This is a genomic window from Streptococcus parasanguinis (genome assembly GCF_016648855.1).
Taxonomy (GTDB): domain Bacteria; phylum Bacillota; class Bacilli; order Lactobacillales; family Streptococcaceae; genus Streptococcus; species Streptococcus parasanguinis_L.
In genome coordinates, this window is the sequence record NZ_JACLQU010000012.1 from 1 (window position 1) to 57,019 (window position 57,019).

The window sequence follows — 57,019 nt, forward strand, 5'->3', positions numbered from 1 at the left end:
CCCTACTCAACTGTGCGGAGGTGGGACGACGAAATCGAATTCTAACGAATTACCGATTTCTGTCCCACTCTCTTTTTACTGATTTAATGATGTTGGAAAATGACGGATAGAAAGCGCTTTAGAGTGATATACAAACAAAATTAAACAAATTTAGACAAAAAATGATTGACACTCAATCAATATAGTGATATACTGAAGCTATAAAATAAATAGTTAGATAAGGAGGTGGCAACAATGGGATTAAATCAACTCTTTAACAAAGATCTTGTATTTTGCCTACATGCCAAGGATCAAACAGATCTCTTTGAGCAGGTAGCAAGCTTATTGGAAGAGCGACAGATTGTGACACCAACCTATCGTTCCGCTTTGATTGAGCGTGAAAAGTCTTTCCCGACTGGATTAGACATGGAATTTCTTGGTAAGGACTTACCAAATGTGGCGATCCCGCATACAGACATTGTCCATAATCTCACTGAGAATGTGGTCGTGGTTCGTTTGGATCAACCCGTAACTTTCCATAATATGATTGCTCCAGATAAGGAAGTTCAAGTTTCACTCTTATTCTTTATTATCAATAATACGAGCTCAAGCCAAACCAATATTTTGGCCCAGCTGATGGATTTCTTTACATCCAATGGAAATCTCGAAGCTCTATCAAAATTAGATAGTGAAGATAAGCTTTATCAATACATTACGGAAACTATTTCCTAAAACATTCGTAAATATTTATAATGGAGGACATCCAAATGATTAAAATTTTAGCTGCCTGTGGTGCAGGTGTTAACTCTAGCCACCAAATTAAGAATGCGTTGGAAGAAGAGTTGTCAAACCGTGGTTATGATGTGCGTTGTGACGCTGTCATGGTCAAAGACGTCAATGAAGATTTGATTTCTGGTTATGACATCTTTACTCCAATTGCTGCTACTGATTTGGGATTCGATCCTGGTATTCCAGTGGTAGAAGCGGGACCAATTTTATTCCGTATTCCTGCAATGAGTGCGCCAGTCTTTGATAACATCGAAGCTGCCATTAAAGAACATGGATTAAGTTAATATTTTTTTAAACAAGTTTGTAAGCGTTATCCAATGATAAAATTGGGAACACTTTCTGCTGTAAATTACAAAAAATTCATAAATCGGGAGGATTTATTATGAATGGAATTATAGATTTTGCCAATAAATTTTTCAAACCCATCCTAGACATGGGTGGTCCGATCATCATGTTAATCATTTTGACGGTTTTGGCCCTCTTGTTTGGAGTGAAATTCTCTAAAGCCCTTGAAGGTGGTATTAAACTTGCCATCGCCCTTACTGGTATCGGTGCAATCATCGGTATGCTTAATACGGCTTTCTCAGCATCTCTTGCAAAATTTGTTGAGAATACAGGTATCCAATTGACTATTACTGACGTTGGTTGGGCTCCACTTGCAACCATCACATGGGGTTCTGCTTGGACGCTCTACTTCTTGTTGGTGATGCTGATTGTCAACATCGTGATGTTGCTAATTAAGAAAACTGACACACTTGACGTCGATATCTTCGATATCTGGCACTTGTCTATCACTGGTCTTTTGATCAAATGGTATGCTGACAACAACGGTGTCAGCCAAGGAGTTTCACTTTTCGTTGCAACTCTTGCCGTTGTCCTTGTAGGGGTTATGAAAATCATCAACTCAGACTTGATGAAACCAACATTTGATGATTTGTTGAATGCACCAAGTTCATCACCTATGACATCTACTCACATGAACTACATGATGAACCCAATCATCATGGTCTTGGATAAAATCTTTGACAAATTCTTCCCAGGTCTTGATAAATACGACTTCGACGCTGCTAAATTGAACAAGAAGATCGGTTTCTGGGGATCTAAATTCTTTATCGGTTTCCTTCTTGGTATCGTCATCGGTATCATGGGTACTCCACATCCAGTTGCTGGTGTGCAAGATGCTGACAAATGGGAATTGGTTATTAAAGGTTGGTTGAGCCTTGGTTTGACTGCCGGTGTCTGCTTGGAATTGTTCTCATTGATCGGTTCTTGGTTCATCGCAGCAGTAGAACCATTGTCACAAGGTATTACAAACGTTGCTACTAAACGTCTTCAAGGACGTAAATTCAACATCGGTTTGGACTGGCCATTTATCGCTGGTCGTGCTGAAATCTGGGCTTGTGCCAACGTACTTGCACCAATCATGTTGATCGAAGCAGTGCTTCTTTCTAAAGTCGGAAATGGTATCTTGCCACTTGCAGGGATCATCGCTATGGGTGTAACTCCAGCCTTGTTGGTTGTAACACGCGGTAAATTGATCCGTATGATCATCTTCGGAAGCCTTCTCTTGCCACTCTTCCTTCTTTCAGGTACATTGATTGCACCATTTGCAACTCAATTGGCTAAGAGTGTTGATGCCTTCCCTAAAGGGGTAGCTTCTACTCAATTGATCACTCACTCAACTCTTGAAGGACCAGTTGAAAAATTGCTCGGTTGGACAATCGGTAACGCAACAACTGGTGATATCAAAGCTATCCTTGGTGTAGTTGTCTTCTTGGCATTCTATATCGGAATCTTCGCTTGGTACAGAAAACAAATGATCAAACGTAACGAAGAATATGCTGCAAATGCAAAATAATCGTTCCATGTAGTTTGAAAACTGACACCATATCTTTTCTAGATATGGTGTTTTTATTTTTAAAAAATGTTCGAAAATAAACAATTTAATGTTGACTTTCGTTCGAAATAGGTGTAATATAATATCAAAAGTAAGAAAATGTTTCTTTGTGAAAAATTAACAACAGGAATATTTGCTGAAACAAACAAAAGGAGGACAGGACATGTCTATTGTAATTGGTGCAGATGCTGCAGGATTAAGATTAAAAGATCTCGTGAAAGAGTTTCTTGTAAAAGAAAACTTCGATGTTGTAGATGTAACCGCTGAAGGTCAAGATTTTGTAGATGTGACACTTGCAGTTGCGAGCGAAGTGAACAAAAACGATCAAAATCTTGGAATCGTGATTGATGCTTATGGAGCTGGTCCATTTATGGTTGCGACTAAAATCAAAGGAATGGTGGCAGCAGAAGTTTCAGATGAACGTTCTGCTTATATGACACGTGGACACAACAATTCTCGAATGATTACCATGGGAGCTGAAATTGTTGGAGATGAATTGGCGAAAAACATTGCCAAAGGCTTCGTCAATGGTAAATACGACGGCGGCCGTCACCAAATCCGTGTTGATATGTTGAATAAGATGTGCTAATGAGAGGAGAATTCAAATGAGAATTGCAATTGGTTGTGATCACATTGTGACAAATGAAAAAATGGCTGTTTCTGATTTTTTGAAATCAAAAGGATACGAAGTGCTCGACTTTGGGACTTATGACCATACACGTACCCACTATCCAATCTTTGGTAAGAAAGTCGGTGAAGCCGTAGCAAGTGGCCAAGCAGATCTTGGTGTTTGTATCTGTGGTACTGGTGTTGGGATTAACAATGCTGTTAACAAAGTACCTGGTATCCGTTCTGCCTTGGTACGCGATATGACAACTGCTCTTTATGCAAAAGAAGAATTGAACGCGAATGTCATCGGGTTTGGGGGTAAAATTACTGGTGAATTGCTCATGTGCGATATCATTGAAGCATTCATCCACGCTGAATACAAACCAACTGAAGAAAATAAAAAATTGATCGCTAAGATCCAACATGTGGAAACCCATAATGCTCATCAAGCGGATGCTGATTTCTTTACAGAATTCCTTGAAAAATGGGACCGTGGTGAATACCACGACTAAGAGGTGACGTATGATATTAACGGTCACGATGAACCCTTCGATTGATATTTCTTATCCTTTGGATGTACTCCAGTTGGATACAGTCAATCGTGTAGCTGAGGTGAGTAAGACAGCTGGTGGAAAAGGTCTCAATGTTACCCGTGTACTTTCTGAGATCAAGGATCCAGTGGCAGCGACCGGTCTACTTGGTGGTCGGACGGGGCAATTCATTCTCGATCATTTAGGAGAAGGGATAGAGGAACGTTTCTTTGAAATTGCTGGAGATACACGTAATTGTATCGCCATCCTTCACGAAGGCAAGCAAACAGAAATCTTAGAAAAAGGTCCAACCATTTCTGAGAAAGAAGGCCAAGACTTTCTCGACCATTATCGTCACTTGGTTGAACAAGTAGAGGTTGTTGCCATCTCTGGAAGTCTTCCTGCTGGTTTACCAGTGGACTACTATGCTAGCCTTGTTAAGATTGCAAGGGAAGCTGGGAAACCAGTCGTACTTGATTGCTCGGGAGCTTCTTTAGAAGCTGCCATTCAAGCAGCTGTCAAGCCTACGGTCATTAAACCAAACAATGAAGAATTATCACAGTTGTTAGGAAAAGAAGTGAGTAAGAATGTGGAAGACTTAAAAGAAGTTCTTCAGGATTCTCTCTTTGATGGCATCGAATGGGTGATTGTCTCCCTTGGTGCAAATGGCGCTTTCGCTAAGCATGGGGATGTCTTCTATAAGGTAGATATTCCTAAGATCGATGTCGTCAATCCAGTCGGATCTGGTGATTCGACTGTTGCAGGGATTGCATCTGGTCTCTATCATCATGAGAGTGACGCAGACTTGCTCAAGAAAGCAAATGTTCTTGGAATGTTAAATGCACAAGAAGCACAAACAGGACATGTCAACATGGGGCACTATGATGCCTTGTATCAACAATTAATCGTAAAAGAGGTATAAAATGGTATTAACAGAACAAAAACGCAACTATTTGGAACGTCTTAGTACAAAAGACGGTGTCATTTCAGCTTTGGCCTTCGACCAACGTGGGGCTTTGAAACGCTTGATGGCCAAATACCAAGACACAGAACCAACAGTAGCACAAATGGAAGAACTAAAAGTCCTTGTAGCTGATGAATTGACAAAATATGCTTCATCTATGTTATTGGACCCAGAATATGGTCTACCTGCTACAAAAGCCTTGGACAAAGATGCAGGACTCTTGCTCGCATACGAAAAGACAGGCTACGATACGTCTAGCACCAAACGCTTGCCTGACTGCTTGAACCTTTGGTCAGCAAAACGCATCAAAGAACAAGGCGCAGATGCTGTGAAATTCTTGCTCTACTATGATGTAGATAGTGCAGAAGAACTCAACCAAGAAAAACAAGCTTATATCGAACGCATTGGTTCAGAATGTGTGGCAGAAGACATTCCATTCTTCCTTGAAATCTTGGCTTATGATGAAGGAATTGCAGATGCAACCTCTGCTGAATATGCGAAAGTGAAACCTCGTAAGGTGATTGAGGCTATGAAAGTCTTTTCAGATCCTCGTTTCAATATCGATGTCTTGAAAGTGGAAGTTCCAGTTAATGTGAACTTCGTGGAAGGATTTGGAGAAGGAGAAGTTGTCTATAGTCGTGAAGAAGCAGCTGCTTTCTTCAAAGAACAAGAAGAAGCAACCAACCTTCCATACATCTACCTCAGTGCCGGTGTATCTGCAAAACTCTTCCAAGAAACCTTGGAATTTGCTCATGCATCTGGTGCTAACTTCAACGGTGTTCTTTGTGGACGTGCGACATGGGCAGGTTCAGTAGAAGCCTACATCAAAGATGGAGAAGCAGCTGCTCGTGAATGGCTTCGTACAGAAGGTCGACAAAATATTGAAGAATTGAACGCAGTCTTGGCTAAAGTAGCAACACCTTGGACAGAACGCGTATAAGATTCAAATGATGATTGCCTCCTAAAGCAACATTTAGAACATTGGAAGTAAGAAATTCCTTCCAATGTTCTTCATTATTTTTAGGCTTTGTTTATTTTTTATAAAAAATGTTTAAAAATTTTCGCTGTAAGGGTTTACAAAATAAAAAACATATGATAGAATAAGTTCATAAGTTAAATAGCAGTGAGCGTTACTAAGTTAGATTAGGCGTGACCACAAGTAGATTGAATGATTAGCATAGGCTAGTTTTTTCAGTTGCTTCGTGGTCATTTTTATTTGCTTTTAACAAATTTTACAAAGGAGAGCCTCATGTATCGTATTATCCATCCAATGAACAATAATGTTGCTTTGGTTCAAAATGAGCTTCAACAAGAGTTAATTGTTGTTGGGAGTGGGATTGCTTTTGGGAAAAAGAAAAATGATCTGGTAGCTGATGATAAGGTCGAAAAAGTATTTCGTTTAAACACGGATGAATCAAGAGAAAACTTTATGGCCCTTCTAAAGGATGTTCCTCTTGATTTCATCACAACCACTTATGAAGTGATTGATACCTTGTCTAAGAAATATGCCTATCCTGTTCAAGAATATATCTATGTGACACTAACAGATCACATCTTTTGTTCTTACCAGGCGGTTCAACAGGGAAGATACAAACACAGTGATCTACCTGATGCGTCTGCTATGCATCCGATCCCCTATAAAATCGCAAAGGAAGCGATTGAAATCTTTCGAGAGCGGCTCTTGGATCAATTTCCTGATGACGAAGTGAATCGTATCGCCTATCACTTCATCAATGCACAAGGGGAAGTCATTCATGAGCAGGATCCTGATGTCCAAGATCGCCAAGCGATTTTGAAAGCTGTAGAGGAAAAACTAGCTCACAATGGATTGAAACGAAAAGAAGAAAATAGTCATTTCTACGATCGCTTTATGATCCATCTCAATTATTTCCTTGACTCCCTAGATAAGGGAAGAGAGGATCCTGAAGGCTTGAGCGAGATGGAACAACTGATCCAGCTAAGTTATCCAAAGGCTTATGAGATTAGTCATCAGATCTACCAAACTATCGCTGAACAGACTGGAGCTAAGATATCTCCTAATGAAAAAGTCTATTTAGCCTTGCATATTCAACGTCTATTATAAAAATTTTCAAAAGGTATCATAAGGAGGAACCAACATGAATAAAGAAGAAGTCCAATTACTTGGGTTTGAAATTGTCGCTTATGCCGGTGACGCTCGATCAAAATTAGTGGAAGCCTTAAAAGCTGCTGAAAATGGTGATTTTGCTAAAGCAGAATCCTTAGTAGAAGAAGCAGGGTCCTGTATCGCTGAGGCTCACAAATCTCAAACGACCATGCTAGCGCATGAAGCAGCAGGAGAAGAAATCCCCTATAGCATTACCATGATGCATGGTCAAGACCATCTCATGACAACGATCCTATTAAAAGACGTGATTCACCATCTGATTGAACTATATAAAAGAGGAGCGAAATAATGAATAAACTGATTGAACTGATTGAAAAAGGGAAACCTTTCTTTGAAAAGATTTCTCGAAACAAATATTTGCGAGCGATTCGGGATGGCTTTATTGCAGGGATGCCTGTAATCTTATTCTCATCTATCTTCATCCTAATTGCGTATGTACCAAACGCTTGGGGATTCCATTGGTCTAAAGATATTGAAACTTTCTTGATGACTCCATATAGCTATTCTATGGGCATCTTGGCCTTCTTCGTTGGTGGTACAACGGCTAAGGCTTTGACTGATTCAATGAACCGCGACCTTCCAGCAACTAACCAAATCAACTTCATTTCTACAATGTTGGCTTCTATGGTTGGCTTCTTGCTCATGGCTGCCGAACCTGCTAAAGAAGGTGGATTCTTAACAGCCTTCATGGGTACAAAAGGTCTGTTGACAGCCTTCATTGCAGCCTTTGTTACCGTTAATGTTTATAAGGTCTGTGTGAAAAATAATGTGACGATTCGCATGCCAGACGAGGTTCCACCAAATATTTCACAAGTATTTAAAGACCTGATTCCATTTACATTGTCAGTTGTACTCTTGTATGCACTTGAATTAGTTGTGAAAGCAAGCCTTCATGTAACGGTTGCTGAATCAATCGGTACCCTTCTTGCTCCACTATTCTCAGCAGCAGACGGTTATGTTGGTATTACGATTATTTTCGGTGCCTTTGCATTCTTCTGGTTTATTGGTATTCACGGCCCATCTATCGTTGAGCCTGCGATTGCAGCGATCACTTATGCAAATGCCGAAGTCAACTTGAACCTCCTTCAACAAGGTATGCACGCTGATAAGATCCTTACATCTGGTACACAAATGTTCATCGTCACTATGGGTGGTACTGGTGCAACTCTTGTTGTTCCGTTCATGTTTATGTGGTTATGTAAATCGAAACGAAATCGTGCTATTGGACGCGCTTCAGTAGTTCCTACATTCTTTGGTGTAAACGAACCAATCTTGTTTGGTGCACCACTTGTTTTGAACCCAATCTTCTTTATCCCATTCATCTTTGCACCAATTGCAAACGTATGGATCTTTAAGTTCTTTATTGAAACACTTGGCATGAACTCATTTACTGCCAACCTTCCATGGACTACACCAGGACCTCTTGGTATTGTTCTTGGTACAAACTTCCAGTTCTTATCATTCGCTCTTGCAGCATTGTTAATTGTAGTAGATATTGTTATCTACTATCCATTCCTCAAGGTTTATGATGAACAAATTCTTGAAGAAGAACGTTCAGGTAAAACTAATGATGAATTAAAAGAAAAGGTAGCTGCAAACTTTAACACTGCAAAAGCAGATGCTATTCTTGAAAAAGCTGGAGTAGATTCAGCACAAAATACAATTACTGAAGAAACAAACGTCCTCGTTCTTTGTGCTGGTGGAGGAACAAGTGGTCTTCTTGCCAATGCTTTGAATAAAGCCGCAGAAGAGTATAAAGTTCCAGTTAAAGCTGCAGCAGGTGGCTATGGAGCCCACCGTGAAATGTTGCCAGAATTTGACCTTGTTATCTTGGCGCCTCAGGTTGCTTCCAACTTCGAAGATATGAAGGCTGAAACAGATAAACTAGGCATCAAATTGGCGAAGACAGAAGGTGCTCAGTACATCAAGTTAACCCGTGATGGAAAAGGTGCTCTAGCCTTTGTTCAAGCTCAATTCGATTAACGATAGGGACTGTGAAACAGTCTCCTATCGTAACGGAAATCGCTATGGCGATTTTCCTAATCGACTTGTTAATTCGTCGGTAAAAATATATCGTTTTTACCTCCTCATGTCACAATTCGGTGGCTTGGTACAAGAAGTGAGATGGAGATGGATGGCTCACTAACTCCTCTCCCCTCGCTTTTCATTTTATCCAATCAAGAAATAGGTGAAAATATGACAAAAACACTTCCTAAAGATTTTATTTTTGGTGGCGCAACTGCAGCTTATCAGGCAGAAGGTGCGACTCATACAGACGGTAAAGGACCTGTTGCATGGGATAAATATTTAGCAGACAACTATTGGTATACTGCTGAACCAGCGAGTGATTTCTACCATAAATATCCAGTAGACTTACAGTTGGCGGAAGAATATGGCGTAAACGGAATTCGTATTTCTATTGCTTGGTCACGTATTTTCCCAACTGGCTATGGTGAAGTCAATCCAAAAGGGGTAGAATTCTATCATAAGTTATTTGCAGAATGCCATAAACGTCATGTAGAACCATTCGTAACTCTTCACCACTTTGATACTCCTGAAGCTCTTCACTCAAATGGAGACTTCTTGAATCGTGAAAATATCGAACACTTTGTAGATTATGCTGCTTTCTGTTTTGAAGAATTCCCAGAAGTCAACTACTGGACAACCTTCAATGAAATTGGCCCAATCGGTGATGGTCAATACTTGGTTGGTAAATTCCCACCAGGTATTCAATATGACCTTGCCAAAGTCTTCCAATCTCACCACAATATGATGGTTTCTCATGCACGTGCTGTGAAATTGTACAAAGACAAAGGTTATAAAGGTGAAATCGGGGTTGTTCACGCACTTCCAACTAAGTATCCATTGGATCCTAAAAATCCTGCAGACGTACGTGCTGCTGAGTTGGAAGATATCATCCACAACAAGTTTATCTTGGATGCGACTTACCTCGGACACTATTCAGATGCAACCATGGAAGGGGTAAACCACATTCTTTCAGTTAATGGTGGTAGTCTGGATCTTCGGGACGAAGACTTTGCAGCACTTGAAGCAGCTAAAGATTTGAACGACTTCCTTGGAATTAACTACTACATGAGTGATTGGATGGAAGCCTTCGATGGTGAAACTGAAATCATCCACAACGGTAAAGGTGAGAAAGGAAGCTCTAAATACCAAATCAAAGGTGTTGGTCGTCGTGTAGCTCCTGATTATGTCCCTCGGACGGATTGGGATTGGATCATCTATCCGCAAGGCTTGTATGACCAAATCATGCGCGTCAAGAAAGATTATCCAAACTACAAGAAGATCTACATCACTGAAAACGGACTGGGATACAAAGATGAATTTGTGGACAACACTGTTTACGATGATGGCCGGATAGATTATGTGAAACAACATTTGGAAGTCTTGTCGGATGCGATTGCTGATGGTGCAAACGTTAAGGGCTACTTCATTTGGTCCCTGATGGATGTCTTCTCATGGTCAAATGGTTATGAAAAACGCTATGGTCTCTTCTATGTAGACTTTGAAACCCAAAAGCGCTATCCGAAGAAATCGGCTCATTGGTACAAGAAAGTAGCTGAAACTCAAGTGATTGAATAAGGATCAACTGGAACTGTTTTAGTTCCAGTTTTTTATTTTCACGAGAAGAAGGTCTCTTAAACCCATCTCTTCTTTCAGCCCCTAATTTATGGTATAATAGATCGATACTGTAATAAGGAAAATAGAATGAATATACAACAATTACGATATGTAGTGGCGATTGCCAATAGTGGTACTTTTCGTGAGGCTGCTGAAAAAATGTATGTGAGTCAGCCGAGCTTGTCCATCTCCGTCAGAGATCTGGAAAAAGAATTGGGCTTTAAGATTTTTCGTCGGACCAGTTCTGGGACTTTTTTGACCCGTCGGGGAATGGAATTTTATGAAAAAGCGCAGGATGTGGTCAAAGGGTTTGATATTTTTCAAAATCAATATGCCAGTCCCGAAGAAGAGAAGAAAGAATTCTCTATTTCTAGTCAACACTATGACTTCTTGCCACCTTTGATGACGGAATTCTCGATCCGCTATCCGGAAAATAAAAACTTCCGCATCTTTGAATCAACAACGGTCCAAATTTTGGACGAAGTGGCTCAAGGGCATAGTGAGTTGGGGATTATTTATCTCAACCGTCAAAATACCAAGGGAATTATGCAACGGGTCGATAAATTAGGGCTTGAAGTGGTGGATTTGATTCCTTTTCAGACTCATATTTACCTTCGCAAGGGACACCCTCTGGCTAAGAAGAAAAAACTGGTCATGGAAGATCTAGCTCAGTTGCCAACTGTTCGCTTTACCCAAGAAAAAGATGAGTACCTCTATTATTCAGAGAACTTTGTCGATACCAGCTCGAGCTCACAAATGTTCAATGTGACCGACCGGGCTACCTTGAATGGAATCTTGGAACGGACAGATGCTTATGCGACGGGATCAGGCTTTTTGGATAGCCAGTCAGTGAATGGCATTACCGTGATTCCTTTGGAAGACAACCTGGACAATAAAATGGTCTATGTCAAACGCGAAGAGATGGATCTCTCTCCTGTAGCAGAGAAGTTTGTCGAGGTCATGGTAGAATATTTTGATCAAAAGAGGTAAGAAATGAAGAGAAAAACAATGGTCCCAGTAGCGATTGTCCTTTTGGTCCTACTGGATCAGCTGGTCAAATGGTATGTGGTGAAGAACATTCCACTGGGTGTCGTCAAGTCTTTTATTCCCCATGTGGTCAGCCTGACTTATCTTCAAAACACAGGTGCAGCTTTTTCGCTTCTTGAAAATCAGCAATGGTTCTTTACCCTCATCACTCTAGTCGTGATGGTAGGGGCCTTTTACTATCTTTATAAGCACCTTAAGGGGTCGCTTTGGATGGTGATGGGCTTGACCTTGGTGATTGCAGGTGGCTTGGGGAATTTTATCGATCGCCTGCGTCAGGGCTTTGTGGTCGATATGTTCCACCTGGATTTTATGAATTTTGCCATTTTTAATGTAGCAGATAGTTATTTGACAGTTGGAGTTTTCTTGCTCCTGATCCTGATGTTGAAAGAGGAAACGCATGGAAATTAAAATCGAAGTAGCCGGTGCGCGACTGGATAAGGCTTTGGCGGATTTGACTCCCTTGTCACGAGCTGTAGCCAATGAGCAGATCAAAGAAGGAAAAGTTCTGGTCAATGGAACTGTGAAAAAAGCTAAGTATACGGTCAAAGAAGGAGACATCATCCAGTATGAAGTCCCAGAAGTGGAAGAGGTCAGCTATGAAGCAGAAGATCTGCCCTTAGACATCGTCTATGAGGACCAGGATGTCGTCGTCGTCAATAAACCCCAAGGCATGGTTGTTCACCCGAGTGCCGGCCACACCAGCGGGACCTTGGTCAATGCACTCTTATACCATGTCAAGGACCTTTCAGGGATCAATGGAGAATTGCGTCCAGGGATCGTTCATCGGATCGACAAAGACACGTCAGGCCTCTTGATGGTCGCAAAAAATGACCAAGCCCACGTCGCCTTAGCAGAGGAACTCAAAGACAAAAAACCTCTCCGGAAGTATTGGGCCATTGTCCATGGCAATCTTCCTAACGATCGGGGCATGATCGAAGCACCAATTGGTCGCAGTGAAAAGGACCGGAAAAAACAAGCAGTGACGGCTAAAGGAAAACCTGCAGTGACCCGTTTTCAAGTCTTGGAACGCTTTGGGGATTACACGCTGGTAGAGTTGCAACTGGAGACTGGTCGGACCCACCAAATTCGGGTGCATATGGCCTATATTGGCCATCCAGTAGCTGGAGATCCTGCTTATGGACCTAAGAAAACACTCAAAGGACAAGGACAGTTTCTTCATGCGCGGACACTTGGTTTCACCCACCCTCGCACAGGAGAGACTTTGGAATTTACAGCAGAAGTGCCAGCGATCTTTGAGAAAACGCTGGAAGACCTTCGAAAAGGATAATGGAGAATGGCTGAATGGAGATTCAGTCACTTTCATTACTTACGAAATAAATAGTATTAGAAAGAATCACAGCGATGAAAGCAAAACGAATCGTCTTTAAAGTAGGGACCTCGTCTTTGACCAATCCAGACGGGAGCCTCTCTAGACAGAAGGTCAAGGTCATTACCCAGCAGTTGGCTCTCTTACACGAATCGGGCCATGAGTTGATCTTGGTCTCATCAGGGGCGGTTGCTGCTGGGTTTGGTGCCCTTGGTTTTAAGAAACGGCCGATTAAGGTGGCAGACAAGCAAGCCTCTGCGGCAGTTGGTCAAGGTTTATTGATGGAAGAATATACCTCTAATCTTCTTTTACGCAATATTGTTTCTGCACAGATTTTATTAACCCAGGATGACTTTGCGGATCAACGTCGCTATAAGAATGCCCACCAGGCCCTTTCTGTCTTACTCAACCGTGGGGCGATTCCGATTATCAATGAAAATGATACGGTCTCTATCGCTGAGCTAAAAGTTGGTGACAATGATACCTTGAGTGCGCAGGTTGCGGCCATGGCCCAAGCGGATCTTTTGGTGCTGTTGACGGATGTCGATGGCCTCTATACAGCCAATCCTTCTCAGGATCCAACAGCCAAGCGTTTGGAGCGGATCGAGCACATTTCTCGCGAGATGATCGAGATGGCTGGAGGTGCGGGTAGTAGCAATGGAACTGGCGGTATGCTGACCAAACTCAAGGCAGCGACCCTGGCGACAGAGTCTGGGGTTCCTGTCTATATTTGCTCGTCTCTCAAGCCTGATGCCTTGATCGAAGCGGCGCAAGAGCAAGCAGATGGCAGTTACTTCCTTGCAGAGGACAAGGGTTTAAAAACCCAGAAGCAATGGCTAGCCTTTTATGCAGAAAGTAAAGGAGCTCTTTGGGTGGATGCTGGAGCGGCTGAGGCCTTGTTGCAATATGGAAAGAGCTTATTAATTTCGGGTGTGACTAAGGCAGAAGGGGATTTTTCTTATCAAGACATCGTCAGCGTCTATCATCAAGAGTCAGGACAATTACTAGGGAAAGGGAAAGTTCGTCTCGGCCAGTCGGCTGTGCGCGATATGCTCCAATCTAAAAAAGCCAAGGGAATCCTCATCCACCGGGATGATTGGATCTCGGTAACTCCTGAGATTGACTTACTCTTTACAGAATTCTAAAGGAAAATGTATGGAAACAACACAAGAACAATTTGCCTTAGCGGGATCGGCTAAGAAAAGCATCAATACGGCCAGTACAGCTCTTAAAAATCAGGCCTTAGAAGCTATGGCCAGCCAGCTTCTGAAAGCGACGGAAGCCATTTTAGCAGCCAATCAAATCGATATGGAAGCGGCACGCGGGAAGATCTCTGAAGTCATGCTAGATCGTCTATTTCTTGATCAAGAGCGGATTGAAGGGATGGCAGAAGGGATCCGTGCTTTAATCGATCTGCCAGATCCGATTGGGGAAGTGCTGGATACTGAAGTTTTGGAAAATGGCCTTGAAATCCAGAAAGTTCGAGTCGCTATGGGCGTCATTGGGATCATTTATGAAAGCCGTCCAAATGTAACGTCAGACGCTGCAGCGCTTGCCATCAAGAGTGGAAATGCAGTGGTTCTTCGTACTGGAAAGGATGCCTTTCATTCTGCCCAAGCGATCGTGACCGCACTCAAGGCTGGATTGGAAGAAGTCGGACTCAATCCAGACCTTCTCCAATTGATCCAAGATACGAGTCGAGCTTCCAGCCTTGCTATGATGAAGGCTAAGGGCTATCTAGATTTGCTCATTCCACGTGGTGGTGCTGGATTGATCCAAGCGGTGGTTGAAAATGCCATTGTCCCCGTGATCGAGACAGGAACTGGAATTGTTCATGTCTATGTGGACAAGGAGGCTGACTTCCAGAAAGCCCTAGCGATTATTGAAAATGCCAAGACCAGTCGCCCCTCTGTCTGCAACGCTATGGAGGTCTTGTTGGTCGATCGAGCGATCGCGTCTGATTTCTTGCCTTTGGTCAAAGAGCGCTTAGTGGATGCACGAGAAAGATCCGTTGAGTTGCGCCTAGATGAGCAAGCACAGGCCATCATTTCGGGAACAGCAGCACAGGAGCAGGATTTTGATACCGAATTTTTAGATTATATATTAGCAGTCAAGGTCGTTGATGGAGTTGAGGAAGCGGTGGACCACATAGAAGCCCACAGCACCCATCATTCGGATGCCATTGTGACTGAAAATCCTGAGACAGCCGCTTATTTTACAAAGCAAGTAGATTCAGCAGCCGTTTATGTCAATGCGTCTACACGCTTTACAGATGGGGGTCAATTTGGCCTAGGTTGTGAAATGGGGATCTCGACGCAGAAACTCCATGCGCGTGGACCAATGGGACTGCGGGAGATGACTAGTTACAAGTATATCGTCAGTGGAAATGGTCAAGTGAGGTAAGTCATGAAAGTAGCATTTATCGGTCTTGGAAATATGGGAGCTAGTCTGGCCAAAGCGGTCGCAAAAGAAGTGGCTAGCACAGACCTGCTCTTGGTCAATCGTTCCCCACAAAAGGTGGAAGAGTTTATCAGCCAGTATGGGGGAACGGCGTCTGATCTTGAACAAGTCTTTCAAGAGGCGGAGGTCATCTTTTTAGGTGTCAAACCCTACCAAATCTGCCCTTTACTTGAAGAGTACCAGGATATTTTGGGCCAACGTTCCAATCTCCTGTTGGTTTCTATGGCAGCAGGTCTGGAACTGGAGCAAATGGCAAGTGTAGTTAAAAATGAGCGGGTGGGTCTCATCCGCATCATGCCTAATACGCCCGTAGCTATTGGTCAGGGTGTCATCAGTTTAGCCCGCTCCCAAGTAGTGACAGACCAACAGCTAGCCCAAGTCAACCGGCTTCTAGCAGGAGCAGGAGTTCTCTATGAAATCGAAGAAAAATTGATGGATCCTGCAACGGCTGTTGCAGGCTGTGGTCCAGCCTTTGTCTATCAGATGATCGAGGCCATGGCGGATGCAGGAGTAGCCTTGGGATTACCACGTAGTCAGTCTCTTCAGATGGCGGCTCAGACCTTCAAAGGGGCTGCCAGTATGGTCTTAGAGACGGGGCAACATCCTGGAAGCTTGAAGGATGCAGTTTGTAGCCCAGGTGGCTCAACCATAGCAGGAGTCAATCGCTTAGAACAAGTCGGCCTTCGGGGCGATATTATTGCAGGTGTGGAAGCAGCCTACAAACGCACCCAAGAAATGGGACAAGAGGCAGGACAAAATTAGATAAAATAATTGGTCAAAACCAAGTTTGGAGAACGTTGACGAACTGTTCTTTTATACAAATCTAACAAATTCAGAGTTATCCAATCCTCTATTGAAACTTTTCGCCGTGAGAAAAGTGCCTGAAACTTAATGGTTTCAAGCACTCGGGAGTTTTGAGAGTAAAACAGTTCGGGGAACTGTTTTAGCCTGAGCCTAAAAATTGAAAAGCGAAGGGGTTCAAAACGAATTGAACACGGGCTGCGGATTGTGTCAAAAAGATAAGTTCTCCTAGAATCTAAAGATTCTGCGTCAAACTTCCTATTTTGACTTTATCCGCAGACGCCCTCTGTATCTTGATTTAGTCATGGAACTTCTATGAAGTTCGCTGACGTCCGTTCTCACCTAAGGAAAGTTTCTAAGAGGACTTTATTTTCAATGTAAAAGATTGGTTTTGGCCAATCTTTTTTACGTTAGAGCGACTCTATTTCTACCAAACCATTTTCAGTCAGACGATAGATTTTTTGGCAGACTTCCTTGAGGAAGGTCCGATCGTGGGATACTGTAACCAGTCCGCCTGGGTAGTCTGCGAATAGGCGACGAATTTCTGGTTGGGAAGTGGGGGAAAAATTGCGAGTAGGCTCGTCCAAGAGCAGAAACTGGGGACTTGTGAGTACTAATTGAAGGAGAAAGAGTTTGCCTTGCTGGCCACCAGAAAGTTCAGAGATAGGATGGTGCATTTCAGAATAAGTAAAGTTGAGGGAGGCTAAATGCAATTGAATGGTGTTGATTTCTTCGCGATCGCCTGAATGCTGTAGAAATTGAACCGGTGTCTGAGTCAAAGGAAGGCGTTCAGTGTAATCTTGAGGCATATAGGCAGTGCGAATACTTTCATTCTTCCGTAAGATCTCCCAGATCATTTTTAGAAAAGTGGATTTCCCTACACCGTTGGAACCGATAATCCCTATTTTATCCTGTCCTAGAAGAGTAAGAGAGAGGTTCTTGACCAGGACACGGTCACCAATTGCGAGCTCTTCCTGATCTAAGAGAAGGACTCGTTTTTGAGGAGACAAGGGAGTGAGGGGAGGGAAATGCAGATTGATGATTTCCTCATCATAGGGTTGGGAAGTCATGGATTGGAATTCTCGCTCGTAGCGCTTTTCTTGTGAGAGGAGGGACTTCATTTTCTTTGCTAGGAGACGTCCGGCAGTGCTATCCTTGGTGTTTCGTAAGGATGTTTCGACTTGCTGACGGACGCGACGGTGCTTCTCCATTGTTTTCTTGTAGGCTCGTTGATCGTTGGCCGCTTGCTGAGACTGTTGCTTGAATTGTTGCTCCCTCTGATTACTGTAGTCTTGATAGCCTAGGTGCTCTACAATGGTTTCAGCCTCCTTGCGGTGTTTGATCTGTCTGAGGTGAATGATGGTATCCGCCGTCTGAGTCAAAAAATCTTCATGATGGGAAATAAATAGGATGGTTTGGGGACTCGTTTGGATCATCTGCTGGAGCCAATCCAAGGTCTCCAAATCCAGATCATTTGAAGGTTCATCTAAAAATAGCAATTCATGAGGACAACAAAGTTCGTGAAGCAGTTGGACTTTGAGGGCTTCTCCTCCAGATAGACTTCCGATAGCTTGATCGCTTGCAAAGCGCTCGCTATTAAAATGCAATTGATCAGCCAATCTGTAGAGGCTGGCATAGTCTAGCTCGTCCTCTCCAAAAAAATAATCTTCCAAGGTTTTTCCCTTCAAAGCTTCCGGTAAAGTTTGGGGAATATAGGCATAGGAGTGAAAGGAAGTGGTGATTTCTCCTTCTATGGTCAGATAATCTGGTAGAGATTTTGGGGACATGAGGACCTGAAGTAAGGAAGATTTTCCATTCCCTTCTTCGCCAATAATGGCAACTTTTTCTCCTTCATGAATGGTTAGGGACAGATCACGAACCAGATCGCGTAAATCTTTTGTATGTCGGATAGTGAGGTGGGATAGTTTTAGCATAAGATTCCTTTCTACTGGGACAAAAAACAGCTCTACCTATTTAGTAGAGCTGTATTCATGTGGAACCCAAGCAGAAAAAAACCTTATTTAGCCAACAAATGGTTGGAGAATAGGCGAGAGGGTACACAAAAAGAGATAGAACAAGCAGTCCACTAAATAAAGTATTTTATTTAACGAAACTTAGTTGTTCATATCTCCTTACCTCCGAATATGATTAGATTTATTCTATTCCTTTTATTCGTTAATGTCAAGGAATTCCTTGCTTCTTATTCCCTTTTCTTTTCGGACTCGGGGGGATTTTATGGTATAATTAAAGATATGCATACAAAACCAACGTCCGCTTATGTCCACATCCCATTTTGTACCCAGATTTGTTTTTATTGTGATTTTTCGAAGGTCTTTATTAAGAACCAACCAGTCGATGCTTATTTGGATCATTTGATCCAAGAATTTCGTCGGGAAGAAATCACACACTTACGGACTCTCTATATTGGGGGTGGGACACCGACAGCCTTATCTGCAGATCAGCTAGCCTATCTGCTCAAGGAACTGACCAAGTCGCTTGATCTGTCTCAGATGGAAGAGCTGACGATCGAGGCCAATCCTGGTGATTTGGATCCGGATAAGATTGCGGTCTTGAAGGATTCGCCAGTTAATCGGGTTTCATTGGGCGTGCAGACCTTTGATAATCGCTTGCTCAAGAAGATTGGTCGAAGTCACCAAGAGCAGGACATTTATGACAATATCGACCGTCTGAAGCTGGCTGGTTTTGACAATATTTCGATCGACCTCATCTATGCGCTTCCGACACAAACCATGGACCAGGTCAAAGAGAATGTTGCTAAGGCTCGTGCCCTTGACATTCCCCACATGAGTCTTTATAGCTTGATTCTGGAGAATCACACAGTCTTTATGAATCGCATGAGACGGGGCAAGCTTCCTCTACCAAAAGAGGAGTTGGAAGCAGAGATGTTTGAATACATTATTCAGGAGTTGGAGCGAGCGGGCTTTGAGCATTACGAAATTTCTAATTTCTCCAAGCCTGGTTTTGAAAGTCGACACAATCTCATGTATTGGGACAATGCTGAGTATTATGGTCTGGGAGCTGGAGCATCCGGCTATGTCGATGGGATTCGCTACAAGAATCATGGCCCCATTCGTCACTATATGCAAGCTGTCGAAGAGGGAAATGCGCGTGTCCAAGAAGAGCATCTGACTCAGACAGAAATGATGGAAGAAGAGATGTTTCTAGGACTACGTAAGAAAACAGGCGTTTCCAAGAAGCGTTTTGAAGAAAAATTTGGTGTGAATTTTGACCAACAATATGGATCAGTGGTTGAGGAATTGACCCAGCAGGGCCTGTTGGTCCCTGACAAGGACATTGTACGAATGACCAAGAAAGGTCTCTTTTTAGCAGACACTGTAGCAGAGAAGTTTATTTTGGAGTAGAAAATGGCAAAAACATTTGAATACAGCATGAAAATTCCGTTTGATATGAGCGATGTCAATGGTTATATTAAGATTCCCCAATTGATCTTGCTGTCTTTACAGGTATCGGGCATGCAATCGATTGAGCTGGGTATGAGTGATATGTACATTTTAGAGAACTACAATCTAGTCTGGATTATCACGGATTACAATATGAAGATCGAGCGTCTCCCTGTTTTTGATGAGAAAATCACTATCGAAACCTATGCCAAGAGTCACAATCGACTTTTCTGCTACCGGGCCTTTAATATCAAGGATGAAGCAGGAAATACTATCATTGAGATGGTCGCGACCTTTGTCTTGATGGATCGTGATACACGCAAGGTTCATCCTGTTATGAGTGAAATCACGGATGCCTTTGACTCTGAATTTTCAAAAACCATGCTCCGTGGTCCCCGTTTCAAAGAATTAGAAGGCGGCGTCGAACAAGAATACCGGGTTCGGTTTTACGACTTGGATATGAACGGACATGTCAACAATAGCAAGTACTTGGACTGGGTTTTTGAGGTGATGGGAGCAGACTTCTTGACCCATCATATCCCTAAAAAAGTTCATCTAAAATATGTCAAAGAAGTGCTAGCAGGAGGTCTCATCACCTCTCAATATGAACAAGAGGGCTTGAAAACTCAGCACCAAATTACTTCAGATAGTCAGATCAATGCCCAAGCTGAAATTGAGTGGGAAGAAGTAGAAGAAAAGGGTTGGAATTATGGAAAGTAGAAGATTAAAAAATAAAAAACAGGAACTTGAAAGCTATCAAAAACGGGTTGTGGCCTATGCCAAGCGTCAAAAGAACCCTTTGTACATGTTGGGAGATTGGCTCTTGACTCTTTGTGCTTTGGGCATCATCCTGGTAGAGGAAATTTATAAATTTTTCCGCTATCGCTTGAATTTAGAGAGTTTTAATCGCTTTTTAAGAGAAGATATACGCTGGTATCGGGTCTGGATCCATTTCACCTTGGCCTTTCTTTTACCGGTCATGATCTTCTCGATTGGGATTACTAGCCAATCAGGATCCTTCTGGTCCAATTTCTATCACCGCTTGTCTCAAGGCGTGCTCTTTAGCACAACAGTCAGCCTCGCTGCGACCTTAGTGACGGATTTTGTCGAGAATTTGCAACCAGAAACTAAGTCTGACGGGAAAAATCGGAGCACTAAACGCACGGTTTATCAAATCAGTGTGGATCAGGCAACCGTGATAGGCTTGTTATTGACCATTGTCATCCTCATGGTAGCATCCTTCTTGTTCACCCAATCGGGAAGTCAAGGGATTAATTTTACAGGTTTGGTGTTACAATTTGTCCTCTATGCTGGAGCCTTGCTCTTATATGGTTCTGGTGGACGAGTCGATGCAGAGAAGTTACATGACGAAACGGAAACAGAAAAGGAAGAATAAATGCACTATAAGGGCTATTTGATTGATTTGGATGGCACTATTTACAAAGGAAAATCACGAATTCCTGCAGGAGAAGCTTTTGTTCATGAATTGCAGGCGCGTGAGATTCCCTATCTCTTTGTCACCAATAACACAACCCGTACACCAGAGACTGTTCGGGATATGCTGGCGACTCACTTCAACATTGAAACCCCTGTTTCGACCATCTATACAGCTACCCTTGCGACCATTGACTACATGAATGACCAAAATTTGGGCAAAAAGGTCTATGTGATCGGAGAAGCGGGGCTCAAAGACGCTATTGAAGAAGCTGGCTATATCATCGATGAAGAAGCACCTGATTATGTGGTGATTGGCCTCGATTGGCAAGTGGATTATGAGAAGTTTGCTATTGCGACCTTGGCGATTCAAAAAGGAGCACACTTTATTGGGACCAATCCGGACCTGAACATTCCAACAGAGCGTGGCTTGATGCCAGGAGCAGGATCCCTGATTGCCCTTGTCGAAGCAGCGACACGGGTCGAGCCAGTGATCATTGGGAAACCAAAGGCCATCATCATGGATAAGGCTATTGAACATCTGGGGTTTGAAAGAGAAGAAGTCGTTATGGTAGGGGATAATTATCTAACAGATATTCGTGCTGGTATTGACAATGGGATTCCAACCCTTTTGGTGACGACAGGTTTTACCAAACCAGAAGAAGTGCCGACCTTACCAATTGCACCGACACATGTTGTTTCCAGTTTAGCGGAGTGGGATTTTGATGCTTAGAAGTTTGAAATCAATCAACCAATTTTTCTTTATCTTGTCAGCTACGATTCTTCTCACCATTGCTCTCGCTTGGGCCCTCTATCCCGTGGAGATTCATTGGTTGGGGATTCAAAGTCGAACTGGTTTTTCGGCTTCAGTCATCATGAAGAATTTTAATGTCTTGATGAACTATTTGACCAATCCTTTTCAATGGGTGTTGAAGATGCCTCAATTCCCCTCTTCAAAAAATGGTTTGCACCATTTTGAGGCTGTCAAGTACCTGTTTCATTTGGTGACGGTCGTTTTCTTGGTCACTCTACCTGGTTTTATCCATTTTATGCGGACAGTCGTCAAAAAAGGCTACCTGGCCTTGTACCGAAGTCTCTTCTTTTGGATGATGGTTTTACCAGTAGTGCTTGCAGTGATGACTGTTATAATTGGTTTTGATCAATTCTTTACGCTTTTTCATCAGGTCTTATTTGCTGGGGACAATACTTGGCTCTTTGATCCGCGCGTGGATTCGATTATTCTTGCATTACCAGAAGACTACTTTATGCATGCCTTTTTGATTTTCTTTGTCTTATACGAAGGAATGTGTGCGAGTTTTTATCTATTTTCTAGGAGGAAGAAATGAACCAATACAACCGATTATTAGACCCTAAAAAAGATATAGGAAGGTATTCCGGGACCCTTGCCATTTATCTCTTGGTAATGACCTTGGTAACCGTCCTGTGGGAAGTCCTCCTTGGATTGACCATAGCAGGCTCTCTCAGAAAAGATCCAAGTCAAGTAACGGAAAAACTCAATGCCCTGAATGTTTGGGCTGGTATTCCCTACCTTATCTCTATTTCCATTGGACTCTTTCTCTTTAATGCCTATCGCAAGAAGGCCCTTTATAAATATGATCTTAAGCACAAGGGGCGTAAGATGACTCTTTCAGTCTTCTTTATTCTTCTCGCCTTTCTTGGCTTTTCTCAAGTCTTTTCATCTGTGATGACACAAGTGATTGAGCGCATGTTTGAGACCATTGGCCTTCATTCTCCAACCCCCGATCTAGGTGATACGATTGAGCGATCATGGACCATGCTCTTGTATGCTGGCTTTTTTGGTCCAATAACAGAGGAATTCTTCTTCCGTGGGGCAGGCTTGCGAGGCTTGGAACGGTATGGGAAGATTTTTGCCATTGTCATGACGGCTATCTTGTTTGGTCTCTTCCATGCCAATTTTGACCAGCTCTTTTTCGCGAGTATCATTGGTCTAGGTTTCGGCTACATTGCCTTTGAATACAATATCTGGTGGGCTATTTTCTATCACATTTTCAATAACTTTGTGATTTCCCAAGGCTTGCATTATGTGGCCTATCATGTGGACGAGGGACTAGCGAATTGGCTCCAAATCGGTGTTTTAGCCATTGGTTCCATTGTCATGATAGTGGTTCTTGCGACCAAATGGCCAGCTATCAAGGCTTATATTCAAGCCAATAAACCACAGCCAGGAGTTTTCCAGCGTGCCCTCGCTTCCTTCTGGTTCTGGTTCTTCGTGCTATTGACTATCCTGATGTCTATTGTTCCTTATGTGATTCCGCTCTTCCAGATGGCCAATCTTAAGGGGTGAGCTTGATCGATTATTAGCAAAGAGGGATCGTTTTAGATCCCTCTTTTTGCTATAATAGAGAGAGTAATAATAATATAGAATCTCTGTAAATAACATACAAGGGTAGCTTACTTGAGGATAAAATTATGGAATGGAATGCGAACTTACTAGATTTTTTACAAAAGTTGACTTACAATCTAGTGGATTATATTAGCGATAAAGATTATATGGAGTTTGTTCGTGAATCCTTGAAGCTCTCAAGTCAAGCACTAGATAACAAAAGTGAGATTAGTCCCGATATTCTTTATGATCGATTGGAAAATCTGGATGAGTATGGTATTTTAACTTTTATGGAGCTGGACAAGGAGACTAATTCTCTTGTATGGAGCTGTATTGCCAATTATTTTGCTTTGATTTGCTATCATTTGTATCAGCAATCTGGAGAAAAGTATCTTCCCCAAACAATTGAAAGTGTTGATGAGGAAACGCTAGAAGCTTATGTTTCGAGTTACCTGCAACTGGTAGCTGAAAATCAAAAATTAGCGGACCAACTATCAGCACTAGACCTTGAACTAATTTTGAATGATCCTTTGGTTGACAATTACTTTGGAGATCTACTTCGTGAAATTCAGATGAAATATTGATTTAGCACTTTTATTAACGATGAGATTGTCCCAAAATTTCTTATCTAGCTAGCACTAGACAGGGAGAAAATATGTTTGATAGTTATTTTATGCTAATTTTTTCAGAAGCAATCGTTGATCAACTGGAAACACCCTATAAACCTCAGATTCGCTCTGCTTTCGATGTTTGTTGGGACTTTTTGGAGAATAAAGATAGAGGTGGAGATAAGCTCTATGCTCTATTAGATGATGGCACAGACTTTGGCGGACTTTTTATCTATATGCAATTATATGATAATGAGGCGAATGTGCCATCCTGGGATAATATGACTTATGCAATAGCTACCATTGCAAAAGTAGCTTATTCATATGAAAATAAGAAAAAGCTACCATCTCCATTGGAAAATATCGACGATTCTTTGATAGAGAATTTTATTGAGAATTTAAAAGAGATCAATTTTAATTTTTATGATCACGTACAGGATGTTAAAGACTTCCTTGCGCTTGGCAAATCACCATCTAAGGAAGAGGCCATAAACGAATTAAAGAGAATAGGATTATTGCAATGACACAATTTGAAGATAAATTTATGGAAGTCCAAGCAAGCATGATTTCGTTAGCGCTGGAATATGTCCAAAATCAAGTAGATAAAATTTTTATTTATGCGATAGCGGACAGTTTGTATAGTTTTAATCTCTTCTATGAGATTAAGGGAAATATTGTACACAAACACTTAGTAAATGATTATTTACCTAAAGACTCTCATGTTGATATTAGTTTACAAACTGCCTTGTTAAAGGAAGGTATCAAGGATGTAGAGGCAATGATTGATATTTGCCAAGAATACAATCGCGAACACCCAACTGAAATGTGGTTGATTTATGATGTTCAAAAAAACAGCCTTGACAGTCGCTATAGCTATGAAGGACGTTACGACAAGGATGAAGAATTGCTTCCACGTTTGGAGTTTGAAAAATGGTTCGAGGAAGTAAAAAACAAGCAATTGTAGGAGATAAAGGTATGTCCCAACAAGATCAATCAATCATCTACCCCCTGCCAACTGATGCGCTATTACAGGAAAGAGAAGCTGCGTGGAAAGTTCGACTACCTGAAGATTATTAGGAATTTATAAAGAATGAGAATGGATTGATTCCGTCAAAACGGTATTTTCATTTTGGGAATAACGAGAAAGTAATCGATCGCTTTTTAGCCATACTAGCTATTTCAGGTGAGAAACCAGAAGAGGTTTATGATATCGGAGTGCTGAGTACACAATTAGAAGGGCGCATTGTCTTTGATGAAGATTATGTCGGAATGCAACTAATCCCCATAGCAGCATTGTTCGGTGGTGATTTTGTTTGTCTAAATTATGTCAAGGATTCCGAAAATCCAAGTATTTGTATCTGGTATCACGAAGAATCGTACGAGCTAGAGCCAGCTATAGAGTTAGTAGCAAATAACTTTACAGAGTTTTTAGATATGCTACAGGATGAATAAAAGTCAAATTTGTAAAAGAGACTTAAAAAAAACGAAGCATTTTAAACACATTACACTGAGGGACTAGCTCCCCCTTTTTTGCTATAATAGAGAGTATGAACAACTTGATTAAATCCAAGCTCGAGCTCTTGCCGACGAGTCCGGGCTGTTACATTCACAAAGACAAGAACGGTACCATCATCTATGTGGGCAAGGCCAAGAATCTTCGCAATCGCGTGCGGTCCTATTTCAGAGGAAGCCACGATACCAAGACAGAAGCGCTGGTATCTGAGATTGTGGATTTTGAGTTTATCGTCACTGAGTCCAATATTGAGGCCTTGCTTCTTGAGATCAACCTGATCAAGGAGAACAAGCCTAAGTACAATATCATGCTCAAGGACGACAAGTCCTATCCCTTCATCAAGATTACCAATGAGCGTTATCCCCGTCTTATCATCACGCGCCAGGTCAAAAAAGATGGCGGTCTCTATTTCGGTCCCTATCCAGACGTAGGAGCGGCTAATGAGATCAAAAGGCTTTTGGACCGGATTTTTCCTTTCCGCAAGTGTACCAATCCCCCTTCCAAGGTCTGCTTTTATTACCATTTAGGGCAATGTATGGCCCACACAGTCTGCCACAAGGATGAGGCTTATTTCAAGGGCATGGCCCAGGAGGTTTCTGATTTCCTCAAAGGGCAGGATGACAAGATTATCGATGAGCTCAAGCTCAAGATGAATACCGCTGCGCAAAACATGGAATTCGAGCGGGCAGCCGAGTATCGGGATCTGATCCAGGCTATTGGGACCCTGCGGACCAAACAGCGGGTCATGGCCAAGGATTTGCAGAACCGGGATGTTTTTGGCTACTACGTGGACAAGGGCTGGATGTGTGTGCAGGTCTTCTTTGTCCGTCAGGGCAAGCTGATTGAGCGTGACGTCAATCTCTTTCCATACTACAATGATCCAGACGAGGATTTGTTGACCTATGTGGGGCAGTTTTACCAGGAGAAATCTCACCTGATTCCTAATGAAATCCTTATCCCTCAGGATATCGATGAGGAAGCGGTCAAGGCACTAGTGGATACCAAGGTCCTCAAACCCCAGCGTGGGGAGAAGAAACAATTGGTCAATCTGGCCATTAAGAATGCGCGTGTCAGTCTGGAGCAGAAGTTCAATCTCCTTGAAAAATCCATGGAGAAGACCCAAGGTGCCATTGAAAATCTTGGAAAACTCCTGCAAATTCCAACTCCTGTGCGCATTGAGTCCTTTGATAACTCCAACATTATGGGGACCAGTCCCGTATCTGCCATGGTGGTCTTTGTCAATGGGAAGCCAAGCAAAAAGGACTACCGCAAGTACAAGATCAAGACCGTTGTCGGACCAGATGACTATGCCAGCATGCGAGAAGTCATTCGCAGACGCTACAGCCGGGTTATGCGGGATGGCCTGACGCCACCAGATCTGATCGTCATAGATGGGGGTCAGGGTCAGGTTAATGTCGCTAAGCAAGTCATCCAAGACGAGTTGGGGTTAGATATTCCCATTGCAGGTTTGCAAAAGAATGACAAGCACCAGACCCATGAATTGCTCTTCGGTGATCCCCTCCAAGTCATCGAACTCTCTCGAACCTCGCAGGAATTTTTCCTCCTCCAACGGATCCAGGATGAGGTCCACCGTTTCGCCATCACCTTCCACCGCCAGCTCCGATCCAAGAATTCCTTCTCCTCCCAGCTGGATGGCATCGAAGGTTTGGGACCAAAACGCAAGCAGTTGCTGATGAAACACTTCAAGTCACTGACCAAGATCAAAGAGGCCACTGTAGATGAAATTGTCACAGTCGGTGTTCCGCGATCAGTGGCAAAGGCAGTGCAAGAAAAATTGAACTCAAGTGAAAAACAAGAAAGTCAAAAAGAAACTGAAGGACAGAAAGACTAAAAGGTTGGACGATGATTTCAGATTTTGTAAAAGTTGCAGACATGCCTAAAGAGGTGATTGAAATTATAAGGATAAAGTCCCTGTTGAATTGGTTGAGATTTGGGAAAACCAAGGTTTGGCTACCTTTTTGAATGGCTACCTAATAGTCATAAACCCAGATGACTATAGTGAATTAGTGAGAGATTCGTATTTTAGGGGTGATATTTCTATTCCAATATTTGCGACAGCATTTGGAGATATCATAACTTGGGAAGAAAACAAATATGTGGGAATTATTAAATACAAAAATAGCAGTTTTAATATCATGATAAAAAACTTTACTCATTTTTTGAATTTTATAGATAGTAATCATATTACAAAACATTTTGACCTACCGCTTTACCATGAAGCTATTGAAAAATATGGTTCGTTAGATTATGATCAGTGTTTTGGCTTTGTACCCTTGTTAGCATTAGGTGGATTCAAAGATGTGGAGCATCTAGATAAGGTCAAGATGTATGAGCATATCTTATTAATAACCGCACTGGTAGGGAAGATTGAATAGGGGAATATTCTGCAAATACGTAATGATATGATGGATAATTTTCAATAAAAGGAACTAGTAATGAGTACAGTAGATCTAATCATTAATCACATTACAAATCAAACAATGTCCTATAAGGTGTTAAGAGAGTTTACCCCATTTTCTTTAAGTGAAATAAAGTCTAGAATTGAAAAACAAGAACCAGTCATGTCAGTCAATGATTTGAAATTAGATGAATTAAAGAAAATTAGAGAAGTTTTAACAAAATTAAACATTTTAGGAACTAAAGTGACTATGAAGGATGTTACGGGTGAAATAACTTTAGAAGTATTGAATAATATGATTGCTAGTTATGAAGGGATCGCAGAAGACACAGAAGAACTAGGTGAACTGATGTTTTCTGATGAGGATGTCTGGAGAACAATAAAATGACAATTGAGAAAGAATTGAAAAAGGTTTTAGAAAATATTTCATTGATTCAAACAAGTCAATCCGAGGTGAAATTTCCAGTAGACGATCTAGGTGACTTTGCAGACTATTTATCAGACTACATTCCAAATCATGTAGATTGGATTAAAAAAGGAAATGAAAAGTTAGCCAATTCTATAATACAAGGTAAAAAAATAGATAGAGAAGCATTTTCACAGTTAATAGTGGGTGTACGCAATCTCGCTTTGGACTTTGAAGAATTATGTGATATGCTACTTAAAATTTCAGATGAAATTGATCCAAGTGGTTCATGATGAAAGAAATTTTGTAAATTATATAGATGGATTAGTAAATCACTCAAATACAGAAACAGGGTGGAGACTAAATAAATGATTGAAGTAAGCAAACTAATAAGACAATATATCGATTTTTTTGAACAATTAAATATTAATCAGCATATAGATAATTCTGAATATCTTATTGATTTAAAAACTTGTGAGAATGAAATAGAAGACTACTTGGAGCAATTAAAAAATGGAATTACCTTGTTAGACAAAAAGAAAGATAAGATTTCTTCATCAAAAGATCAAGATTATACAACTGGTTTTGTAGATGTCTTTTTGGCTCTAGACGGATTAGCAGATAGCTTTTCAGAGTTTAAGCAAATGTCCATAAAATTAAATAAGCAATTTATGTATCATAGCGGTGAAATCACTCATGAAGAATACCTAGATAATGGTTACTTGAATGTAGAGGTTGTAGAGGATGAAGAAGCCGATGATGAAGGGAATATCTAGTTCATTCTAGAACCTTATTATAATATAGTCTAAACCATTCATATTCATGTGGATGGTTTTCACGTTTTGTACTCGTTTTTGTTATACTAGTTTTATTGTATGCTGATTTAGGCGGGGCGAGATGTGATCACACGTCTTAAAATACAATAGGAACGAATGGATTTTAGGTTTGATGGAAAATAACTTACTACTGACAGGAGTAGATTTTGGTGGGGTTAGTCCTTTGTCTCTTAAAGAGTTGAAAACTAATCTAGAGTCTATTTCTGATGAAAAAGAAAGTATTTTACTGATTGCAGAGATATTAAAAAAGGGGGATTTTTCAGTTAAACCATTGTTGATTGAACTGATGAATCAAACGAAAGATGAATCTGTCTTAAATTTGTGTATTCGATTGTTTTGCTCGGTATGCACCAATGAAGATTTAAGGGATGTTTCCAATCTTAGATGTTTATCCGATGTGTCAGAATTTGCTATTTTTACATTTGTCACTGGTGCTGTGGACACGATGTCCTATGAAGTAGTTCCTTATTTGCTTGCACTTTGGGACGAGTGGGAAGATAGCGATTCAGACATTGAATATGCGATCCAAGATGCATTGGATGATTATTTTTATGATCAGAAATTATCGACGGAGGAAGCAACCGAAGAAGAGGTTGAAGAATTATGGTCGTTAGTAAGCGAACAGAAAGAACCAGATACCTATTACTATAAGGGCTCTCCTGTCTTTCCGGGAATGTTTGCTAAGGAAATCATGACTTCATTGTATACTGGTATCCAAGTTGAAGGTAAGTTTCATAAATACCTTCAATCTGCTCTCCTTTCTACATTTACTGGTAAAAGGGTTCCAGTAAAAGTTAACGAAACAATTTCAAGAAAAGATATCGATAATATGATTGATTACATTGAAGATGTTTCCAAGCGAGACTGGGTCGAAGGAAGAAAATATTTTTATGGTTTTGAAATCAAATGATGACTGGTCGTTTAAAATGTGATATCCAAGTGTGATCACATTTTTTATTTTTGCTCGTTTTTGTTATACTTAAGGCACACAGATTTTTCAATCCATAAAGGAGTAGATATGAACCATCGAATCGCCATTTTATCTGATATACACGGAGATACGACAGCCCTGGAGGCAGTGATTGGGGATGCGCGTGCTCAAGGCGCGACAGAATACTGGCTTTTAGGGGACATTTTGCTTCCGGGGCCTGGAAGAGAGGACCTTTTTGAATTGCTGGATGCGATTCCGATTACAGCGGCTGTTCGTGGAAATTGGGACGATTGTGTCCTAGAGGCTTTGGATGGTGAGTACGGCCTTGAGGATCCGCAGGAGATCCAACTTCTTCGTCTCACTCAGTACCTCATGGAAGGACTAGATCCTAAGCGGATCGATTGGCTTCGCTCCCTTCCCTTGGTAGAGAAGAAGGAGGTCAACGGTATTCGCTTTTCACTGACCCACAACTTGCCAGAAAAGAATTACGGTGGAGACTTGCGTCCAGCTAATGCGACGGAGAACTTTGACCAGTTGCTGGATGATCAGACGGATCTGGCGATCTACGGTCATGTCCACAAACAGTTGCTTCGCTATGGCAGTCAGGGCCAACAGATCCTTAATCCAGGAACTATTGGTATGCCTTATTTTGACTGGGAACCAATTCAAAACCACAGGGCCCAGTATGCTCTGATCGATGTCGAAGAAGATGGGATGACCAACCTGCAATTTCGTAAGGTGGCCTATGACTATGAAGCAGAGCTCCAAGATGCTAAGGACAAGGGCCTTCCCTTTATTGAGATGTACGAAGAATTGAGACGCGAGGATAACTATCGGGGTCATAACATCGAGCTCCTAACTGGCTTAATTGAGAAATACGGTTATGCCAAAGAAGTAGCTGCCTATTTCAATTTTTTCAATGAATCATAGGTAGATCTCTTGTGTATTCAACCTATCCCAAAAGAGGCGGATCTTTAAAATGTCCGCTTCTTTTTTCACAATCTTAGGCTGTAAAACCCTGCAAGCTCTTTCATTTTGTGTTAAAATAGAGGTAACAGAAATAGAAAAGGAAGAAGCTTATGAAATTTCTAGAGCTCAATAAAAAACGCCATGCGATCAAGCATTTCACTGACCAACCGGTCGATCCAAAAGATGTACGGACTGCCATTGAGATCGCAACCTTGGCCCCTAGTGCCCACAATAGCCAGCCTTGGAAATTTGTGGTCGTTCGTCAAAAAAATGCGGAATTGGCAAAATTAGCCTATGGTGCAAACTACGATCAAGTTATGGAAGCACCTGTGACCATCGCCCTCTTTACTGATACTGATTTGCAAAAACGGGCTCGCAAGATTGCGCGTGTCGGTGGGGTGAAAAACTTCACAGACGAGCAGTTGCAATACTTTATGCAAAACCTTCCTGCTGAATTTGCACGCTATGATGCCCAACAGACAAGCGATTACTTGGCTTTGAATGCCGGTCTTGTGGCTATGAACTTGGTATTGGCTTTGACGGACCAAGGCATTGGAACCAATATTATTTTGGGATTTGATAAATCAAAAATCAATGAAGTATTGGACATCGAAGAGCGTTTCCGTCCAGAAGTTTTGATTACGGTTGGCTATGCGGCTGAAAAAGTAGAGCCGAGCTATCGCTTACCAGTGGACGAAATCATTGACAAACGCTAAGCCAATTAGCAAATAGAAGATCGAGGAGGAATTCATGACAACAGTTGACTTTAAAGCAGAAGTAGAAAAACGTCGCGATGAGATGATGGCTGACTTATACAGCCTCTTGGAAATCAATTCTGAACGCGATGACAGCAATGCAGATGCAGAGCATCCTTTTGGACCTGGTCCTGTAAAAGCTCTTGAAAAATTCTTGGAAATTGCCAAACGTGATGGATATGAAACCAAGAATGTCGACAATTATGCCGGTCACTTTACCTTTGGTGAAGGAGAAGAAGAACTTGGGATCTTTGCCCATATGGACGTCGTGCCTGCAGGTAGTGGTTGGAAGACAGATCCATACAAACCAGAAATTATCAATGGTAAGCTCTATGCGCGTGGTTCGTCTGATGATAAAGGGCCTACAATGGCCTGCTACTATGGTTTGAAGATCATTAAAGACCTAGGACTCCCTGTTTCTAAGCGCGTGCGCTTTGTTGTCGGTACGGATGAAGAATCGGGCTGGGGCGACATGGATTACTATTTCAAACATGTCGGACTTCCTGAGCCAGATTTTGGCTTCTCACCAGATGCGGAATTCCCAATCATCAATGGGGAAAAAGGAAACATCACTGAGTACCTTCATTTTGGAAATGACAACACAGGAACTGCCCATCTTCATAGCTTTACAGGTGGCCTTCGTGAAAACATGGTACCAGAGTCGGCGACTGCAGTCGTTTCTGGACAACTTCCAGATCTTGCTGGCCTCTTAGATGCCTTTGCCAAGGAACACCAGCTCAAGTATGAAATCTCAACTGTTGATGAAGAAACCTATACCGTTACGATTGTTGGGAAATCTGCTCATGGATCAACTCCTGAAGATGGAATTAATGGTGCGACCTACTTGGCTCTCTTGTTGAACCAATTTGATTTTGGTGGTGCTGCTAAGGCTTACCTTCATGTGACAGCTTCACTTCTTCACGAAGATTTTGCTGGTGAAAAATTAGGTATTGCCCATACAGATGCCAAAATGGGACCATTGAGCATGAATGCAGGTGTCTTCCATTTTGATGAAAGCCAAGCAGACAACACTATTGCCCTCAATATCCGTTACCCTCAAGGTACAGATCCTGAAACCATCAAATCCACCCTTGAAAAGATCGAAGGAGTGGCTACAGTAAGCTTGTCAGCCCATGGTCACACACCTCACTATGTTCCGATGGATGATGAATTGGCATCCACCCTCTTGCGTGTTTACGAAAAACAAACTGGCCTCAAAGGACATGAACAAGTGATCGGTGGTGGTACCTTTGGTCGCCTCTTGAAACGTGGGGTTGCCTTTGGTGCTATGTTCCCAGACTATGTCAATACTATGCACCAAGCTAATGAGTTCGCAGATGTTGAAGATCTCTATCGTGCAGCAGCTATTTACGCAGAAGCCATCTATGAACTAATCAAATAATCCGCTACTCGGCCGGTTTTTCTGGCTGAGTTTTTCCATAGAAGGAGGACTTATGTCAAGGATTGAAAGCATTAAACAAGCCATTATGGCAGATCCTCAAAATAAAGAATATACAGATAAAGGGATCGAGCCACTCTTTGCAGCCCCAAAGACAGCTCGTATCAATATTATCGGACAAGCTCCAGGGATGAAGACGGAAGAAGCCGGTATTTACTGGAAGGATAAGAGTGGTGACCGCCTGCGCGAATGGTTAGGAGTTGACGAAGACACCTTTTATAATTCTGGTTTGTTTGCGGTCATCCCCATGGACTTTTATTTCCCAGGTCATGGAAAATCTGGTGACCTTCCACCTCGCAAAGGCTTTGCGGAAAAGTGGCACCCTCAACTCCTCAAGGAGTGTCCGGATATTGAGTTGACCCTCTTAATTGGACAATATGCCCAAGCATACTACCTTCATGAGAAGGTTAGTGGCAAAGTAACCGAACGCGTTCACCATTTTAAAGACTATTTGCCAACCTATTTTCCACTTGTTCACCCTTCCCCTCGCAATCAAATCTGGATGGCTAAAAATCCTTGGTTTGAGGCAGAGGTGGTGCCAGAATTGCAAACCTTAGTACAAGAGATCATTCAAAAATAAAGGAGAGCGAAGATGGATCCTTATCAACAAGTTAAAGAAAAATTAGATGAGTTAGGAATTTCATTTGATGTGGTGGAACACCCACCTGCATTCACGACGGAGCAGGCGGATTCTTATATTGAAGGCTTAGAAGGTGTCCGCACTAAGACCATGTTTTTGACCAACAAAAAGAAAACTCAATACTATTTGCTCATCATGGATGACCAGAAGCCATTGGATATGGATGATTTCAAAGAGCAAGTGGAAGCCAACCGGATCCGCATGGCTTCAGCAGATTCTTTAGCTGAAAAAATGCAATTACCGCCAGGAACGGTTTCTCCATTTGGTTTATTGAACAATGAAGAAAAAGATATTCGGGTCTATTTTGATCAGGATATTGTGTCAGAGGAAATCATGACCTTCCATCCCAATACTAACGAAAAAACCATCTTTATTAAAACCCAAGACTTGTTCCGATTTTTAGAGTCTATTGACTTTAACTATGAAATCCTAACCCTTCCATAACATATCTTACAGGAGAAATCATGAAAGAAATTCCATTTTCAAGCTTTTACCAAGCTTATCAAAAAGGAAACATACACGTTCTTGATGTACGCGAGCAGGAGGAATATGATGCCCTTCACTTAGATGGGGTTCGTCTTCTTCCCTTATCTGAGTTAGCAGATCGCTACCAGGAATTAGACAAGGATCATCCCTATTATGTCATCTGCAAGTCTGGTCGACGATCAGCACGTGCTTGCCAATTTTTGGAAGAGCAAGGCTATGATGTGACCAACGTCCAAGGTGGCATGGATGCATTTGAATCCTAAAAAATGACCTCTGAAAAGAGGTCGTTTTCTTTACTAATTTCTAAAAATGAGTAGAATTTGTATGTTTTTCAAAAGATATTACAGGGATTTTCCAGTCTTTCATTGAAAATGGTTCAGAAATTTTGTATAATACCCTAGTATAAACAATAGTTAAGGAGATTCATTATGTCAAAACAAGATTGGCTGGATTATTTCGAAGCCGTAAATGGTCGTTCTGCTAGTGCAGAAGAAATTGCTCAAGCACTGGCTGCAGGAGAATTTCAAGAAGAAGTAGTGGTTCCAGAAACCCCACAAGCCCCAGAATTTGTCGCAGCACCAACTGCACCTGTGGAAGAACCAGTTGCTGCTCCACAAGCCCCAGAGTTTGTTGCAGCGCCAGCAGCTCCTCAAGCTCCAGAGTTTGTTGCAGCACCAGCAGCTCATGCAGAAGAACCAGTAGCAGCTCCTCAAGCTCCAGAGTTTGTCGCAGCACCAACTGCACCTTTTGAAGAACCAGTAGCAGCTCCTCAAGCTTCAGAATTTGTCGCAGCACCAACTGCACCTACAGAAGAACCAGTAGCAGCTCCTCAAGCTCCAGAGTTTGTCGCAGCACCAACTGCACCTGTTGAAGAACCAGTAGCAGCTCCAGTTCAAGAACCGGCCCCTCAAGCTGCTCCAGCGAATGGACCTGCTTTCCAACAAGCTCCACAACAAGCCTACCAACAACCTACTCAAGCAGCTTATCAACAAGCTCCTTACCAAGGTCAACCAGGGCAACCTTATCCTGCCCAACCAAGTCAATTTGGTGTAGCCGTTGGTGGTTACTGGAATTGGTTCCTTTCAGCTTTGAAACGTCCAACTGCTGTAGAAAATCCAAAAGCTCTTAACGGAATTTTACAGTATGTCTTGACTGCTTTTGTCTTGACCCTATCAACTTTCTTCACAGCTAGTGGAGCTACAGGTGGTTATGGAATGGATTTCCGTGCCTTTATGTTGACATTGATTTCCCTATTCTTTAGCGTTTACGCCTTCCAAGTAGCTGGATTCTTTGTTCGTCGTGTGGTTCTTCAAGATAAGGAATACAGTTACGGTCGTTCATTTGAAGAGTTTGGACGTTTGTCTGTTTACACTTTGCCACTTGCCCTTCTTGCTTTCTTAGTAGGTCTTGTAAAAGTTTATGAATTTTATGGCTTTGTAAACTTCCTTATTTTCTTCTTGTTCTTTGTTGGAACATGCTATGTCGTTCATCAAGGATTGAATAAGACAAGCTTTAAAGCAGATAAATTCTTGCTTCTAGTAGCATCATCTGTTGTCTTGCTTCTCATTGCCATCTTTGTCATTTATGTGAATGCTCGTATTTTAGAACAAGTAGCCGTAGGATTTATTCCAAGTGCTCCAAATTTCTCTAACTTTGGATTCTAACAATATCACAAAACGGAAGGTGGGGGAACCCACTTTCCCTATTTTATAATGAGGGAGAAGAGATCCATGCAAAAGAAATGGGTTGAATTATTTGAAAAAGTGATCGGTCGCAAACCGTCACCAGAAGAGTTTATGGCTGGGAAAGCCTGTGGTTTTGATTTAAAACAAATTCAGTCTATCGCAGGCAATGCCCCAGAAGAGAATCTAGCACCTGTCGAGGAACCGGTGCTTGAACCAGTTGAAGAAGTGAAGAATATTGATCCACTTCTGGCAGCTCGTCAGGCTTGGTTGCAATATTTTGAGGAAACCTATGGCCGCAAGCCAAGTGCAGAAGAATTTACCGCTGCCAAAAGTCAGAACTTCGAGTTTTTTGCAGGACCTGTTCCTGAAGCAGAATTTGTGAACCCAGATTCAATTGAAGAAACACACGAATATGTCCCTCAACAGCCCACTCAAGAGTATACGGCTCCACTTGCTACTGAGCAAACGCAGGTCTTTGATGGATCAACCTTCACAGAGGCAAGTCCAGCTCAGAAAAAACCAAAAGCTCCTAAAACGAAGAGTGGGAAAAAAGGTTCTAAGAAGAAAATTGGGATTATTTCTGCCATTGCTGTTCTTGTGATCGCTTTGGTAGCAGCCTTCTTTTACTTCCAGTCTACAACACGTGTCGAAGTGACAGCAGATAAATTCATCAAGGCGGTAGACACCAAGGATTATCGTGAAGCAGCAGACCTGCTTTCAACTGATAACGATAAATGGACGAAGGATGAAGCGGAAAGCTTGATCACCAGCATGGAATATCAAGGGGTCGATATCGGCACAGAGTTGAACAAGATCATCGATAATGGTGGAGAAGGCAGCTATACGGATAAATCTGGTAACAAGATCTTTGGTTTGGAAAAGGCGGACAAGAAATTTGGAATCTTCCAAGAATATCGTGTGGCCAGCTATCCAGTGCAAGTCAAGGTCAAGACCAATTTGGACCAAGCCAAACTCAAAGTGACTGCTAATAAAACCGTGACCTTGAAGAAAGATGCAGTGACAGACCTTGGTTCTTTCCACTACAATACAAAAGAAATGGAATTGACTGCTAAAACAGAAGTCGGAAATGTCACTTCTAAGATCCATCTCAATCCTAAAAAAGCAACAAAGAATAACTTAGAATTGCAGTTGAATTCTGAAAAACGCAATTTAGAAGTTGAGTTCCCAGATGAAGTTGAAAACCCAACGGATGTGAAGGTTGTGGTCAACGGTAAAGAAGTCGGAACTAGCACGACCTTTGAAGTAGACAGCATCCCTTATCAAGAAATTGAAGTGCACGCCGTCTTCAATATGAATGGGGAAACCTACACAACTGAAAAGGCTAAGGTGACGATTGAAGAGGGTGAAAACGATCCGATCGAACTCAAACTAGCCAAAGATACCTTAAAACGCATCAAGAGTGCACAAGATGCTAAGAAAGCGCAAGCAGCCAAAGAAGAACAAAATCGGACCTTGGCAGAAGAGTTCTTGAAAGAGTACCGCGACGCTGTCTTTAGCTCAGTTTCAAATCGAAATAACACCTACTCTAAATACTATGACACACAAAGTCAAGCCTACAAAGACATGGTAGAATTCACAACGGGTGATGGTGTTCGAAAGGCTAAAATTGACTACTATACTCCAGGAGCTTTGGATATTCAAAGTGTCACTGAAGAAAATGGTGTGGTGACGATCAAGACTTATGAAGACTTTACCGTGCATTATACAGATAGTCATCCAGATTCACAAAACCGCAAGTACAAAACTTATACTTTGAAAAAAGTAGGTGCAAGTTATGTGATTACGGATATTGTCGTAACAAAAGAATCATAGGAGATTCCCATGAAAGCAAGATTTTCCAAATTAACCTTGGTGACAGTTGCCTTGTTAACCCTGACAGCTTGCTCCCAATCTCAATCCACTAGTTCTAAATCTTCTGCAAAAGAAGAAACCAAACAAACGCAAACCAAGTCTTCCAAAGAAACGTCTTCTGCAAAGAATTCATCAAAAGAGACTGGCAAAGAAGAGTCGTCAAAAGCTGGTAAGTCAGATGTGAAAGTGGACTCTGGTGTTAGCTACAATGGTTCTTATTATAGTGTTAAAGGAAAATATGGTGAGGTGATGATCGCCAACAAACATTATCCTTTGGCGCCGGACTTTAACCCAGGTGAAGATCCTGAAGCTGTTTCAGCCCTACATGAATTGATTGCAGCCATGCAGGCAGAGGGGTATCCGATCAGTGACCAATATAGTGGTTTTCGTAGCTACGATACCCAAGTTGGCCTCTATCAAAACTATGTCAATCAAGATGGTCAGGAGGCAGCAGATCGTTATTCCGCAAGACCGGGTTATAGTGAACACCAAACTGGTTTGACCTTTGATTTGATCGATACCAGTGGTAATCTGGTGACAGAACCTGGACCAAGTAAGTGGTTGCTTAAGAACGCCGCTAAATATGGCTTTGTGGTTCGTTACCAAGAAGGAAAAGAAAAAGTGACAGGCTACATGCCAGAGAGCTGGCATCTCCGCTATATCGGAAAAGAAGCACAGGATATCGCTGACTCGGGTTTGAGTCTGGAAGAATACTATGGCTTCACTGGTGGCGATTACGTTGATAAATAAAAAAGGTTGGGATTGATATCCCAACCTTTTTATTGTATGTTTTTTAGAAACGCATCCAGCTCTTTTTGATTCTTGAGAGAGATGAATTTATCGGGATAGGTAGAACGGATATTTCGATACCTTTCTTTGGCCTTCTTGGTTCGACCGTCCCAAAGGATCCAACGGATGAATTCCCAGTCAAAGCGTTCAGGGCAGCCTGCTGCCATACTCTCGCGAACGCGTCCCTTATAACGACGGAATCGTTTCCAGGCTCTATAGAGGCAGTTCCAACGAGAGAAATTGAGAAAGATAATGTGGTCGGCTTGCTCCATTCTTTCCTCATAGCAACACCAAGAATAATTTCCATCAATGACCCAGTCTTTATGTTGGCTAAGAAACTGTTTCATCTGTCCCTCCATCCAATCCCGGTCACTGTCTATCCAGCCGGGTTGAAATTGGAGGGTATCCATATGAAGCTTGGGGATGGAGTAGTAGCGAGATAAGGCTCCAGCCAAGGTAGATTTTCCAGATCCAGAATAGCCGATAATAACAATTTTCATAAGCACCTCTCAAAAATTTAGGAACAAAAAAAGCTCCGGAGAGCTTGATTTTTATGCTGTTCTTGATTAACCAAGTTTCGCTGCAAGACGTGCTTTATCACGGCTAGCTTTGTTCTTGTGGATCAAACCTTTAGTTTCTGCTTTATCGATAGCTGAGCTAGCAGCGCGGTAAAGTTCTTCAGATGGGTTTGCTTCAAAAGCTTTGATTGCAGTACGCATAGCTGATTTTTGAGCTGAGTTTTTTTCGTTTTGTTTAACGTTCAATTCAGCGCGTTTGATAGCTGATTTAATGTTTGCCAAGTTATTCACCTCCATTGATAATCTAACTATCTCATTATATATGAAAAGTTAAGATTTGACAAGCCTAAAATAGCTTTTCCTTAAAAAAGTACCGTTAACAGGCCATTTTCTCTAGCGTTTGAGATAAATTTCGTCAATTTCATGGTTGGTTGCCTTATGGAGAATCAGATCAGCTCGATTTCTGGTTGGTTGAATGTAATGTTGCAAGTTGACTAAATTAATGAATTCCCAGACCTGATGGGCCATGTTTAAAACTTCTTCTAAGGGTTGCTCTGTAAATCGATAGTAGTAGTTATTGGGATCATTTTGAGCTAATGCAAGGAGTTTTTGGAAGCGATCGATATACCAAGATTCGATATCGTCGACCGCGGCATCCACATAGATTGAAAAATCAAAGAAATCGGTCATATAGAGAGTGTCATTTTGCGGATTTTGAAAGACATTTATACCTTCGACAATGACAAAATCAGCTGGTAAAATGGTTTGCTTCTCATCTGGGACAATATCGTATATTTCGTGGGAATAGACAGGGATTTCTACACTCTTGTTGTTTTTGATTTGATTAAGAAAATCAAGGAGCAATTCCATATCATAGCTTTCTGGAAATCCTTTTCGATTGAGGATCTCTTGTTCTTTTAAGATAGCATTTGGATAGAGAAAGCCATCCGTTGTCACCAACTCCACCGTCGAGCCTTCAAAGGTTCGAGACAGCAGGATTTGAAGTAAACGGCTAGTGGTAGATTTTCCAACCGCAACGCTCCCTGAAACCCCAATGATAAAGGGTTGGCGTTCACTCGTTTTTTGAAGAAAAATACCTTTTGAGAAGGCCAAATCTTCTTTGGAACGCTTGTAGATTCCAATCAGGTTTGTTAAAGGCAGGTAGACGTCACGTACATCCTGGAGGTTGATGCGGTCGTTAAAACTTTTAATAGAATTGAGCTCTGTTTGAGAGAGAGGTGGGGTGGTTTTGCGGTGTAAATTTTGCCAAGTTTCCCGATTAATTTTTTCAAAATGTAGAAATTCTTTGTCCATATGTCACTCCTATTGTAGTCTTTAGTATACCAATTTTTAGAGGTCATGTAAACGATTTAAAAAAGGAATGAATTATGATAAAATAACCTTATGAGTAAAATGTATTTCGATGTAAACCCCGATGCAGCCCATGATATTCATGATCTGGCTGTTGTTTTATTGGGGCAAAAGATGAATTTCTATACGGACGCGGGCGTCTTTAGTAAAAAAATGATTGACTATGGAAGCCAGGTGCTCTTATCAACTCTGGATTTTCAAGAAGAAGAAAGTGTCCTCGATGTTGGCTGTGGCTATGGTCCAATCGGCCTCTCTCTAGCTAAAGCACAGGGAGTTACCGTGACCATGGTCGATGTCAATGAGCGGGCACTGGACTTGGCTAAGAAAAATGCCAGTCGAAACGGCGTGGAAGCTCAGATCTTTTCTTCGGATGTCTATGAAGCAGTAGAAGGGGTCTTTGACCATGTAATCAGTAATCCGCCGATCCGAGCTGGTAAGAAAGTGGTTCACCAAGTGATCACTGGTAGTTTTGAACATTTGAAACCAGGTGGAGACTTGACCATTGTCATTCAGAAAAAACAAGGGGCTCCCAGCGCTAAGGCCAAGATGGAAGAGACGTTTGGCAATTGTGAGACCGTAAAAAAAGACAAAGGCTATTATATTTTAAGAAGTGAGAAAGAATCATGAGAGCAGTAGATATCATTCAGAAAAAAAGAGATGGTCTTGCCTTAAACAAGGAAGAAATTGAATGGCTGATTGAGGGCTATGTGGCTGGAACGGTTCCAGATTACCAAATGTCTGCTTTTGCTATGGCTGTTTATTTTAAAGGGATGACGACTGAAGAAATCTCTCATATGACCATGAAGATGGTCCAAACGGGTCAACAGTTTGATCTGTCAGCTATTCCAGGGATCAAGGTGGACAAACACTCGACTGGTGGTGTCGGAGACAAGGTAACCTTGGTCTTGGTGCCTTTGGTTGCAAGTTTCGGAGTGCCGGTTGCAAAAATGAGTGGTCGTGGCTTAGGCCACACAGGTGGGACCATCGATAAGTTGGAATCCATTAAAGGTTTCCAGATTGAACGGACCCAAGAGGAATTTATCCAGCAGGTGCAGGAGATTGGATTATCGGTCATTGGTCAATCCGACCAACTCGTAAAAGCAGACAAACTCTTGTATGCTCTGCGTGATGTGACAGCGACAGTGGACACCATTCCTTTGATTGCTAGCTCCGTCATGAGTAAGAAAATTGCTGCAGGTGCGGATGCCATTCTTTTGGACGTGACGGTAGGCGAGGGTGCCTTCATGAAGAATATTGAGGATGCTCGTCGCTTAGCCCGTACCATGGTGGATCTTGGAAATGCAGTGGGTCGGAAAACCATCGCTGTCATTACAGATATGAGCCAACCTTTGGGAACCAGTATTGGCAATCGTTTAGAAATTTTAGAAGCCCTGGATATTCTGAAAGGACAAGGGCGAGCTGATGTGACGGAGTTTATTTGTGAGTTAGCGCAAATCATGTTGAAATTGGCCAATGTAGAACAATCGATTGAAGCCATCCATGAACACTTGAGCAATGGACGAGCCTTAGCCAAGTTTGAAGAAATGGTGGTGGCTCAAGGTGGAGACTTAGAAGATTTGCATCGTCCCGTCAAAGTGGATCAGGTCCTTGAAGTAACAGCGGACAAAGATGGCGTCATTGCTGCTTTACCTGCCATGGAGTTTGGCTTGTTTGCCATGCGCTTGGGTGCTGGCCGTGCTGTCAAATCAGATCCCCTCGATTACGAAACAGGAATTGTGTTTGACAAAAAAGTGGGAGAGCACGTCAAAAAAGGGGAACGCATTGCCCGTATTTTCATGAATGAAAAAAATTCACAAGAAAGAGTTACAGAATTCAAAAAAAATGTTAAAATACTAGAAAGGGCTGAAAGCGTTAAAGAAATTATTGAAATAATATCTTAAGCAGCTCAGGAGATTGTATGAAGTTAAATAAATATATCGATCACACTCTTTTAAAACCAGATGCGCAACAAGAACAGATCGAAAAGCTGATCGAAGAAGCCAAGGCTTATGATTTTGCGAGTGTCTGTGTGAACCCGACATGGGTGAATTTTGCGGCTGAGGGCTTGCGCGATTCAGACGTTAAAGTTTGTACCGTCATTGGTTTTCCTTTAGGAGCAAATACACCATTTGTCAAAGCGTGTGAAACAAAAAATGCGATTCAAAATGGTGCCGATGAGATTGACATGGTCATTAATATTGGGGCTCTTAAGTCTAAGAATTTAGCACTAGTTGAAGAAGATATCCAAGCTGTAGTCGAAGCGAGCGGTGATAAGCTGGTCAAAGTCATCATTGAGACTTGTCTCTTAACAGATGATGAAAAGATCGTTGCTTGTCAAATCGCTAAGTTAGCTGGCGCAGACTTTGTGAAGACGTCAACTGGCTTCTCAACTGGAGGAGCAACGGTTGAAGATGTGGCCTTAATGCGTCAAACTGTTGGACCCGACATGGGTGTTAAAGCTTCTGGTGGTGCTCGCTCTTATGAAGATGCTCTTGCTTTTATCGAAGCAGGTGCGACCCGTATCGGGACTTCTTCTGGTGTAGCCATCATGGAAGGAAGGGTGGCTCATGGCGACTACTGAGTTGATCAACTTAGCAGTTGAAGTGAGTCAACAAGCCTATGTGCCTTACTCTCATTTCCCAATTGGAGCTGTACTGCTAACAAAGGATGGGGAAATCTATACAGGGGTCAATATCGAAAATGCCAGTTTTGGTTTGACCAACTGTGGAGAACGGACAGCCATTTTTAAAGCTGTTTCTGAAGGAGCTCGTGAGTTTCAAGAGCTCATTATCTACGGGCAAACAGAAAAGCCCATCTCTCCATGTGGTGCTTGTCGCCAGGTCATGGCTGAATTTTTTGAGCCAGACCTTCCTGTAACCTTGGTATCTAAAGATAAATCGACGGTCGTGATGACGGTCAAGGAATTACTTCCATATTCCTTTACAGACCTGACTTAATTGGTTTGTGAGGCGGTCTTTTGACCCTTTCAATACTTCGCAACAATGTTGCACAATAATTTAGGAGGTTCAGTAATGAACAAGAAACAATGGCTAGGCCTTGGTCTAGTAACTGTCGCTGCTATCGGACTTGCAGCATGTGGAAATCGTGCGTCTAAAAAAGATAGCGCTAACTCAGAATCTAAAACAGATTTGAAAGTTGCTATCGTTACCGATACTGGTGGTGTGGATGACAAATCATTCAACCAATCTGCTTGGGAAGGTTTGCAAGCTTGGGGTAAAGAAAACGGTCTTTCTAAAGGGAAAGGATTTGACTACTTCCAATCAACAGATCAATCTCAATATGCGACAAACCTTGATGAAGCTGTTTCTAACGACTACAAATTGATCTTTGGTGTTGGTTTTGCCTTGAGCGACTCTATTAAAAAAGCTGCAAAAGACAACGAAGATGTGAACTACGTCATCATCGATGACCGTATTGAAGGACAAAAGAATGTAGCATCTGCTGTTTATGCCGATAACGAAGCTGGTTACCTTGCTGGGATCGCTGCTGCAAAAACTACAAAAACTAAACAAGTTGGTTTTGTAGGTGGTATGGAAAGTGAAGTTATCACTCGTTTCCGCGCTGGATTTGAAGCTGGTGTTAAATCTGTTGACCCATCTATCAAAGTTCAAGTAGACTACGCTGGTTCATTCGGTGACTCTGCGAAAGGTAAAACAATTGCTGCTGCACAATACGCTGCAGGTGCAGACGTTATCTACCAAGTAGCTGGTGGTACTGGTGCAGGTGTCTTCTCTGAAGCTAAAGACTTGAACGAGAAGAAAAATGAAGACGAAAAAGTTTGGGTTCTTGGGGTTGACCGTGACCAAAAAGCTGAAGGTGAATACACTTCTAAAGATGGCAAAAAATCTAACTTTGTCTTGGCTTCAAGCTTGAAGAAAGTCGGAGAATCTGTAAAAGACTTAGCTAAGAAAGCTGCTGACGGTAAATTCCCTGGCGGTAAAGTGATTACTTATAGCTTGAAAGATGGTGGAGTTGATTTGACAACCGACAACCTTTCTGCAGATGCTAAAAAAGCTGTAGAAGATGCTAAAGCTAAAATCCTTGATGGGTCTCTTAAAGTTCCTGAAAAATAATATTTGATTGGAGCGGCCCTCCCTTTAAGGGCCGTTTCTTTTAAAGTGAGACATTTTTGTCTCAATAAAATCTGTTAGTCACCTAGCAGATTTTATTGAAATAAAAAAATTTTGAAAGGAAACACCCCATGACACATGAATATGTCATCGAAATGCGTGAGATTACCAAAAAATTTGGTGACTTTGTAGCAAATGATAAGATTAATCTTCAGTTGCGCAAAGGTGAAATCCATGCACTTCTTGGAGAAAATGGTGCAGGGAAATCTACACTGATGAATATGCTGGCTGGTTTATTGGAACCAACAAGCGGAGACATCGTGGTAAATGGAAAAACTGTTAACCTAGACTCACCTTCAAAAGCAGCTTCTTTAGGAATTGGAATGGTACACCAACACTTTATGTTGGTTGAAGCTTTTACAGTTGCTGAAAATATTATCCTTGGTTCTGAAACCACGAAGCATGGTGTTTTGGACCTTAAAAAAGCCAGTCAAGATATCCTTGACTTGTCTAAAAAATATGGCTTGGCAGTAGATCCAAATGCCAAAGTTGAGGATATTTCCGTTGGTGCGCAGCAACGTGTGGAAATCTTAAAGACGCTTTATCGTGGAGCCGACATCCTGATCTTCGATGAACCAACTGCGGTTTTGACACCAGCTGAAATCGAAGAATTGATGACAATCATGAAGAACTTGGCGAATGAAGGAAAATCTATCATCTTGATTACGCACAAGTTGGATGAAATCCGTGCTGTTTCAGACCGCGTAACGGTTATCCGTCGCGGGAAATCTATTGAAACAGTCGAGATTGGTGGAGCAACCAACCAAGATTTGGCTGAAATGATGGTCGGTCGTTCTGTTTCCTTTAAGACTGAAAAAGGTCCTTCTGAACCAAAAGAAGTGGTCTTATCGATCGAAAACTTGGTCGTGAATGAAAATCGGGGAGTCCCAGCTGTTAAGAATCTTTCCTTAGAACTTCGTGCTGGTGAAATCGTTGGGATCGCAGGGATTGATGGAAATGGTCAATCTGAGTTGATCCAAGCCATTACAGGTCTACGGAAGGTAAAATCCGGTTCAATCAAGATTAAAGGCAAGGATGTTGTAGGACTTCGCCCACGTCAAATCACAGAAATGAAGGTAGGACACGTCCCTGAAGACCGTCACCGGGATGGTTTGGTCCTTGATATGATGATCTCTGAAAACATTGCTCTTCAAACTTACTATAAAGAACCTCTTAGCAAGAATGGTATTTTGAATTATCCAAATATTACCTCTTATGCCAAGAAGTTGATGGAAGAGTTTGACGTTCGTGCAGCTAGTGAAGTGGTACCAGCTAAGGCTCTCTCTGGAGGGAACCAGCAAAAAGCCATTATCGCTCGGGAAATTGATCGTGATCCAGATCTCTTGATCGTTAGTCAGCCAACTCGTGGTTTGGACGTCGGAGCGATTGAATATATCCACAAACGTTTGATTCAAGAACGGGATAATGGAAAAGCCGTTCTGGTTGTCAGCTTTGAATTAGATGAAATTTTGAATGTTTCTGACCGTATTGCGGTTATTCATGATGGGAAGATCCAAGGGATCGTAACCCCAGAAACGACGAATAAGCAAGAACTTGGAATCCTCATGGCAGGAGGAAAAGTAAAGGAGGGAGCATCAAATGAATAAGAATTTAAAACAAATTGCTGTTCCATTGGTGTCTGTCCTTTTAGGATTGGTCCTGGGTGCCATTATTATGTGGGCCTTCAGCTATGATGCCCTTTGGGGATATGAATTGCTGTTTAAGAAAGCCTTTGGTTCGATTAAGAGTTGGGGTAATATTTCCCGTGCTATGGGGCCGCTGATTTTAGTTGCTCTTGGATTTTCGGTGGCTAGCCGGGCCGGCTTCTTTAACGTTGGACTTCCTGGTCAAGCTTTTGCAGGATGGATCATGGCGACTTGGTTTGCCCTTTCCTTCCCAAATATGCCTCGCTTACTGATGATTCCGATGACTGTTTTGATTGCGGCTGTTGCAGGTGGATTTATTGGAGCGATTCCTGGTTTCCTTCGTGCCTATCTCGGAACCAGTGAGGTCATCATCACCATTATGATGAACTACATTGTTCTCTATGGTGGGAATGCCTTGATTCATAGCTTCCCAGCTTCCTTGATGGAAAACAAGGACTCAACCATTGATGTGGGAGCCAACGCTGTCTACCAGACGGAGTGGTTGCGTAATTTGACGGACAAATCACAAATGAACATCGGGATCTTCTTTGCCATCATCGCATTGGTGGTCATCTGGTTCTTGATGAAGAAAACTACACTTGGGTTTGAAATCCGTGCCGTTGGTCTCAATGCGAATGCGGCGGAATACGCAGGGATGTCTGCAAAACGGACCATTATCCTTTCTATGATCATTTCTGGTGCTCTTGCTGGTATCGGTGGGGTAGTAGAAGGTCTGGGGATTTACTCAAATGTCTACGTTCAAACCAGCTCAATGAGTGTTGGATTTAACGGTATGGCCGTTGCCCTTCTTGCGATGAATTCACCAATTGGTATTCCATTTGCTGCCTTCTTGTTTGGAGCGCTTCAAATTGGAGGAGTTGGTATGAAGCCAGCTGCAATCCCTGAAGAAGTCGTTCAAATTGTGACAGCATCTATTATCTTCTTCGTATGTGCCCACTACATTATCGAAAAGATGATCTCGATGCGTTCAGCTAAAAAAGGAGGAGCAAACTAATGAGTATTGTAACGATTTTAAGTATTCTTGTTTCCTCTATGATTGTGTATGCAGCGCCGCTGATCTTCACAAGTATCGGAGGAGCATACTCAGAACACGCTGGGGTTGTTAACGTTGGTCTGGAAGGAATCATGGTTATGGGAGCCTTCTCAGGTATTATCTTTAACTTGACTTTTGAGCCTGAATTAGGAAGCTTGACACCATGGTTGTCCTTGATCGTTGCTGCAGGGATTGGAGTACTCTTCTCCTTGATTCACGCGGTGGCAACCATTCATTTCCGTGCTGACCATATCGTCTCAGGTACAGTATTGAACTTGATGGCACCTCCATTGGCCGTCTTTCTTGTCAAAGCGATGTACAACAAGGGACAAACTGATAATATCAAAGTTGCCTTTGGGAAAACATCCATCCCAGTCTTATCTAAAATTCCGGTGATTGGGGATATTTTCTTCAACAATGCCAGCATCATCGGCTGGGTTGCGATTCTCTTTTCATTCTTTGCTTGGTTTATCATGTTCAAAACGAAATTTGGATTGCGTCTTCGTTCAGTTGGTGAACACCCACAAGCAGCAGATACATTGGGAATCAATGTATATAGAATGCGCTACTTAGGAGTGATGATCTCAGGCGCCCTAGCAGGAATCGGAGGGGCTATTTACGCTCAGTCAGTTTCTGTTAACTTCGCAGTGACTACTATTGTAGGTCCTGGATTTATCGCCCTTGCGGCTATGATTTTCGGGAAATGGAACCCAATCGGGGCCATGCTGGCTAGTCTCTTCTTTGGAGCTTCACAAAGTTTGGCTGTTATCGGGAATCAATTGCCTTTGCTTAAAGGTATCCCATCCATCTACTTGCAAATTGCGCCTTACGTCTTGACCATGGTTGTCTTGGCAGCCTTCTTCGGACAAGCAGTTGCGCCTAAAGCAGATGGTGTTAACTACATTAAATCGAAATAATGCACAGAGAGAGGTTGGGACAAAAGTCCTAGCCTCTCAATTGTTTTTGGATTGTCGAGTAAGACGCAGTGGTTGAGTGGGCTCTACTACGCTGATTTTATCAGCTTTTACAGCCCTACTCAACTGTGCGGAGGTGGGACGACGAAATCGAATTCTAACGAATTATCGATTTCTGTCCCACGCTCTCTTTTGCTTTCTAAAGGCCCCTCTTAGTCGCAATTTCTTTAGATTTAGGGTACAATAAGAATACAACTTTTCACGTATTGGAGGAGCAGATGTTTAAGTGGATGAGACGCCTGATTGGCATGGTGATCGTTTTATTTATTTTATTAGTGGTCCTATTGGTTCCTGGATCTATTCCTGAAGGGGAGCAGCTGAGAAATGTGCAGTCAGGGAGTTCTTTGATTGAACTGGCTCAAAATGCAGTTTCAAACGCCTCTGTGAGCACTGAAGGACTCTCAACTGAGCTAAGTCTCAATTCTGTGCAATTGAGTCAGGTCGTAAAAACAAGTGCTGGTTCCGCCCTTGACAATTCTGACTATCAAAAGATGGCATTAGGAATGGATGGCAATGACCTTCACGTCAAAGTTCCTGTTTCCTTAGGTCCAGTTGATAGCTATCTAGATTTAACCATGACCGGTCAAGTTGAAAACAATGTCATGAATTTGACTGTGACCGGTGCTAAATTAGGGAAAATGCCCATTCCAAAATTCTTGGTTCTCAACTATTTGAAGGATCAATCCAATCAAAATGGAGGCGGCTTCACGGTTAATGGTGATCAAATCACCCTTGAGATCCCTCAAGCAGGCTATAGTATCTCAAAAGCGAGAGTGGAAAATGGCAATGCTAAGGTAACCGTTAGTATATCCTTGTTTTAAGTCTTTGTAATTGGAGTTGTCATGCTTGTCTTTGAATTTTGTGCAGAGAATTTAACTTTTATTGATAAGGCGATTGCTGCTGGGGCAGGTCGCATTGAACTGTGTGACAACCTGGCAGTAGGCGGGACCACACCGAGTATAGGTGTGATCAATGAAGCAATCAAACTGACAAGAGAGAAGTCCGTGGATCTATGTGTGATCATTCGGCCCCGTGGTGGAGATTTTGTCTACACTGATCCAGAAGTCGAAGCTATGCTGACGGATATTCGTGCTACGAAAGAAATAGGGATTACTTGTTTTGTGCTGGGTGCGCTGACGAGTGATCGAAAGTTGGACAAGAGGGTCATGCAGCTTTTACTTGCAGCCTGTGGAGAGGCAGAGGTGGTCTTTCATATGGCCTTTGATGAGTTAGCTCATACAGATCAGCTAGAAGCGATTGAGTGGCTTTCTGATCAGGGTGTAGCCCGCATTTTAACACGAGCTGGAAGTCCAGGTGACCCACTAGAGCAACGTTTTGCACACTATCATCGTTTATTAGATGCGGCTAAGGGAAAGATTCAGATCCTACCAGGTGGAGGTGTGACCCTTGACAATCGTCAGCTCTTTTTGGAACAATTGGGTGTTTGTCAACTGCATGGCACGCGCATCGTGTTTTAAAAAAGAAACGCTCACTGCCTGAAGTAGTTTTGAAGATCCGTTATCAAGGTTGGAGACGTTGTTTCCAGCCTCTTCTAGTGCAAAAATGAATAAGGGAGAGAAAATGTTTTTAGAGCATTATTTTGACCGATACACCTTTCAGCCAGAAAAGGGATTGGCTTTTGGATTTGAAAAGAGAGGGGCAGGCTATGAGTACCAGTGTCCCGTCTTATCGGACTCTTTTCTCTTAAAGGTCCGTGTCTGCGACCAGAAGATATCTTTTCAGGTCTATGATCAGGATACAGGGGACGAGTATATCCAGATCCATCAGGAACAGCTACAAGGAAATTTCGTTGGCCAAGTCAGAGAAGCTTGTCAGGAAAGTCTTGCAAGGATTCGCCAAGCTTGTTTTGAGGTAGAGAAATTTCTCTATCCTCAAGCCAAGCGTCTCATGGCCTATATCTCTCTGTACTATCAGGGAACGATTGAGTATTTGTGGGAGAGATCTCCAGAATCTGGTGCCATTCGCCACCGAGACACCCTCAAGTGGTATGGTGTCTTTATGACCATTGATTGGAAAAAACTAGATGCTGGCAAGTCTGGGAAAATAGAAGTTTTGAATGTTAAGTCTGATCAAGTAGCCCGTTTCATCCAGCAGAAGGGGATTTATCCAGCTTTTCATATGAATAAAAAATATTGGGTGAGTATCCCCTTAGATGGAACAATTGCTGATGAGGAGTTGTTTGCTCTAGTGGATAGTAGTTGGCAACTCACAAAAAAGGGGAAATAAGATGAATCTGTTGAGGAAATTATCTTGGTTTTTTAATTTAGAGAAGAAGCGATACTTGATCGGGATAGGGGCCTTGATCTTGGTTAGCTTTTTAAATCTCATTCCTCCAAGAATCATGGGCCTTGTGATCGATTTGATCGATAAAAGAAAGCTGACACTGGGGCAGTTAGTTATGGATATTGCCCTTTTGGTCCTCGCAGCTCTAGCCATGTATGGCCTTCGTTTTGTTTGGAGACGCTATATTTTTGGGACGGCCAATAAGTTGGCTCGGATCTTGCGTTATCGTTTGTTTAAGCAATTTACGCTCATGTCTCCGTCTTTTTATCAGAGTTATCGGACAGGGGATCTCATGGCCCATGCCACCAATGATATCAATGCGGTGACTATGTTTGCTGGTGGCGGGGTTATGTCTGCAGTGGATGCTTCTGTGACCGCCTTGGTGACCCTAGTTAGCATGTTTTTCATGATTGATTGGCGCTTAACCCTCTTAGCTATTTTGCCTCTACCGGTTATGGTGGTAGTGACTTCAACTATTGGCCGTAAAAACCACAAAGCCTTCAAAGAGGCCCAAGAAGGATTCTCAGAGCTGAACAACTTTGTCCAGGAATCAGTATCAGGAGTCAAAGTGACCAAATCCTTTGGCTTTCAGGCAGATGAGATTCAGGCTTTTGAAAAAACCAATCAGATGGTCTTTTCAAAAAATATGACTTCAGCCGGTTACAATGCTTTGTTTGATCCGACTACTCTTCTTTTTGTCGGTCTCTCCTATGTTTTGACGCTCTACTTCGGGGGGCTATTTGTTCAGGAAGGAAGCCTGACGGTTGGACAAATCGTAACCTTTATTACCTATCTCAATATGCTCGTCTGGCCCCTTCAAGCCATGGGCTTCTTGTTTAATATTAGTCAGCGTGCTAGCGTCTCCTATGATCGGATTGAGACACTTTTAGCAGAAACACCTGATATCCAAGATCCAAGTCAACCAGTTACAGTCATTCAAAACGGAGATTTGGAATATGACATTGAAGAATTCGCCTATGAGAAAGAGCCTGTCCTTGAGAAGGTTGCCTTTCATTTAGAAAAAGGGCAAACCCTTGGAATTGTAGGACCAACTGGATCTGGAAAGACTACCTTGTTGCGTCTCTTGCTTAGAGAGCATGACTTGGAGCAGGGAGATATTTTGCTCAATGGAATCTCCATCAAACATTATCGCTTAGAGGATCTTCGAAGCTTGATCGGCTATGTCCCTCAGGATCAGATCCTTTTTGCCATGACCATTCGTGAGAATGTAGCTTTTTCAGATCCACAGATCGAGGAAGAAGAGGTAATGAAGGCTCTGAGAACTTGTGGAGTCTATGAGGATATTCTGGTCATGCCAGACCAGATGGAGACAGTGTTAGGAGAGAGAGGGGTCTCTCTTTCTGGCGGGCAAAAGCAAAGAATTGCCATGAGTCGAGCATTGGTCATGAATCCTGAGATCTTGATTCTGGATGATTCCCTGTCTGCAGTAGATGCTAAAACGGAGCACCAAATCATTGAAAATATGAAGCTAGAACGCAAGGGGAAAACAACGATCATTACAGCCCACCGCCTATCAGCGATCGTTCATGCGGATTTGATTCTAGTAATGGAGAATGGACAGATCAAGGAGCGAGGAAATCACGAGGAATTAATGGCTCAAAAAGGTTGGTACTATGAAACCTACCAAGCCCAACAATTATCAGAAGAAATGGAGGGAAAGCTGAATGAAAACATCTGAAGCTCATGTGATGAAGCGGCTCTTGACTTACATGTGGCGTTATAAATGGCTAACAGCCCTAGCCTTAGCCTTTACCTTTCTAACTAGTCTGTTATTGACGGCGATCCCACTTGCAGCTCGCTGGTATATTGACCACCTAGTGGATCCAACAGAAGCAGGCTCACCAGTTTTGACAGCTTTTCAGTTTTTGATTCTCTACTATGGGTTATTCATTGGGCGCGTGCTGGCAACTTATCTGAGTCAGTTAACCTTTGCGCGTGTATCCAATTCTATCGTAAGAGACATTCGTCTAGATATTTTCCAAAATCTTCAAAGGCTGGGTATGTCCTTTTATGACCAGACAGCAGCAGGTTCGATTGTTTCGCGCGTGACCAATGATACCCAGGCAGTCGCAGACATGTTTTCTACGGTCTTTTCAAGCCTGGTTTCATCCTTTTTACTCTTTCTAGTCACTCTTGTAACCATGTTTAGCTTGGACTGGCATTTGACTATTTGGATCCTGCCTTTTCTTCCCATTATTTGGTTTTCCATTCGTCTCTATCGCAAGTTATCCAATCGCTTGGTCAAGATGACACGACAAAAATTATCAGATATCAATGTGAAATTATCGGAATCCATTGAAGGAATGCGGATCGTACAGGCCTTTCGTCAAGAAAAGCGCTTGACGGATGAATTCGAACAGATAAATGGGGAACATTTAGACTATGCCAACCGATCTGTGGATGTCAATTCCCTCTTTTTGAGGCCAGCTATGACCCTGTTACAGGTTCTGGCTTATGCGGTTATTCTAACCTTTTTCGGCCTAAATTGGCAGTCCTCTGGCTTTACAGCAGGTCTTATCTATGCCTTTATCCAGTATGTTAGCCAGCTTTTCCAGCCCTTGATTGATGTCACCCAAAATTTTGCAACCTTGCAGACCTCAACCATTTCTGCAGGGCGTGTCTTTGAAATGATGGATCGAGATGACTACGAGCCAAAGCAAGCTGGTAGCCTGAAAGAAATCGAGCGGGGAGATATTCGCTTTGACCATGTATCTTTTTCTTATGATGGCAAACGGGATGTCCTAAAAGATATCTCCTTTGAGGTTAAAAACGGACAAACCATCGCTTTTGTTGGTCATACTGGTTCTGGTAAATCCTCTATTATCAATCTCTTCATGCGCTTTTATGAATTTGATCGTGGCCAGATCTTGATTGATGGACAGGATATCAAGAACTACAGCCAGGAAGCCTTGCGCAAGTCCATCGGTTTAGTGTTGCAAGAACCCTTCCTCTATCATGGAACCATTGCTTCTAATATCCGAATGTATCATGAAGAACTGACAGATGAGGAAATCCGACAAGCAGCTGCATTTGTGGATGTAGCAGACTTTATTGAGAGTCTACCCGGTGGCTATGATCATCCGGTAACAGAGCGGGGTTCTACCTTATCGACTGGTCAGCGTCAGCTTCTGGCTTTTGCTCGGACCATTGCTGCCCAGCCTAAGATCCTCATTTTGGATGAGGCCACTGCCAATATCGACCAAGAGACGGAAGAGATGATCCAAAATTCTCTGAAGAAGATGCGCCAAGGGCGGACAACCATTGCCATTGCCCATCGCCTTTCTACCATCCAAGATGCCGATTGCATCTATGTTCTCGATAAAGGAAAAATCATCGAATCAGGCAACCACGACCAACTCATTGCTCTAGGAGGAACGTATAAGAAAATGTATGACCTCCAGGCTGGTATGATGAAATAAGGATAAACAAGGTCTAAATGCAAATTTAACCTTGTTTTTCTTTCTTGAAAGCTGTAAAATAAAGAAAAGAACAGAAAAAGGGAGCATAAACCATGTCAAACGATCTGATCATGATGGGAGTTGTGATTGTCTTATTTGGACTTTATTTCACCCTTCAAGTTGAGCTCAATAAAGTCAGAAATCAATTCACTCACTATCTTCTTAAACCAGGTAGTATTTCTAAGGAACAAAAAGAGAAGTACCTCAAAGAACCAGAGATGGAAGCGATTCGCCTGATTCGCCTCGATTATCGGATCGGCCTTCAAAATGCTAAACTGATCTATGAGCAATTAAAGAAATAAGAAAAACCCTCGTATAGTCTATACGAGGGTTTCTCTTTCAAAAAAAGGCGTAAGCTTTGGTAAAACATTGGTCACATCTGCCGATTTGATCTTGGCGAGTTGATAAGGACAAGAAGTGATGTAGGCTGCTTCAAAGAAATCAAGCGGGAGTCCACTGTGTTTTAAGGCAGCAAGGGATTGAACTTGGCTGAGTCCTAGAAGGATCCCATCGTGGGTCAGGGTCAGATGGGGAAGAAGAGGAGACTGGGCCATCAAGGTCTTTAGACTGGCTTCTACCTCTCTTTTTCTGGCTAGGAGTCGCTTTTTATTGGTCAGATACATACCGTTATCAATGTAGAGACTCAAGGCCTTTTGCATGATGAGATTGCTATCATAGTCCAGAATCGTCTTATAGGTTAAGACCGGCTTTAGAAGGGCTTGGGGAAGGATCATGGAAGTGATGCGAAGAGCAGAAAAGAGATTGGTCGAAAAAGATTTGATATAGATGACACGGTTCTTTTGATCCAAATAATGAAAAGAAGGAGCATTGCTGCCATCAAGATCTCCAAGATAGTCGTCCTCAACAAGGTAAACATCATATTGGTCAGCTAGTTGCAAGATCGCTTCTTTCTGCTTGGTCGAATAGCTATGACCGAGCGGATAGTGAAAACGAGGGATCGTGTAGAAGAATTTGATATGGCCACTTTTGAAAATCTCTTCAAGTTCCTCGAGATCAATTCCCATTAAATTTCGTTGAATGGTACGGTAGGCAAGTTGCTGCGAATCTAAGAGTTGGTTCATCCGATGATAAGTCGGTTGCTCGATCAAGATCTGAGACTTTTTATTGGGAAAGTCAATCTGGCTGAGGATATTGAGCGCCTGCTGGGTACCAGCAGTCAAAACAATCTGATCCGCAGTCGTATAAATACCTTCTTCCTTCAATAAGTCTTGGATCGATTGGCGTACCTCTAGTAATCCTGCTTGGTCCGAAAAGTTATTGAAGAGATAATTCTCCCGTCCAATCAAGGTTTCATTGATACAGGTCCGGAAGTCCTCAAAAGCCTGGTTGCGGTCTTTCTCTAATTTTAGAGGAAGATCCTCATGTCGATTAGGTTCTTGCTCCAAAACATAGTAGCCACTTTGAGGCTTAGCATAGAGGAAGTGCTGGTAAGTCAAGTCCAGCAAGGCTCGTTGCACTGTGTCCTTACTACAAGAAAATTGACTAGCTAACTGGCGAACGGAGGGAATTTTTTGTCCAGTTTCCAGTTCTCCATCTTGAATGGCTGCTTTTAGAACATGAATAATTTGTTGATATTTGCTCATCTTCATCCTGACTGTCCCCATACAGTTTTTTTCTATTGTACAGAAAAAATCAAAAAAAAACCACTCATAAGAGTGGTGAGCATATTACATAAAATATACAATCGCTAAATACTGAAGAGCAGAAGCCGCCAGGATGAAGAGGTGCCAAATCATGTGGAAGTATGGTTTTTTCTTAGCATAAAAGCCAGCTCCAACCGTGTAGCACAGGCCGCCCATGAGCATGAGACCCCAGAAGATCGGATTGGTTTGGCTAACGATTTGGGGAATAATAAAGATGACCAACCAGCCCATGATCAAGTAAAGAGCGAGACTGAACTTTTCATTGACTTTTTTGGCAAAGATCTTGTAGAGAATACCAAAGATGGTAGTGCCCCATTGGATCAAGATAATGCTGTAGCCCATCCAGTTGTTCATCAAGGTAAGGACGACTGGTGTGTAACTACCTGCGATCGCAATGTAGATCATTGAATGGTCGATAATGCGAAGCACATACTTTTGAGGTGAATCGTAAGACATGGCATGGTAGACGGTCGAAGAAAGAAACATCAAAAAGAGACTGATCACAAAGATAGAAGTCCCAAAAGCACTGAGCAGACCGTGTTGCTCAAAGCTATAGACTGCTGAGATTGGAAGCAAGATCAACATGAGGAGGGCGCCAACAGCATGGGTTACGCTATTTGCGATCTCTTCTCCAAAGGATAATTTTTTACTTAGTTTCATGGTGTAATTCATCAGTTTCTTCCTCCGTTGTTGCTGGTTGAATATAAGATAGGGTTTCAAGATAAAGTTGAACTGTCTGACAGGCAGAGCGAATGATGGGAGCGATCGGCTCTTTTTGCTCATTGAGATAAGCGACAAAGCTATTATAGAGAAGATCTGAACTCGCCTGGTCCTGCAAGAAATTTAAGGTAGAAGCGATCTCCTGAATAGAAAAGACCGTTTTTAAGGTTGTAATAGCGATCAAGCGAGCCACCTGTCTACGCTGGTATTTCTTCTTATCTGGTTTTTCGACATAGCCATGTTTTACGTAATTGTTGATCATGGCAGCCGTCAAGCCCTTGTCTGAAGAAGAGAGAACAGGTGCACAGGTTTTATTGACATAAAGTAGGACCTGATCGAGATAGAGGTCTAGCTCAGG

General features: G+C 42.3%; 61 protein-coding genes and 2 pseudogenes (1 of these 63 cut by a window edge). 56 read left to right on the top strand and 7 right to left on the bottom strand.

The annotated features are described in order from the left end of the window. The first annotated feature begins 234 nt into the window (after positions 1-234). The 17 genes from H7T92_RS07690 (at position 235) to proC (ending at position 16,152) form a co-directional block, all read left to right on the top strand. Positions 235-711, top strand: coding sequence for a PTS sugar transporter subunit IIA (locus tag H7T92_RS07690; RefSeq protein ID WP_023918370.1), 477 nt, complete (start codon positions 235-237; stop codon positions 709-711). 35 nt (positions 712-746) lie between these two features. After that, positions 747-1,052, top strand: a complete 306-nt coding sequence (locus tag H7T92_RS07695) for a PTS sugar transporter subunit IIB (protein WP_003002828.1) — start codon at positions 747-749, stop codon at positions 1,050-1,052. A 98-nt stretch (positions 1,053-1,150) separates the two neighbouring features. After that, positions 1,151-2,626 (top strand): PTS galactitol transporter subunit IIC, encoded by a 1,476-nt coding sequence (locus H7T92_RS07700; RefSeq protein ID WP_201037452.1) that lies wholly within the window; start codon positions 1,151-1,153, stop codon positions 2,624-2,626. A gap of 202 nt (positions 2,627-2,828) precedes the next feature. Next, entirely contained in the window at positions 2,829-3,254 is a 426-nt protein-coding gene (gene lacA, locus H7T92_RS07705) for a galactose-6-phosphate isomerase subunit LacA (protein WP_003007724.1), read from the top strand. A 16-nt stretch (positions 3,255-3,270) separates the two neighbouring features. After that, positions 3,271-3,786 (top strand): galactose-6-phosphate isomerase subunit LacB, encoded by a 516-nt coding sequence (gene lacB / locus H7T92_RS07710; protein WP_003002763.1) that lies wholly within the window; start codon positions 3,271-3,273, stop codon positions 3,784-3,786. 10 nt (positions 3,787-3,796) lie between these two features. Beyond that, entirely contained in the window at positions 3,797-4,726 is a 930-nt protein-coding gene (locus H7T92_RS07715; protein ID WP_061455172.1) for a tagatose-6-phosphate kinase, read from the top strand. Between the two features lies 1 nt (position 4,727). Beyond that, complete coding sequence (gene lacD, locus H7T92_RS07720) at positions 4,728-5,708, top strand: tagatose-bisphosphate aldolase (protein WP_070449092.1); 981 nt, start codon at positions 4,728-4,730, stop codon at positions 5,706-5,708. A 309-nt stretch (positions 5,709-6,017) separates the two neighbouring features. Next, the gene (locus tag H7T92_RS07725) at positions 6,018-6,851 is read left to right on the top strand and encodes a PRD domain-containing protein (protein WP_201037453.1); all 834 of its coding nucleotides are present in this window, start codon (positions 6,018-6,020) and stop codon (positions 6,849-6,851) included. Between the two features lie 34 nt (positions 6,852-6,885). Next, positions 6,886-7,203: a PTS lactose/cellobiose transporter subunit IIA gene (locus H7T92_RS07730; protein WP_003007713.1), complete on the top strand. Its 318-nt coding sequence runs from the start codon at positions 6,886-6,888 to the stop codon at positions 7,201-7,203. Continuing rightward, positions 7,203-8,897, top strand: coding sequence for a lactose-specific PTS transporter subunit EIIC (locus H7T92_RS07735; RefSeq protein ID WP_031573630.1), 1,695 nt, complete (start codon positions 7,203-7,205; stop codon positions 8,895-8,897). The genes H7T92_RS07730 and H7T92_RS07735 overlap by 1 nt, the downstream gene beginning before the upstream one ends. Positions 8,898-9,110: 213 nt before the next feature. Next, on the top strand, positions 9,111-10,517 hold the full coding sequence (lacG, locus tag H7T92_RS07740) for a 6-phospho-beta-galactosidase (protein WP_311626386.1): 1,407 nt from the start codon (positions 9,111-9,113) through the stop codon (positions 10,515-10,517). Between the two features lie 126 nt (positions 10,518-10,643). Next, a complete protein-coding gene (locus H7T92_RS07745) occupies positions 10,644-11,546 on the top strand; it encodes a LysR family transcriptional regulator (protein WP_003001728.1) in 903 nt (300 codons plus the stop codon). A 3-nt stretch (positions 11,547-11,549) separates the two neighbouring features. After that, entirely contained in the window at positions 11,550-12,011 is a 462-nt protein-coding gene (lspA, locus tag H7T92_RS07750; protein WP_049474594.1) for a signal peptidase II, read from the top strand. Then, positions 12,001-12,891, top strand: coding sequence for an RluA family pseudouridine synthase (locus H7T92_RS07755; protein WP_201037455.1), 891 nt, complete (start codon positions 12,001-12,003; stop codon positions 12,889-12,891). The genes lspA and H7T92_RS07755 overlap by 11 nt, the downstream gene beginning before the upstream one ends. A gap of 74 nt (positions 12,892-12,965) precedes the next feature. Then, complete coding sequence (proB, locus tag H7T92_RS07760) at positions 12,966-14,075, top strand: glutamate 5-kinase (protein WP_195529669.1); 1,110 nt, start codon at positions 12,966-12,968, stop codon at positions 14,073-14,075. Between the two features lie 10 nt (positions 14,076-14,085). Then, entirely contained in the window at positions 14,086-15,333 is a 1,248-nt protein-coding gene (locus H7T92_RS07765; RefSeq protein WP_201037456.1) for a glutamate-5-semialdehyde dehydrogenase, read from the top strand. A gap of 3 nt (positions 15,334-15,336) precedes the next feature. Next, positions 15,337-16,152, top strand: a complete 816-nt coding sequence (gene proC / locus H7T92_RS07770; RefSeq protein ID WP_195529671.1) for a pyrroline-5-carboxylate reductase — start codon at positions 15,337-15,339, stop codon at positions 16,150-16,152. 449 nt (positions 16,153-16,601) lie between these two features. On the opposite strand, the gene H7T92_RS07775 is transcribed toward proC, so the two are convergent. Next, the gene (locus H7T92_RS07775; RefSeq protein ID WP_201037457.1) at positions 16,602-18,125 is read right to left on the bottom strand and encodes an ATP-binding cassette domain-containing protein; all 1,524 of its coding nucleotides are present in this window, start codon (positions 18,123-18,125) and stop codon (positions 16,602-16,604) included. A gap of 318 nt (positions 18,126-18,443) precedes the next feature. On the opposite strand from H7T92_RS07775, the gene hemW reads away from it, so the two are divergent. The 25 genes and pseudogenes from hemW to ldcB all read left to right on the top strand — a co-directional run bounded on the left by hemW (position 18,444) and on the right by ldcB (position 38,741). Beyond that, positions 18,444-19,574 carry a radical SAM family heme chaperone HemW gene (gene hemW, locus H7T92_RS07780; protein ID WP_195623168.1) on the top strand — a complete coding sequence of 377 codons (1,131 nt, stop codon included), beginning with the start codon at positions 18,444-18,446 and terminating at the stop codon, positions 19,572-19,574. A 3-nt stretch (positions 19,575-19,577) separates the two neighbouring features. Beyond that, positions 19,578-20,333, top strand: coding sequence for an acyl-ACP thioesterase domain-containing protein (locus H7T92_RS07785; protein WP_021153379.1), 756 nt, complete (start codon positions 19,578-19,580; stop codon positions 20,331-20,333). Next, on the top strand, positions 20,323-21,009 hold the full coding sequence (locus H7T92_RS07790; RefSeq protein ID WP_049474586.1) for a hypothetical protein: 687 nt from the start codon (positions 20,323-20,325) through the stop codon (positions 21,007-21,009). The genes H7T92_RS07785 and H7T92_RS07790 overlap by 11 nt, the downstream gene beginning before the upstream one ends. Then, on the top strand, positions 21,010-21,780 hold the full coding sequence (locus H7T92_RS07795; RefSeq protein ID WP_201037458.1) for a TIGR01457 family HAD-type hydrolase: 771 nt from the start codon (positions 21,010-21,012) through the stop codon (positions 21,778-21,780). Then, complete coding sequence (locus H7T92_RS07800) at positions 21,773-22,393, top strand: TIGR01906 family membrane protein (protein ID WP_021153376.1); 621 nt, start codon at positions 21,773-21,775, stop codon at positions 22,391-22,393. The genes H7T92_RS07795 and H7T92_RS07800 overlap by 8 nt, the downstream gene beginning before the upstream one ends. Next, a complete protein-coding gene (locus H7T92_RS07805) occupies positions 22,390-23,373 on the top strand; it encodes a CPBP family intramembrane glutamic endopeptidase (protein WP_201037459.1) in 984 nt (327 codons plus the stop codon). Before H7T92_RS07800 ends, H7T92_RS07805 begins: the two co-directional genes overlap by 4 nt. Positions 23,374-23,498: 125 nt before the next feature. Further along, on the top strand, positions 23,499-23,996 hold the full coding sequence (locus H7T92_RS07810) for an Imm6 family immunity protein (protein WP_024055617.1): 498 nt from the start codon (positions 23,499-23,501) through the stop codon (positions 23,994-23,996). 71 nt (positions 23,997-24,067) lie between these two features. Continuing rightward, entirely contained in the window at positions 24,068-24,544 is a 477-nt protein-coding gene (locus H7T92_RS07815; protein WP_024055616.1) for an Imm6 family immunity protein, read from the top strand. Beyond that, positions 24,541-24,984: a hypothetical protein gene (locus tag H7T92_RS07820; protein WP_024055615.1), complete on the top strand. Its 444-nt coding sequence runs from the start codon at positions 24,541-24,543 to the stop codon at positions 24,982-24,984. The genes H7T92_RS07815 and H7T92_RS07820 overlap by 4 nt, the downstream gene beginning before the upstream one ends. Before the next feature lie 11 nt (positions 24,985-24,995). Next, positions 24,996-25,472, top strand: a pseudogene (locus tag H7T92_RS07825) (SMI1/KNR4 family protein). A gap of 95 nt (positions 25,473-25,567) precedes the next feature. Then, positions 25,568-27,385, top strand: coding sequence for an excinuclease ABC subunit UvrC (uvrC, locus tag H7T92_RS07830; protein ID WP_201037460.1), 1,818 nt, complete (start codon positions 25,568-25,570; stop codon positions 27,383-27,385). A gap of 11 nt (positions 27,386-27,396) precedes the next feature. Beyond that, a pseudogene (locus tag H7T92_RS07835) lies at positions 27,397-27,929 on the top strand (T6SS immunity protein Tdi1 domain-containing protein). A 60-nt stretch (positions 27,930-27,989) separates the two neighbouring features. After that, positions 27,990-28,340, top strand: a complete 351-nt coding sequence (locus H7T92_RS07840; protein WP_201037461.1) for a hypothetical protein — start codon at positions 27,990-27,992, stop codon at positions 28,338-28,340. Continuing rightward, positions 28,337-28,651 carry a hypothetical protein gene (locus H7T92_RS07845; RefSeq protein WP_201037462.1) on the top strand — a complete coding sequence of 105 codons (315 nt, stop codon included), beginning with the start codon at positions 28,337-28,339 and terminating at the stop codon, positions 28,649-28,651. The genes H7T92_RS07840 and H7T92_RS07845 overlap by 4 nt, the downstream gene beginning before the upstream one ends. Positions 28,652-28,726: 75 nt before the next feature. Beyond that, positions 28,727-29,134 carry a hypothetical protein gene (locus H7T92_RS07850; protein ID WP_201037463.1) on the top strand — a complete coding sequence of 136 codons (408 nt, stop codon included), beginning with the start codon at positions 28,727-28,729 and terminating at the stop codon, positions 29,132-29,134. Between the two features lie 172 nt (positions 29,135-29,306). Beyond that, positions 29,307-30,104, top strand: a complete 798-nt coding sequence (gene imm47, locus H7T92_RS07855; RefSeq protein WP_201037464.1) for an Imm47 family immunity protein — start codon at positions 29,307-29,309, stop codon at positions 30,102-30,104. A 108-nt stretch (positions 30,105-30,212) separates the two neighbouring features. Then, on the top strand, positions 30,213-31,055 hold the full coding sequence (locus H7T92_RS07860) for a metallophosphoesterase family protein (RefSeq protein WP_201037465.1): 843 nt from the start codon (positions 30,213-30,215) through the stop codon (positions 31,053-31,055). Positions 31,056-31,204: 149 nt separating this feature from the next. Then, positions 31,205-31,810, top strand: coding sequence for a nitroreductase family protein (locus H7T92_RS07865; protein WP_003001591.1), 606 nt, complete (start codon positions 31,205-31,207; stop codon positions 31,808-31,810). Positions 31,811-31,844: 34 nt separating this feature from the next. Beyond that, positions 31,845-33,251 carry a dipeptidase PepV gene (gene pepV, locus H7T92_RS07870; RefSeq protein WP_201037466.1) on the top strand — a complete coding sequence of 469 codons (1,407 nt, stop codon included), beginning with the start codon at positions 31,845-31,847 and terminating at the stop codon, positions 33,249-33,251. Between the two features lie 52 nt (positions 33,252-33,303). Beyond that, positions 33,304-33,888, top strand: coding sequence for a uracil-DNA glycosylase family protein (locus H7T92_RS07875; RefSeq protein ID WP_070662394.1), 585 nt, complete (start codon positions 33,304-33,306; stop codon positions 33,886-33,888). 12 nt (positions 33,889-33,900) lie between these two features. Then, a complete protein-coding gene (locus H7T92_RS07880; RefSeq protein ID WP_070665314.1) occupies positions 33,901-34,392 on the top strand; it encodes a prolyl-tRNA synthetase associated domain-containing protein in 492 nt (163 codons plus the stop codon). Between the two features lie 20 nt (positions 34,393-34,412). After that, positions 34,413-34,697, top strand: coding sequence for a rhodanese-like domain-containing protein (locus tag H7T92_RS07885; RefSeq protein WP_070665315.1), 285 nt, complete (start codon positions 34,413-34,415; stop codon positions 34,695-34,697). Between the two features lie 165 nt (positions 34,698-34,862). Continuing rightward, a complete protein-coding gene (locus H7T92_RS07890) occupies positions 34,863-36,098 on the top strand; it encodes a DUF6574 domain-containing protein (protein WP_201037467.1) in 1,236 nt (411 codons plus the stop codon). Between the two features lie 66 nt (positions 36,099-36,164). Beyond that, on the top strand, positions 36,165-37,952 hold the full coding sequence (locus H7T92_RS07895) for a TcaA second domain-containing protein (RefSeq protein WP_201037468.1): 1,788 nt from the start codon (positions 36,165-36,167) through the stop codon (positions 37,950-37,952). A gap of 9 nt (positions 37,953-37,961) precedes the next feature. Beyond that, the gene (gene ldcB / locus H7T92_RS07900; RefSeq protein WP_201037469.1) at positions 37,962-38,741 is read left to right on the top strand and encodes an LD-carboxypeptidase LdcB/DacB; all 780 of its coding nucleotides are present in this window, start codon (positions 37,962-37,964) and stop codon (positions 38,739-38,741) included. Between the two features lie 29 nt (positions 38,742-38,770). Here ldcB and H7T92_RS07905 read toward each other — a convergent pair whose 3' ends face one another. From H7T92_RS07905 to coaA, 3 genes are all read right to left on the bottom strand, one after another. Next, a complete protein-coding gene (locus H7T92_RS07905; RefSeq protein ID WP_150906252.1) occupies positions 38,771-39,280 on the bottom strand; it encodes a DNA topology modulation protein in 510 nt (169 codons plus the stop codon). A gap of 66 nt (positions 39,281-39,346) precedes the next feature. Continuing rightward, positions 39,347-39,595 (bottom strand): 30S ribosomal protein S20, encoded by a 249-nt coding sequence (gene rpsT / locus H7T92_RS07910; protein ID WP_003007640.1) that lies wholly within the window; start codon positions 39,593-39,595, stop codon positions 39,347-39,349. A gap of 96 nt (positions 39,596-39,691) precedes the next feature. Further along, the gene (gene coaA / locus H7T92_RS07915; RefSeq protein WP_201037470.1) at positions 39,692-40,612 is read right to left on the bottom strand and encodes a type I pantothenate kinase; all 921 of its coding nucleotides are present in this window, start codon (positions 40,610-40,612) and stop codon (positions 39,692-39,694) included. Between the two features lie 90 nt (positions 40,613-40,702). Here coaA and H7T92_RS07920 point away from each other — a divergent pair, with 90 nt between their 5' ends. The 14 genes from H7T92_RS07920 (at position 40,703) to H7T92_RS07985 (ending at position 54,579) form a co-directional block, all read left to right on the top strand. Further along, a complete protein-coding gene (locus H7T92_RS07920) occupies positions 40,703-41,296 on the top strand; it encodes a class I SAM-dependent methyltransferase (RefSeq protein WP_201037471.1) in 594 nt (197 codons plus the stop codon). Then, a complete protein-coding gene (locus tag H7T92_RS07925; protein WP_201037472.1) occupies positions 41,293-42,570 on the top strand; it encodes a pyrimidine-nucleoside phosphorylase in 1,278 nt (425 codons plus the stop codon). Before H7T92_RS07920 ends, H7T92_RS07925 begins: the two co-directional genes overlap by 4 nt. Before the next feature lie 17 nt (positions 42,571-42,587). After that, entirely contained in the window at positions 42,588-43,250 is a 663-nt protein-coding gene (gene deoC, locus H7T92_RS07930) for a deoxyribose-phosphate aldolase (RefSeq protein WP_125826917.1), read from the top strand. Further along, entirely contained in the window at positions 43,237-43,626 is a 390-nt protein-coding gene (locus H7T92_RS07935) for a cytidine deaminase (protein ID WP_049491822.1), read from the top strand. Before deoC ends, H7T92_RS07935 begins: the two co-directional genes overlap by 14 nt. Positions 43,627-43,701: 75 nt before the next feature. Further along, positions 43,702-44,763: a BMP family lipoprotein gene (locus H7T92_RS07940; RefSeq protein WP_201037473.1), complete on the top strand. Its 1,062-nt coding sequence runs from the start codon at positions 43,702-43,704 to the stop codon at positions 44,761-44,763. Positions 44,764-44,891: 128 nt separating this feature from the next. After that, on the top strand, positions 44,892-46,427 hold the full coding sequence (locus tag H7T92_RS07945) for an ABC transporter ATP-binding protein (RefSeq protein WP_201037474.1): 1,536 nt from the start codon (positions 44,892-44,894) through the stop codon (positions 46,425-46,427). After that, entirely contained in the window at positions 46,420-47,481 is a 1,062-nt protein-coding gene (locus tag H7T92_RS07950; protein ID WP_201037475.1) for an ABC transporter permease, read from the top strand. Before H7T92_RS07945 ends, H7T92_RS07950 begins: the two co-directional genes overlap by 8 nt. Next, positions 47,481-48,437, top strand: coding sequence for an ABC transporter permease (locus H7T92_RS07955; RefSeq protein ID WP_021153355.1), 957 nt, complete (start codon positions 47,481-47,483; stop codon positions 48,435-48,437). Before H7T92_RS07950 ends, H7T92_RS07955 begins: the two co-directional genes overlap by 1 nt. A gap of 275 nt (positions 48,438-48,712) precedes the next feature. Further along, positions 48,713-49,315: a hypothetical protein gene (locus tag H7T92_RS07960; protein ID WP_201037476.1), complete on the top strand. Its 603-nt coding sequence runs from the start codon at positions 48,713-48,715 to the stop codon at positions 49,313-49,315. 21 nt (positions 49,316-49,336) lie between these two features. Then, a complete protein-coding gene (locus H7T92_RS07965) occupies positions 49,337-49,972 on the top strand; it encodes a copper homeostasis protein CutC (RefSeq protein WP_201037477.1) in 636 nt (211 codons plus the stop codon). A gap of 103 nt (positions 49,973-50,075) precedes the next feature. Next, positions 50,076-50,741, top strand: coding sequence for an MmcQ/YjbR family DNA-binding protein (locus H7T92_RS07970; protein ID WP_049514729.1), 666 nt, complete (start codon positions 50,076-50,078; stop codon positions 50,739-50,741). 1 nt (position 50,742) lies between these two features. Then, positions 50,743-52,497, top strand: coding sequence for an ABC transporter ATP-binding protein (locus H7T92_RS07975; RefSeq protein WP_195529203.1), 1,755 nt, complete (start codon positions 50,743-50,745; stop codon positions 52,495-52,497). Further along, positions 52,484-54,238: an ABC transporter ATP-binding protein gene (locus H7T92_RS07980; protein ID WP_023918294.1), complete on the top strand. Its 1,755-nt coding sequence runs from the start codon at positions 52,484-52,486 to the stop codon at positions 54,236-54,238. Before H7T92_RS07975 ends, H7T92_RS07980 begins: the two co-directional genes overlap by 14 nt. A 92-nt stretch (positions 54,239-54,330) precedes the next feature. After that, positions 54,331-54,579 carry a hypothetical protein gene (locus H7T92_RS07985; protein ID WP_023918292.1) on the top strand — a complete coding sequence of 83 codons (249 nt, stop codon included), beginning with the start codon at positions 54,331-54,333 and terminating at the stop codon, positions 54,577-54,579. Between the two features lie 18 nt (positions 54,580-54,597). Here H7T92_RS07985 and H7T92_RS07990 read toward each other — a convergent pair whose 3' ends face one another. The 3 genes from H7T92_RS07990 to H7T92_RS08000 form a co-directional block, all read right to left on the bottom strand. Next, positions 54,598-55,902, bottom strand: a complete 1,305-nt coding sequence (locus tag H7T92_RS07990; RefSeq protein ID WP_042766235.1) for an aminotransferase-like domain-containing protein — start codon at positions 55,900-55,902, stop codon at positions 54,598-54,600. A gap of 63 nt (positions 55,903-55,965) precedes the next feature. Then, the gene (gene trhA / locus H7T92_RS07995; RefSeq protein WP_003011253.1) at positions 55,966-56,613 is read right to left on the bottom strand and encodes a PAQR family membrane homeostasis protein TrhA; all 648 of its coding nucleotides are present in this window, start codon (positions 56,611-56,613) and stop codon (positions 55,966-55,968) included. Further along, positions 56,588-57,019, bottom strand: the 3' portion of a protein-coding gene (locus H7T92_RS08000; protein WP_201037478.1) for a DUF1836 domain-containing protein. It continues 69 nt past the right edge of the window; only the last 432 of its 501 coding nucleotides appear in the window; its start codon lies beyond the right edge, outside the window; the stop codon is at positions 56,588-56,590. The genes trhA and H7T92_RS08000 overlap by 26 nt, the downstream gene beginning before the upstream one ends.

Bases quoted from the DNA above. Each gene is read 5' to 3' on its own strand.
- H7T92_RS07690 (WP_023918370.1), top strand. From the start codon at position 235: ATGGGATTAAATCAACTCTTTAACAAAGATCTTGTATTTTGCCTACAT.
- H7T92_RS07695 (WP_003002828.1), top strand. From the start codon at position 747: ATGATTAAAATTTTAGCTGCCTGTGGTGCAGGTGTTAACTCTAGCCAC.
- H7T92_RS07700 (WP_201037452.1), top strand. From the start codon at position 1,151: ATGAATGGAATTATAGATTTTGCCAATAAATTTTTCAAACCCATCCTA.
- lacA (WP_003007724.1), top strand. From the start codon at position 2,829: ATGTCTATTGTAATTGGTGCAGATGCTGCAGGATTAAGATTAAAAGAT.
- lacB (WP_003002763.1), top strand. From the start codon at position 3,271: ATGAGAATTGCAATTGGTTGTGATCACATTGTGACAAATGAAAAAATG.
- H7T92_RS07715 (WP_061455172.1), top strand. From the start codon at position 3,797: ATGATATTAACGGTCACGATGAACCCTTCGATTGATATTTCTTATCCT.
- lacD (WP_070449092.1), top strand. From the start codon at position 4,728: ATGGTATTAACAGAACAAAAACGCAACTATTTGGAACGTCTTAGTACA.
- H7T92_RS07725 (WP_201037453.1), top strand. From the start codon at position 6,018: ATGTATCGTATTATCCATCCAATGAACAATAATGTTGCTTTGGTTCAA.
- H7T92_RS07730 (WP_003007713.1), top strand. From the start codon at position 6,886: ATGAATAAAGAAGAAGTCCAATTACTTGGGTTTGAAATTGTCGCTTAT.
- H7T92_RS07735 (WP_031573630.1), top strand. From the start codon at position 7,203: ATGAATAAACTGATTGAACTGATTGAAAAAGGGAAACCTTTCTTTGAA.
- lacG (WP_311626386.1), top strand. From the start codon at position 9,111: ATGACAAAAACACTTCCTAAAGATTTTATTTTTGGTGGCGCAACTGCA.
- H7T92_RS07745 (WP_003001728.1), top strand. From the start codon at position 10,644: ATGAATATACAACAATTACGATATGTAGTGGCGATTGCCAATAGTGGT.
- lspA (WP_049474594.1), top strand. From the start codon at position 11,550: ATGAAGAGAAAAACAATGGTCCCAGTAGCGATTGTCCTTTTGGTCCTA.
- H7T92_RS07755 (WP_201037455.1), top strand. From the start codon at position 12,001: ATGGAAATTAAAATCGAAGTAGCCGGTGCGCGACTGGATAAGGCTTTG.
- proB (WP_195529669.1), top strand. From the start codon at position 12,966: ATGAAAGCAAAACGAATCGTCTTTAAAGTAGGGACCTCGTCTTTGACC.
- H7T92_RS07765 (WP_201037456.1), top strand. From the start codon at position 14,086: ATGGAAACAACACAAGAACAATTTGCCTTAGCGGGATCGGCTAAGAAA.
- proC (WP_195529671.1), top strand. From the start codon at position 15,337: ATGAAAGTAGCATTTATCGGTCTTGGAAATATGGGAGCTAGTCTGGCC.
- H7T92_RS07775 (WP_201037457.1), bottom strand. From the start codon at position 18,125: ATGCTAAAACTATCCCACCTCACTATCCGACATACAAAAGATTTACGC.
- hemW (WP_195623168.1), top strand. From the start codon at position 18,444: ATGCATACAAAACCAACGTCCGCTTATGTCCACATCCCATTTTGTACC.
- H7T92_RS07785 (WP_021153379.1), top strand. From the start codon at position 19,578: ATGGCAAAAACATTTGAATACAGCATGAAAATTCCGTTTGATATGAGC.
- H7T92_RS07790 (WP_049474586.1), top strand. From the start codon at position 20,323: ATGGAAAGTAGAAGATTAAAAAATAAAAAACAGGAACTTGAAAGCTAT.
- H7T92_RS07795 (WP_201037458.1), top strand. From the start codon at position 21,010: ATGCACTATAAGGGCTATTTGATTGATTTGGATGGCACTATTTACAAA.
- H7T92_RS07800 (WP_021153376.1), top strand. From the start codon at position 21,773: ATGCTTAGAAGTTTGAAATCAATCAACCAATTTTTCTTTATCTTGTCA.
- H7T92_RS07805 (WP_201037459.1), top strand. From the start codon at position 22,390: ATGAACCAATACAACCGATTATTAGACCCTAAAAAAGATATAGGAAGG.
- H7T92_RS07810 (WP_024055617.1), top strand. From the start codon at position 23,499: ATGGAATGGAATGCGAACTTACTAGATTTTTTACAAAAGTTGACTTAC.
- H7T92_RS07815 (WP_024055616.1), top strand. From the start codon at position 24,068: ATGTTTGATAGTTATTTTATGCTAATTTTTTCAGAAGCAATCGTTGAT.
- H7T92_RS07820 (WP_024055615.1), top strand. From the start codon at position 24,541: ATGACACAATTTGAAGATAAATTTATGGAAGTCCAAGCAAGCATGATT.
- uvrC (WP_201037460.1), top strand. From the start codon at position 25,568: ATGAACAACTTGATTAAATCCAAGCTCGAGCTCTTGCCGACGAGTCCG.
- H7T92_RS07840 (WP_201037461.1), top strand. From the start codon at position 27,990: ATGAGTACAGTAGATCTAATCATTAATCACATTACAAATCAAACAATG.
- H7T92_RS07845 (WP_201037462.1), top strand. From the start codon at position 28,337: ATGACAATTGAGAAAGAATTGAAAAAGGTTTTAGAAAATATTTCATTG.
- H7T92_RS07850 (WP_201037463.1), top strand. From the start codon at position 28,727: ATGATTGAAGTAAGCAAACTAATAAGACAATATATCGATTTTTTTGAA.
- imm47 (WP_201037464.1), top strand. From the start codon at position 29,307: ATGGAAAATAACTTACTACTGACAGGAGTAGATTTTGGTGGGGTTAGT.
- H7T92_RS07860 (WP_201037465.1), top strand. From the start codon at position 30,213: ATGAACCATCGAATCGCCATTTTATCTGATATACACGGAGATACGACA.
- H7T92_RS07865 (WP_003001591.1), top strand. From the start codon at position 31,205: ATGAAATTTCTAGAGCTCAATAAAAAACGCCATGCGATCAAGCATTTC.
- pepV (WP_201037466.1), top strand. From the start codon at position 31,845: ATGACAACAGTTGACTTTAAAGCAGAAGTAGAAAAACGTCGCGATGAG.
- H7T92_RS07875 (WP_070662394.1), top strand. From the start codon at position 33,304: ATGTCAAGGATTGAAAGCATTAAACAAGCCATTATGGCAGATCCTCAA.
- H7T92_RS07880 (WP_070665314.1), top strand. From the start codon at position 33,901: ATGGATCCTTATCAACAAGTTAAAGAAAAATTAGATGAGTTAGGAATT.
- H7T92_RS07885 (WP_070665315.1), top strand. From the start codon at position 34,413: ATGAAAGAAATTCCATTTTCAAGCTTTTACCAAGCTTATCAAAAAGGA.
- H7T92_RS07890 (WP_201037467.1), top strand. From the start codon at position 34,863: ATGTCAAAACAAGATTGGCTGGATTATTTCGAAGCCGTAAATGGTCGT.
- H7T92_RS07895 (WP_201037468.1), top strand. From the start codon at position 36,165: ATGCAAAAGAAATGGGTTGAATTATTTGAAAAAGTGATCGGTCGCAAA.
- ldcB (WP_201037469.1), top strand. From the start codon at position 37,962: ATGAAAGCAAGATTTTCCAAATTAACCTTGGTGACAGTTGCCTTGTTA.
- H7T92_RS07905 (WP_150906252.1), bottom strand. From the start codon at position 39,280: ATGAAAATTGTTATTATCGGCTATTCTGGATCTGGAAAATCTACCTTG.
- rpsT (WP_003007640.1), bottom strand. From the start codon at position 39,595: ATGGAGGTGAATAACTTGGCAAACATTAAATCAGCTATCAAACGCGCT.
- coaA (WP_201037470.1), bottom strand. From the start codon at position 40,612: ATGGACAAAGAATTTCTACATTTTGAAAAAATTAATCGGGAAACTTGG.
- H7T92_RS07920 (WP_201037471.1), top strand. From the start codon at position 40,703: ATGAGTAAAATGTATTTCGATGTAAACCCCGATGCAGCCCATGATATT.
- H7T92_RS07925 (WP_201037472.1), top strand. From the start codon at position 41,293: ATGAGAGCAGTAGATATCATTCAGAAAAAAAGAGATGGTCTTGCCTTA.
- deoC (WP_125826917.1), top strand. From the start codon at position 42,588: ATGAAGTTAAATAAATATATCGATCACACTCTTTTAAAACCAGATGCG.
- H7T92_RS07935 (WP_049491822.1), top strand. From the start codon at position 43,237: ATGGCGACTACTGAGTTGATCAACTTAGCAGTTGAAGTGAGTCAACAA.
- H7T92_RS07940 (WP_201037473.1), top strand. From the start codon at position 43,702: ATGAACAAGAAACAATGGCTAGGCCTTGGTCTAGTAACTGTCGCTGCT.
- H7T92_RS07945 (WP_201037474.1), top strand. From the start codon at position 44,892: ATGACACATGAATATGTCATCGAAATGCGTGAGATTACCAAAAAATTT.
- H7T92_RS07950 (WP_201037475.1), top strand. From the start codon at position 46,420: ATGAATAAGAATTTAAAACAAATTGCTGTTCCATTGGTGTCTGTCCTT.
- H7T92_RS07955 (WP_021153355.1), top strand. From the start codon at position 47,481: ATGAGTATTGTAACGATTTTAAGTATTCTTGTTTCCTCTATGATTGTG.
- H7T92_RS07960 (WP_201037476.1), top strand. From the start codon at position 48,713: ATGTTTAAGTGGATGAGACGCCTGATTGGCATGGTGATCGTTTTATTT.
- H7T92_RS07965 (WP_201037477.1), top strand. From the start codon at position 49,337: ATGCTTGTCTTTGAATTTTGTGCAGAGAATTTAACTTTTATTGATAAG.
- H7T92_RS07970 (WP_049514729.1), top strand. From the start codon at position 50,076: ATGTTTTTAGAGCATTATTTTGACCGATACACCTTTCAGCCAGAAAAG.
- H7T92_RS07975 (WP_195529203.1), top strand. From the start codon at position 50,743: ATGAATCTGTTGAGGAAATTATCTTGGTTTTTTAATTTAGAGAAGAAG.
- H7T92_RS07980 (WP_023918294.1), top strand. From the start codon at position 52,484: ATGAAAACATCTGAAGCTCATGTGATGAAGCGGCTCTTGACTTACATG.
- H7T92_RS07985 (WP_023918292.1), top strand. From the start codon at position 54,331: ATGTCAAACGATCTGATCATGATGGGAGTTGTGATTGTCTTATTTGGA.
- H7T92_RS07990 (WP_042766235.1), bottom strand. From the start codon at position 55,902: ATGGGGACAGTCAGGATGAAGATGAGCAAATATCAACAAATTATTCAT.
- trhA (WP_003011253.1), bottom strand. From the start codon at position 56,613: ATGAATTACACCATGAAACTAAGTAAAAAATTATCCTTTGGAGAAGAG.